Below are 57671 nucleotides of genomic sequence, written 5' to 3'. Positions count from 1 at the left end.
AAACTTCTGCTGCAATGACGCTGTTGTCTGCCTTAAAGTCAACGATTTGGTACTGACCGGACTCTGTCTTTTGCATTTCAAATTCGATAGCCTGACCTTTTTTCAAGTCACCCATTTCAACGCCATCTGCGAAAGTGAAGTTCATTACCATGCCCGGCCAATCCCACTCTGGTACCGGCTGGTGGTTGATGGTCAGCATGCGGTGATCTTTCATTACGTCTGTGATCTCACCTTTGGCCCATGCTGTTTCCGCCGCTGCTTCTACACCATTGATGCGAGACAGATCCGCCGACTGGCTTGATTCAGAGTCGAGCATGAAGTGAGATGAAGTAACGATCTTATCGCCTTGTTTAAGTCCTTGTAATACTTCAATTTGTTCGCCAGCTTCACGGCCAACTTCAATTCGAGCAGAACGGTATTTGCCGTCGCCTTCAGCCAGAACAACGCGAGTCATACCGCCAGAGCGGATAACTGATGATTTAGGAATCGTTAATACTGCGTCGTCAGTAACAGGCTGCAAGGCAATATTGGCGAACATGTTTGGCTTCAATGCGCCATCTGGATTAGGGAATTTAAGACGCACACGCAACGTACGTGTTTTCGGATCGAGGATTGGGTACACGTAATCTACGACACCTTGCCATTCATTGCCCGGAATCGCGTCAAGGTTCATCGTGGCTTGAGAACCCGCTTTCATCCAGTGCGCTTGACGCTCAAAGACTTCTGCATCAACCCAAACATTGTCCAAAGGACCTGCACTGATCACCGCTTGAGCAGGGGACAAATAGCCACCTTCACGCACGTTTAAGCTCGCGATAACGCCATCAGCAGGAGCTTTGATTTCAATGGTTTGCGATGCTTTACCACTACGAGTAATGGATTTGATTTGAGCACGGTCAACCCCAAGCGTTACCAAGCGTTCGGTCGCCCCTTTTACAAGACCTTTGCGGCCAGTGCGGTACGCATTCAGCAACTCTTCTTGTGCTTTAACCAGTTCTGGAGAGTAGAGCGTGAACAGCACATCGCCTTTCTTCACTTTCTCACCCACGGCATTGATGTAGAGTTTTTCTACCCAACCCGCCACACGAACGTTGGTTTGCCATAACAGACTTTCATCAAAGGCAATATAACCAACGGTTTCGATGCGTGGTGACAACTGCTGTAGTGTCGCGTTTGCGGTTTTAACCCCGAGGTTATTTTCTACTGAAGGGTCAATAGTCACTGTACCTGGTGCATCTTGTTCACCGGATAGGTCTTCTGCGTAAACCGGAATCAAATCCATGCCCATTGGGGATTTACCCGGTTTGTCGCGTTTGTAATTCGGATCCATTGGGGCAACCCAGTAAAGCGGATCATTAGAGCTTGCAGCAGATTCGCCACCCATCGCACTCATGTCGTGAGCCGAGCCCGTAAGAAAATGATTAGCACCAAACCCTAAAGCACCACCAACAATCAGCGCGATGGTTGCAATCTTAAATGTTTTCATTGTTTTACCTTATTTTCCCCTTCACATTTGACGCTACAGCGTTGTTGCCTGCTCTCGTTCACCCAAATCACATAGAAGATCCCTTAGTTTGTTAGGGAAAGTGCTCATGGGATTCTCTCGTTTGCCGCCTAGCTGTAGCCCTAACTGTCTTGGGGAATCACAAATTAATATGTCGAGATAGAGCGAGCTTCTGGTGAAGCGACTTGATAGTCGAAACCACCGAGTAGGGTGGCTAAATTGCTGTTTGCGATATTGAGATCGGTCAGCAGGCGTTGCTGCTCCAATTGCAGAGCCAACTCATCAGTCGTGGCAGAAATCACATCGTTAAACTGCGCTGTGTTGTTTTGATAACCCCGCTCAACGGCTTGAATGCGCGCTTTCGCTTGAGGCAATAAGGTGGATTGGTAACGTTCTAAACGCTGGGTTAAGTTGCCGCGATCAACCAGCAAAGTGTTCACCTTGGCGTTCATCTGCGTTAGTAAGGTGTCTTTTTGCGATTGTGCCGCGCCAACTTGGTATTGAGCGGCAGCAAGATTGCGATCTTGGCGGTCACCCGTGAACAGTGGAATGTCCATGGTTAGGTAAGCGCTGACCAAATCGGAAGCGGGTTCTCCCATCATGTTGTCGGCTTGGCGGTAGGCGTACATTACTTCGACGCCAAATTGTGGGTTGTAGGCTTGCTCTGCAATTTCCACCTGAGTTTTATTGGCAGAAATACTGACGTCGGCCATCTTAACCATCGGGTGTTGGCTGAGTTGTTGATAATGCTTGGTGGAACCCTGACTGGCAGCAAGTTTGCTGTTCAGTGTGTCCCAATTAAGTTGATTGCTCGCATGCAGGGCCTGTTCATTCGCCAACCAATCTGACCCCAACCATTCGGAGAGTTGAGAGATAAGACGACGTTGCATTTGTGCATTGGCTTGCAGTTTCTCATCCAACTTGCTGACTTGAAGTTGGGCATTGAGCAGATCTTGCGCTTCACTCTTACCAATCGAATAGTTGGTTTGAATAAAGCTTTCCATCTCCTTCATCAACTTGCGGTTCTCAAGCATGATTTGCTCAGCGCGTTGCTGGTAACCAAGTTCTAACCAAAGTTGAGTCATGCTGTTGGCTACCTCAAGCTCACGAGCATGGACTTGAAGCCCAAGGCCGTCGGCTTGTTGATTGGCTTTCTTCTGTTGCAAATCAAGCGTAGAGCCACGCTCAAACTGTTGCATTAAACCAACGGAGATGTTGGTCATGGGGTCTTCATCGAATTTGAAGCTGTCGACAGGCAAGCCACCAAAACCAACTTTCAGTTTTGGGTCCATCAAGGTCGCGCTCGCGATGCCCGTTTCACGCATAGCAGCAGATTGCGCTGAGTATTGCTTACGATTGCCATCGTGACTCAAAGCGACGTTGATCAGTTGGGCAAGCTTGGTCGTTGAAGCTTGCTCACTTGATGCGGAATTTTGCGCTGCGTGCGTCTCTTTACCTGCGGCGTTAACCAAGGTTGGTGCAGCGACCAGAGCCACCATAAAAATAGGTGCAGCTAAGCGGTATGGTTTGATATCCATAATCTAAATCCAGTGTTAGCCGGATCGATGGAGGTGCGGATTTTATTGCGGGAACAGTAAAGCCTTGTTACCTCATCGTTCAGGCGCATTAAAACAACCTGCGATATACGCGCAGGGTCGAATGCTAGGACGGATTTAGGCTATAGGAGGTCGGTATAGGTCGCGGCTGACGTGTACGACAGGGGAAGCAACTTCAGGAGTAATAGTTGCGCGATAGACAACGGGCATTGGGCTATTGATAGGATTCGGTAGGGGGACGAAAACTATCGTACACGCGGCAGTACAGCAGGTATGAACCATGCCGGAGCCTCCACCACAGTTCATGCTGGTTTCTCTTGCATCGCCATCTTCGGACATAGAACCGTCAGTCATGGAGACGTCCATCATGCCAGGCATACCGCAGTGTTCGCTGTCACTCATCATAGAAGGATGGTGAGCCATGCCAGTAGACATCATTTGAATATTCATCAACGGCTCACTGTTCGCCACACTAGATACCAATAGTACTAGCGTCGTGAAGAGAGTTAACCAGATTGTATGCAGCGATTTTAAGTGCATACCCTTTCCCATGTGTTTGATGAAAATGATGAAAATGATGAAAATGATGAAAACCCTTCAATTCTAAAGGTTAACCTAAGGGTAAGGTCAATCATTTATTACTCTTATTATCAAAATAGTCCAACCCTTCAGTTTTCGCACTTTCGAGGGAGTAAAACGTTTGTTAAACACCGAGTGTTGAAAGTTAGCGAAAGAAGCCCTCGCTTTTTATGACACGTGAAAAATGTGGTTTATAAGTTTTACATCACACTAACTTGTCTTACAAATGATTATCCTTATAGAATGCATGGTTTTACTTGTGCAGATTTGGATTTGCTTTGCTGCGGGGGTTGCATGATAGAAATTGTCATCGATGGAAAATATAGAATTGTAGAAGAGGGTCTAACCCTTTTAGAAGCAGCAAAAGTGTGTGGGGTCGAGATCCCATCGCTGTGCGGAATGAACAAAAGTAATGAAAAAGTACCGTGTGATTTGTGTGTGGTTGAAGTCGAAAGCGGCGGTACTAAGCGTGCGTGTGAACTCGAAGTTTACCGCGGCCTTAATGTGGTCACGCAATCAGAACAATTAAGCGAGCACCGCAGAAAAGCACTCAACCGCATCATGACGGACCATTACGCCGATTGTGAAGCGCCATGTAAAACCGCGTGTCCTGCGGGCGTGGATATCCAATCGTACCTTTATCACATCGCACAGAACGATCATCAAAAAGCGATTGAAGTGATTAAACGTACGCTTCCTATGCCGCTATCGATTGGCCGTGTGTGCCCGGCATTTTGTGAGAGCGAATGTCGCCGCTCGTTAGTCGATGAGCCTATTGCAATTCGTCAGCTAAAACGTCATGCCGCGGATGCAGATCTGTCTGCGCATGAAGCCTATGTGCCAGAAAAGAAACCAAGTAAAGGGTTGAACATTGCCGTCGTCGGCAGTGGTCCTGGTGGTCTAACGGCTGGCTACTACCTATCGAACGAAGGCTATGACGTTACGGTCTTTGAATCCATGCCAAAAGCGGGCGGTTGGTTGCGTTACGGTATTCCTGAATACCGTTTGCCAAAAGACATTCTCGATAAAGAAATCGAACTGATGTGCCGTAATGGCATGCAAGTTCACACTAATCAAAAGCTGGGTGTGGATTTCACGCTTTCTCAATTGAGCGAAGAATACGATGCGGTGTGTTTAGCTGTCGGCGCGTCTCAAGCGGTTGAAATGCATTACACAGGCAGTGACCTTGAAGGTTGCTACTTAGGCGTTGATTACCTTAAAGATTACGTCACTGAGCAAAACTATGTAACGGGCCAGAAAGTCGCGGTGATCGGTGGTGGTAACACAGCAATTGACTGTGCTCGCACTGCGCGTCGAGCTGGTGCAGACACCACGTTGATTTATCGTCGTACTCGTGACGAAATGCCGGCAGAAGACTACGAGATTGTCGAAGCGGAACACGAAGGGGTGAAGTTCCACTTCTTGACCAACCCTGCAGAAAACCTTGCCGATGAAACCGGACGCGTGAATGCGATTCGCCTAGAACGCATGGCGTTGGGTGAGCCGGATGCATCTGGTCGTCGAAGCCCTAAACCAACCGGCGAGTTCTTCACCGAAGAGTTCGACACCGTAATTGCGGCAGTATCGCAAAAGCCAGACCTGAGCTTCCTAGAAGGTGAAGACTTATCTATTCCGCTAACGCGCTGGAACACCTCTGATGCAGATGAAAAGACCATGCACACCGGCACGGGCAACATCTTCAGTATTGGTGATTTCCGCCGTGGTCCTGCAACGGCAGTTGAAGCCGTGGGAGATGGCCGCGTTGCGGCAAAAGCCATTGATCTGTTTTTGAATGGCGATATGGCAGATATGCCAAAGGCGGCGTTTAACTCGCGTAAAGAGAAGAAGCTCTCTCAAGTCGACCCGCTTCACTTCGAGAACATCCAGAAAGTCGCTCGCTCTATCATGCCTGAGCTGACTCCAGCACAACGCGAGCAAAGCTTCGCTGAAGTGGAGTTGGGTTTTGATAACGAAGAAGCAATGAAAGAAGCAGCGCGCTGTCTAGAATGTGGCTGTCAGGCAAATACCGATTGTGCGCTGCGTGATTACTCCACCGAATATGAAGCTGAGCAAAGCTTTGACTTCTCCTTACAGATTAAATCGCATCAAGATTGGTTAGATCTTCGTGCGAAAGACTTGCGTCATAAGTACGAAGTTGACCGTAGCTCTGAGTTTATTGAGTTTGATGCCAACCGCTGTATTAGCTGTGGTCAGTGCATCCAAGCGTGTCGTGACAAAGCCGTGCACGGCGTACTGAACTTTGTGTGCGACAAACAAGGTCGTCCTGCATTACGTCCTGACGACCGTCCACACTTCGGAAGTAACAAGAATGGTTTAACCCTAATGGGCGATTCGAACTGCGTGCAATGTGGCGCGTGTGTTCAAGTGTGTCCAACGGGTGCGATGGTCGATAGTCGTGACCGTTCGCAAGGCCGTACTGAAGATCTGAAAGCGGTCGACACCATCTGTACGTACTGTGGTGTGGGTTGTAAGTTGACTATGTTCGTGGACGAAGCAACCAATACGATTCGTTACGTGAAAGGCGGTGACTCGCCGGTGAACCAAGGCATGTTGTGTGTGAAAGGGCGCTTTGGTTTTGATTTCATTGGCAGTGAAGAGCGTCTTACCACGCCATTGATCCGTAAAGACGGTTGGCTGCAACCTGCAAGCTGGGAAGAGGCGATTCAACTGATTGCGGGCAAGTTCTCTGGCATTAAGCAAGATTTTGGCAGCAACGCATTGGCAGGCTTCTCTTCAGCGAAAACCACCAACGAAGATAACTACGCGTTCCAAAAATTTGTCCGTCGTGAACTGGGCACTAACAACGTCGACCACTGTGCGCGTTTGTGTCACGCATCGAGTGTAACCGGTCTTGAGGCGTCACTGGGTAGTGGTGCAATGACCAACGACATTCCAAGCATTAAACACTCGGATGTGATCTTTATTATTGGTTCGGATACCACATCGGCGCACCCGATTATCGCTTCACATATCAAACAAGCAATTCGTCACCACGGTGCTCGTTTGATTGTAGCTGACCCGAAACGTGTTGATATGGCAGAGCATGCTGAGCTGTATATGGCGCACCGTCCGGGTACAGATGTGATGCTTTTAAATGGCGTCATGCAGCAGATCATCAAGAACGGTTGGTACGATCAAGAGTACATCGAAGAACGTGTCGACGGCTTTGATACCTTGTTGCAAGAAGTGATGTCGCCAGCTTACAACCTCGATAAAGTGGAGTTGGTTACGGGCGTAAAAGCCGAAGACATTCAAGCAATGGCGCGTATGATCGGTACGGCAGATCGTACGGCTGTTTACTACTCGATGGGTATTACTCAGCACACCACAGGTCATGACAACGTGCGTTCTATCGCTAACCTGCAATTACTGTGTGGCAACATCGGTATTGAAGGTGGTGGTATCAACCCATTGCGTGGTCAATCAAACGTGCAAGGTGCGTGTGATATGGGCGCGTTGCCAAACAGCTTCCCGGGCTATCAAAAGGTATACAACCCGATTGTGCGTCAGAAGTTTGCGATTGAATGGAATGCGCCAAATCTGCCTTCTGAGCAAGGTCTAACCCTGACAGAAATCATTGATGCGGCTTGCCATCGTGACGTTCGTGGTATGTACATCATGGGTGAGAACCCAGTGTTGAGTGACCCGAATCAAGCGCATGTGATTGAAGGTTTAGAAACACTTGACTTCTTGGTTGTTCAAGACATCTTCCTAACGGAGACTGCGCAATACGCGGATGTGGTTCTGCCTTCTTGCTCGTTTGCAGAGAAAGCGGGTCACTTCACCAATACAGAACGTCGTGTACAGCGCGTGAATCCGGTTGTCACGGCACCGGGTGAAGCGAAAGAAGATTGGTGGATTATTCAAGAAATTGCCAATGCCATGGGCAGTGATTGGGATTACCACTGCGTGTCTGATATCACCAATGAAATCGCACGCGTAACACCTCAATACGCGGGTCTTCGTTGGGATGCGATTACGCCAAACGGTGTGCAATGGCCAAGCAACAAGAACAACCCGGCGGGTACTCGCATCATGCACCAAACTCAGTTTACTCGTGGTAAAGGGCAAATGGTGGGCGTACCGTTCCGTTATGCGGCTGAGCTGCCAGATGAAGAGTACCCACTTGTGTTAACGACGGGTCGCGTACTTGAGCAGTTCCACACTGGTACCATGACGCGTAAGACCAAAGGGTTGGATAACCTTGCTGGCCCTCGCGCGATGGTGAGCGTGGAAGACGCAGAAGCGCTAGGCATCAGTAATGGTCAGCGTCTGACGGTGTCTACACGTCGCGGCAGCATTGAGATTGATGCCTTTGTGACTAAGCGTATTCAAAAAGGAGTGGTGTTCATTCCATTCCACTTTGTTGAGTCGCCAGTCAACCGCCTAACGACAACGGCGACTGACCCGCATGCGAAGATCCCTGAGTTCAAGGTCGCTGCGGTTAAAGTGGAAGTGAGCGAAAAAGTGCAACACGTAGAGCCTGCAACGGAAGCGGCTCATTCCATTTAGGCCAATCTGTTTAGATACAGGTTAGCAGCGCACTGGCGAGTTGGGCGATTACATATAAGCTTATGATATGTAATCGCTAAATGAGCCGTGCGTGTGCTAAGAGTCATTAAATGGATTGTGTTGTTTTTACCCGCTTCAATTTGGCTGGTGGCAAGGCAATACCATGATATTTGGTGGGCGGAGAATCTAACCTCGATTCCCGCTCTCCTTTTATTCGTCTACCTAGGCTTTGCTCTGGTACTTTTGGTTTGTCGTCACTGGGCGAAAGCCATTGCTGCTACCTTGATTGGTTTGGCTTCTATTGCGTTTCTCTTACCCACTCAAATCACAAACAACCAAACCTGCGAAAATCCGCTGACGATAGTCCAATTCAACCTGTTCTACGAAAATCCGGACATCAATCAGTTCATCAATTACTTGCTCAAACAGCCTGCAGATTTGGTGGTGATGCAAGAGCTCTCGCCTCAAGTGGGGGAGAAACTTCATCTTCTCGACGATATTTATCCTTTCTATTACGGCGGCCAGCGCGGCGTTGGTTATCCGTCAAATCAGATGATTTTGAGCAGCTATCCTTTGGAGTCTGTTTCGATTTATCACACCCCAGATGGTCAAGAGGTGATTCGAGCAACATGGCAAGTGGACAACCCTATTACTTTAATGACGGCGCATCCTCCCTCGCCAAGAACAGAGCCGTTATGGCAACGCCGCAATGCCCTGATTCGAACCATAGAAACCCTTACTGATTTGTATCCAACACCGGAAATGATCGTGATAGGGGATTTCAATCTTTCTGCTGCAAGCCCGAGGTTTAATGGGCTGTTTTCTCGTTTCCACACTCAACCTGTTGTCAGTTGGCCAACATCAGTAAAGGGCTTGCTGGTTCCTGTTTTCGCCATGATAGGGATTGATCATCTCTGGCTTAAATCGGAAAGCGTAGAGAGGACCATTTGCTCTCGCAAGTCGGCAAGCCATCCAAATGGTTCTGATCATCGCTTGGTCACCACGGTGATAGGTAACGTTATGAATTAATTCCTGTTTCATTCTCAAGATTGTGAGCGAAATCGGTTCACCCCTGACAAAAGCGGTCTTTACTTTATACACCATGCTCCTCTTTCTTTTTTGGAACGGGATTCCATAACTAAAGCAGTAAATAAACTGGTGATATAAGGGTTAGAAATGAAACCATTCAAACGAACGTTAGTGGCAGGTGTCATCCTAGGGTTAATTGGTACCGTGGCAGGATGCAGCCCAGCAGAAGAAGCGAAACAACCACAACAAAAGCCAAAACCTGAGGCTCAGGTAGAAGAGCAAGCTCAAGCAACTGCGCCTGTGGAAAGCGGTGAAACGATCTATCTGGCTGATACCATAATCACAATGGATGAAGACCAACCTCGTGTAGAGGCAGTTGTAGCGGACGATGACGGCAAGATTGTCTTTGTTGGACAAGAAGCGCAGGCGCTGAAGCAGTTCCCAAATGCGGATAAAGTCGACTTAGAGGACAAGGTGATCATGCCTGGCTTTATTGAGCAGCACCTTCATCCGTTCCTTGGTGCACTTACGCTGAGCATGCCGGTCATTGCTCCTGAAGAGTGGCAATTACCAAGTCGTACTTGGCCAGCGGTGAATGGACATGAAGAGTATCTGGCCGCGTTGACTGCCGTTGAAAAAGAGATGAAGGATCAAAATGAAGTATTGTGGACATGGGGCTACAACAACTTCTTCCATGGTGAATTGACGCGCGCTGATCTTGATAAGATCTCGAAAACACGTCCAATCGGTGTATGGCATCGTTCGGCACATGAGTTCTACGTCAACTCTGCCTTTATTGAAAAGTTTGGTCTTAACCAAGCAGATATTGATAAGCAAGGTAAAGAGGTAGCAGCTCAGTCAGATCTGGAAAATGGGCATTTCTGGGAAGGTGGTGCACTGATTTACTTGTTACCGCGTATCTACAAAGATCTTGGTAGTGAAGCAAGATTCCGTGCCGGACTAGAGCAAATGGTAGAAATGCTGCACGAGAAAGGGGTAACAGCTTACAACGAACCTGGCGCGTTCATATCAGAGGATATGGTGGGTCTGTATAAAGAGATCTTGGGGGCTGATGAAACGCCAATGTACTCCTTCTTTACACCAGAGAGTAAGTCACCGTACTTCTTGAAGGGCAAAGAGGATGTGGTTCAAGCGGTTGAAGAAATCACCAAAACCTTCCCTGATGAAGGCAAAGTTCGCTTCTTTAAAAACCAAGTTAAGCTACTGTTCGATGGTGCGATCATCTCTCAGTTAATGATGATGAAAGACGGTTATCTGGATGGCCATCATGGCGAGTGGATTCAAAGTCCTCAAGAAGTTGAAGACATCACCAAGCTGTTCTGGGAGAAGGATTACCAAATACTCGTTCATGTAAACGGTGATGAAGGCGTTGAAAAGCTGATTGAAATTTTGAAACGTCGTCAAGCTGAATACCCACGTGATAACCACCGTTTTACGATTGTTCATTTTGCCAATTCGACCGACGAGCAAGTCAAGGAACTGAAAGAACTCGGAGCTATCATCAGTGTGAATCCATATTACGTCACTGGCTTTGGTGACCGTTTTGGTGAAGTCGGTTTAGGTGAAGAGCGTGCTCATGCCATGGTGCGTCTGGCGACCATAGAGAAAGAGCAGATCCCAGTCTCATTGCATTCAGATATGCCAATGGCCCCGGCGGATCCTCTATTACTTGCTTGGAGCGCCGCTACCCGTCAAACCAACAATGGCAATGTATTACGCAAAGACTTGGCCCTATCTCGTGAAGCCGCATTAAAAGGCATCACTATAGAAGCCGCGTACTCTTGGGGAATGGAAGACACCCTCGGCAGTATCGAGGTAGGTAAGGTTGCCAACTTTACGGTACTCGAAGAGGACCCTTATAAAATCGACATCAACAAGCTAAAAGACGTACCAATTTATGCCACTGTCTTTGAGAACAAGCTATTCCCTATTGATAAGTAAAAGTAACTTTTAGCACTAAAGAGCTGCAAGGTGTCTAGTTATTTAGAATTAGGTTAAATCAGGCGACGGCTTGTCATGGAATTGACCGACTCTGACCGTCGCCTGTTATTTGGGTGAATTCTTTAACCTAAACTTCATCCGCTTCCTATACTGAAATTATAGAGAAAAGCAGAAATTCATAACGATAAGAGGCAACTTGCATGACAAGAACTACCTCAGCAGTGTTAATTATTATTTTGATGAGCGCCTATTTTGCCTATAACCGTTTCTACGTTTATCCGCAAAAGCTGGAAACACAGGCGGAATCAATGCTGATCCAAATGGCCAATCGAGAAGAGTGGCTTGATGTTCCACAGATGATGGAACGTGTCGATGCACACAAAGCACACTTAGAGCTGGATGCCGACATCACTTCAACCAGTGGCAAACGTGCTTATGGTGAAGGCTATATTACTTACAGTGACCACAGTAGGAACGTATGCAAACAAGTGGTTTTTAATTTTAAAATCAACTCGTTGAGAAACTACATTATTTCCGATTTGCACGATTGTTCACTCGGTGAGTACTATTGATGTTCTACTCGCTTTGATCAATAACGCCTCCGAATGTGGAGGCGTTATTGTTTCTTGTATCACAAGTGTTAATCGAGAGATTTCTTAAAGCGCAATGAGGCGATGACCAATCCGACGACCGTGAAGCCAAGCAACCAAACCGTATCCCGCCATAGCTCCATCAAATCTGCCCCACGCAGCACCACACCGCGAATGATGCGCATAAAGTGAGTCGCTGGGAGCGCTTCGGATATCCATTGTGCTGCAACGGGCATCCCCTCATAGGGGAACATAAATCCGGACAGAAGAATCGATGGCAAAAGAATAAACACCGTCATCTGCATGGCCTGAAGCTGTGTCGTCGCAATGGTGGATATCACCAAACCTAAGGTTAAACTCGCGGCGATAAACAACAGCGTGCCAAACAGTATCTGACTAATGGCGCCGTTTATAGGCACACCAAATATCCAGTGCCCTAAGCCTAAAATGATAAACACCTGTACCAGACCAACAAAGATGTAGGGAATGATCTTCGCCACCATGAGTTCGATGGAGTGGATTGGCGTAGTAATCAATAACTCCAAATTGCCTCGTTCCCGTTCTCGAACAATGGCTGCACTGGTGAACAAGATCATCGTCATGGTCAGAATTACGCCCAATAAACCAGGGACAATGTTTACCGCCGAGCGTCGACTCGGATTGTAATACAGCGCAACTTCAAAGGTTTTGGTTGGGGCAGGGCGTATCTCAAAATCAAAATCCGTTAACGGCATGGTTTGTAGTGAGAGAATCGCAGAACTGATCATGGTGTCTGAACCATCCACAATCCACTGTCCAAGCTCTCTACCTTGCACCATACGTTGGGTTAAGTCGCTAGGCAGAATTAAAGCCGCTCGCACCAAACCGTCTTGAATGGCTTGCTCGGCTTCTGATGCGGTAGCGAAGGTTTCGACCACATCGACCACTTGCGTGACTTTGACGGACTCGGTAATCACGCGTCCGGCAGTACTGCCACTTTGATCGACGACGCCAACGGGAATGTTGCGAATATCGGTATTAATGGCAAAACCGAACAGCAGAAGCTGAATCAGGGGGATCATTACGACCATGCCAAAGGTGATTCGGTCACGTGAAAGCTGACGGATCTCTTTGATCATCACCGCTTTCATACGGGCAATAGATTTCATCATTGGCGACCTTCTCCCGTAACACTGACAAACACATCTTCCAAGCTCGGGCGAGCAATGTTCATCTCGCAGCCCTCAAGCTCAGGAAAGGTTTGAGTTAACCATTCGATCGGTTGTTCGATGTGCTGGTGGATCAAAATGCGTAAGCGAATGCCGAGCTGTGCGGCTGAGCGTACCTCTTCACGCAGAATGACTTTCTCCTTGAGCTTGCGTAGGTTGTCCGCTTTGACTTCGACGATGTTAACGCCCATTTGCGCCATGAGTTCTTCTGGCTCACCATCGGCGCGAATTTCGCCCGCTTCCATAATAGCCAGACGATGACAGCGCTCTGCTTCATCCATGTAGTGCGTTGTGACCAAAATCGTGGTGCCTTGGTCAGAGAGATCAAACAATTGCTCCCAGAAATCACGTCGGTTCTCTGGGTCAACCGCAGACGTGGGTTCATCGAGAAACAACAGTTCTGGTTTGTGCATAGTGGCTGCGGCGAGAGACAAGCGCTGCTTCTGACCGCCACTCATTCCGCCGACGCGCTGTTTGCGTAGTTGGTCGAGACCGTAGGTGGCTAGTTGTTCTTCGATGCGAGCTTTTAGGGCCTTGGTTTCCATTCCAAAGATTTGTCCAATAAACTCAAGATTCTCTTGAACCGTCAGGTCATCATAGAGGGAAAACTTTTGTGTCATGTAGCCAATCTTGAGGCGCAGAAGCTCAGATTGTTTTGGGATCTCTAGCCCGAGTACATCGACATTGCCCTCGCTTGGGCTAAGCAAGCCAGTTAACACACGAATGGTTGTCGATTTACCGCAGCCGTTCGGGCCAAGAAAACCATAAATACTGCCTTTGGGCACATTAAGCGTGATGTTGTTGATTGCGGTGAAGTTACCAAACTTTTTCACTACATTTTCAGCTTGAATCGCGTATTCGGTCATTGGCTTACTCCACCAAATCCACTTGTGCTGGGATACCTGAAGGCAAGGATTGTGCTGAGTCTTGAAGGTCGACTTCTGCTAAGTACATCAACCGCGAGCGTTCTTCCTCGGTGAGCGCGAAATAAGGCGTAAATGAAGGCTCAGTCGCAACCCAGCGAACGGTGCCCGCATATGGCTGCTCAACGCCATCTACATGCACGTTAACCGTTTTACCCGGCACAAATTCGACTCGATAGTTAGCAGGAACATAAACGCGAGCGTATGGGACGCGGCTGGCTTGTATTACAGCAACCACGCCATTCACAGGAACGCGTTCGCCAAGGTTAAACGGTAGGTTGTCGAGTAAGCCGTCACGCGTGGCAGTGATGGTCAGTTCTGCCAGTTTTTGTTCTTGCAGTGCCACATCGGCTTTTGCTGCCATGAGTGCGGCTTTCGCTTGTTCAATATCTTCAGGGCGAGAGCCAGCCGTCAGTTTACCGAACTCTTCTTGTGAGGAGTCTAGCTCTGCACGGGCAGAATCTCTGGCTGCTAAAGCGGTGTCTTTTTCTGATTGGCTGATGAGTTTCTTGCGAACTAACTCCGCTTTACGTTGGTAGTTCTTTTGCGCTTCAACCAATTGAGCTTCCGCTCTGGCAACGCGTGCTTGCGCTGCGGCAATGTCTTCTGGTCGTTCACCATTGGCCAATTTCAAAAGGTAAGCGTCCGCTTTGGCTTGCTCGGCGACTGCATGAGCTAAAACGGCTTCTTGGTTCTTTGTATCGAGCTGAACCAGTACTTCACCCTCAGTCACTTGGCTACCTTCCTTGATGGGTAAGGCACGAATTATCTCGCTAGAGGTTGCAGTAAAGGTTACACGGTCACGCTCTAGTGTGCCAAGGGCTTGCTGCCCGTCATCTTTGGAACAGGCAGTTAAAAGAGTCAGGGCTAGGGTGCCAAGAATGATTCGCTTCATCATGCGACGCTTCCTCTAAGAAGGTGAGCTCGAAATCGTATCAAGCTATAGAAGAGTGTGGGACTGCATTCAGTGTAACGTGAGTCAGTTTTGTCCGGCTAGGAAGTTAATTCCTTCAATATTCATCAATTGATTAATTATTGAAACTGGCCTCACTCTTGAATGCGTCTCTAAGAATATTCTCATTCAAATATAGTGGGTTACCGTGATGTTGGTGGGATTAGGAAAGATAAATTAAAGAATCGAGACAAGGATCAGGTTTACCGTGCACGCGTAAAGAAACGGCTAGATAAAGCAAAGCCCGATGGTTGAGCATCGGGCTTTACAGAGCGCGCTAGGACAAAGTTAACGCAACCTTTAATGGCTGTTTAAGCCGTTTTAAATTGACTGACGATTTCTTGTAGACCAACTGCCAGTTCACTTAAGTCTCGGCACGCTATCGCGGTTTGACGAGAGCCTGTTGCGACTTCGCTAGAGAACTGGTTGATGTGTTCAACATTGCGATGCAGCTCTTCAGTCACAGAGCTCTGCTCACTGCACGCACTCGCGATTTGGATGCTCTTTTCAGCGATGTTGTCAGCGCTTTGTTCTATGTGACCAATCGTCGTACCTGCTCGCTGAGCTTGTTCAACGCACACTTGAATCAAATCGCTGCTGTTGTTTGTTGCCGATACAGCGGTTTTCGAGCAATTCTGAAGTTTACTGATAATGGCAACGATCTCTTCTGTCGATGCTTGTGTGCGACTCGCTAGCGTACGAACTTCATCAGCGACAACGGCAAATCCACGGCCTTGTTCACCCGCTCGGGCAGCTTCAATTGCAGCATTGAGAGCAAGCAGGTTAGTTTGCTCTGCGATGTCTTGAATTACGTCAACCACCACGCTGATGTTCGATGCGTCTTGCTCTAGCTCGCTTACCATGGTGCCAACAGATTGAATCGCGACCGAGGCTTCGTTGATCTGTTCAATACACTCTTGAACCACTTCTAAGCCTTCTTTGGCTTCTTGAGAGGCGCTGTTTGCAGTTTCTGAAGCGGCTTCCGTGTTGCTTGCTACATCATGCACCGTTGCTTGCATTTCGTTCATGGCGGTGGCAATCAGGTTAAGTTGTTGCTGCTGCTCATCCATGCCAGAAGAGGTTTGTTCTGAAATAGCGCTCACTTCCTCGGTGGCGGTGCTCACCTGAGCGGTAGTGGAAGAGATGCTGTCGACCAGACTCAGTAGCTTGGCTTGCATATCTTCACAGGCATCTGCTAATAATCCGAGCTCGTCGTTACCAATTTTATTGCGCGGAAGTTTGTAGGTAAGGTCGCCGGAAGCAATCTTAGAGGCCATTTCAACCACGTATTGCAGTGGAGAGCAGATTTGTTTTGTGAGGAATAGGCCGAGTACAAAGCTCAATGCCAATAAAGCAACAATCGCGATAATGCTATAAGTGATGGCGTCTGCTACCACATCGTGAGTGCTGTTGATGTCTTCTTTGATGAAGGTTTGGTTTAACTCAACCAGATCTTTAATCGAGTTAGAAAGTGCTTGGAACGTTGAAAAACCATCCAGCAGCATGGCGTTGGCTTCGTCAATACGTTTCGTGGTTAATAGCTCTGAATATTTGTCGTTGAAGCTACGGTATTTTGACCATGCATTCGATACTTCATTATAAGCATCACGGTCGCGCTGATCCCAAAGTGATTTACCGTATTGTTCAATATAGTTGTCGATTTTATTTTCTGATTCATCCAAACCTTTAAGCCAAGTGTTAAATTCAGCATGGTTTACATTAGTCAACAAAGAGAATTCGTCTTTTCTTAAGGTGCCAATTTCGATTTCAATATTTTTTACCAATAAAATACTTGGCACTGTAGTGTCAGAAAATTCTGTCATCTTGCTATCAATCAGTTTTATTTGAGAGGTAAAGAAGAAAGATAACGCAATGACGGCAGCGGAGATAACAAGTATCAACGCACTGATTTTACTTTTAATACTCAGGTTAGAAAGTTTCATAGACTCACTGCAAATTGGGGGCTTGAAAGGCTCGGAGTCTATTCCTGAGATTTGAAATTTAGTGTGATGAAAGTCTCAAATAGTTTTATCGGAAACGAAAATAAAATGGAAACTTAATGTTCATATTTCGTTTGAAAATAAGTTAATAGTTAATCAATATTGATGGGGAAAATAATTAATTAACTTATAAATTATTTCGAGTACGAATTGGTATTAATCTTGATAATCTTACATTCAATCAGAATTTTCTTATTGATGAATTTCGTTATTTATGTGTTAGCAATTTTTTCCTAAATATTAAAACAAGACATCGTACCGAATTGAAAGTCTTATCTCGGTAAAATAAAAGCCCGATGCTGAACATCGGGCTTCATTGTTTGAGTTTTATGAGCGAGATTTTAGGTATCTAGACCACGTTGGTTTAATCACCAAGAGGCTGTCTTTCCAAACCGCCACGGTAAGAGTCAAGGGCAACTTTGAGTCGACGAAGTTTATCGCGTGAGCGTCGCTTATGATTAACGGCTAATGCCATCGAAAGTACATCAACCAAAGCCAACATCGCGTAGCGAGAAGCGGATGGCTTGTAGATGAAATCCGTCTCTTGGTGTTCAATAGGCAGAACCAAATCGGCTTGCTCAGTCAAAGGTGTGTCTTTCGGAGTAATCACAATGACTTTCACGCCGTACTGCTTGGCTAATTGCGCGGTTTCTATGATGGCAGGGGTATAGCCAGTGGCTGAGATCATGACCAACACATCGTTCGCATCTGCCGTCGCCGCAATCATGCGCGATAACAAGCCATCGTTGTAAGCCACAACAGGGTAACCCAGACGGAATAAGCGATGCTGCATCTCCTGTGCTGCAATGGTTGATCCGCCCCCCATACCAATACAGATTACTTGTCTTGCGTTGTGCAGCCAGTTCACAGCAGTGTCGATATCTTCTTCAACTATCAAACTGCGGTTTACATCAAGGGATTGCTTGATCGACTCATAAATGCCTTGGTAGCCACTTTGGTCAGGCGGCTCAAGGATGAATCGTTGTCCAACCGTTAAGGTTTGTGCCAGTTTGATCTTCATATCACGCACGTTTTTGCAGCCAACAGCTTTAGCAAAACGGGTGATGGTGGCTTCACTCACTTCTGCGCTTTCTGCCAGTTCAGTAATGCTGGCATTGGCGGCAGTTTGAATGTCGTCCATGATCAACTTCGCGACCTTCTTTTCGGCATCGCGCAGCGCACTGAAACGTTCAGTGATTTGAGAGATAATATCGACTTCTAAACTCAAGCTGTGTTCCTATCTTTTACATGGAGGCGATTGTGCCGCCTCCACTGGTTTGGCATGAAGTATAACGAAAAGCCTCACTAAGCTCATCATCAGAAACGGGTTTTCACCCAATGAGTGACTTGATACTCATCATCACAAACCGCCACGGCACGCCACTTATCAAACGTTAAACATGGATGAGAGGTTGAGAAGGCTATCATATCACCCACTTGAAGGTCGCTGTTTGCGTCTACTTCGATGAACGCGTGCTGATCCATCACAGCAGTCGTTACCGCACTTTCAATAGAGATTGACTCACCTTCGCGGTATGCGCGCTCAGGGATTGGCAATCCAGCATCAAACGCCACGTCACGTTTGCCAAAGCCGGCAACTAGCTTGTTTGGCTCGGGGCGAGAAATGACATAAGCCCAAAGCTCTAGTGCTGATTCCAGATCACCACCTAAGTCACACGCGGCACCTTGGTTGTTTTCAGCGCGCTGCATGACTTTGTTTTGTGCGTCTAGGTAAATGCCTGTGTCATGAATTGCGTAGCAACCTGGGCGAATGATGGCGTCAAAATCTTCTAGGTTGGCAAAGCATTCAGAAACTACGTCATACCAAGCAGAGCCTGCGCCAGTGACCAGAGGTTTGGACTCAATCAACTTGTCGTTTTGTAGTTGAGCTGCGATTTCCAATGTGGTGTTGAGGAAGTCACGGATGTCCTGCTCAGCATTGTCACCATGAATGACACCTTCGTAAACCTCGATACCTTTGAGTGTAAGGTGAGGTTGCTGGTGGATGAGTGTGGCGAGCTCAACCACATCTTGTTGATTTCGGCATCCACAGCGACCGCCTTCGACACCAAACTCAATCAGTACATTAAGCGGCAATTGATGCTCAGCGAAGGCACGTTCGAGCGCTTTGACGTTTCGGCTTGAGTCCACACAGCAATAGAAGTTGATTCCATGGGTTTCAATCAAGTTGGCGATGATGGTCATGTTTGCGCGCCCAACTAGTTGGTTCGCCATGATGATGTTTTTCGCTCCGCCTAGCGCCGCAATCTCTGCCTGAGCCGGTGTTGCGACGGTAATGCCCCAAGCGCCGTTTTCTAATTGCTGCTGAAAGAAAGCGGGAGTCATGGTGGTTTTACCGTGCGGTGACAACTTCACTTTGTGCTGATTGGCAAAACGCTGCATCCAATCGAGGTTGTTCTTCAATGAAGAAGATTTGATCACCGCTGCGGGCAGGGTGATCTCTTCATGGATCAGGCTGTGTAACCCGTCCGAATTGCACGCAACAGGTTGAGCCTTTTCTCCGTAACCTGGCGTGGTAACACACTCATTATGATAGTTTTTATCACACTTTTGGCGATTGTCTTTCATGGCGCACCTACTTCTAACATGGTCTAAGTGGTTGATATTTATTGTTTGTTGCTAACTACCATAAATAATATGTTAGAAAGTATCAAACAAATCTGAGTTTTTTGTGTGTTTCTTCACTGTTTAAATTTCAAGAATTATTAAGATGGAATCATGTTAACGACGGACGAAGAGAGTGAAGTATGTTGTTCGATACCATTATCAAAAGCGTAGAGGTATTTGACGGTACGGGTGCAGCACCATTCATTGCTGATGTTGCGATTCGTCAAGATCGTATTGAGCAAGTAGGGCAGCTAGACGAGCTTTCTGCAAAGAAGGTTATCAACGGTCAGGGTCTTGCGTTGGCTCCGGGATTTATTGATGTACACACGCACGATGACACCAATGTGATTCGTTACCCTGACTGCTTGCCAAAGATCAGCCAAGGCGTGACGACGGTAATCGTAGGCAATTGCGGAATTAGCGCAAGTCCTGCGGTACTCAGTGATACTCCGCCAGACCCAATGAACCTATTGGGCAAGCAGGAAGACTTCAAATACCCAACTTTTGCGGAGTATGCGAAGGCTGTACAAGCGGCGAACCCTGCGGTCAACGTTGCAGCGTTAGTCGGTCACACAACTTTACGTAACAACGTAATGGACGACTTACTGCGCACGGCTACCGATGAAGAAATCGAGCAAATGCGCCAAACACTGGCACAAGCGATGGAAGAGGGCGCATTGGGTTTGAGCTCGGGTCTTGCTTATGCGAGTGCCAAGCAAGCGAACGCGGATGAAGTCATGCGCCTAGCGGAAATTCTCGGTCATCACGGTGGTATCTACACCACGCACATGCGCACCGAGTTTGAAGAAATCATCAGCGCAATGGAAGAAGCCTTTGAAACTGGGCAGTACGCCAAAGTGCCAGTGGTGATTTCTCATCTTAAGTGTGCAGGTGCAGGCAACTGGGGACGCACGGTAGAAGTGCTGGATTTGATGGATAAGGTTTCTGAGCATCAAGACGTGTCTTGCGATTGCTACCCATATTCTGCCAGTTCTTCAACGCTGGATTTAAAACAGGTGACGGATGAAATCGACATCTTCATCACTTGGTCTGAAAGCAAACCTGAACACGCTGGCAAGATGCTGAAAGACATTGCTGACGAGATGCAACTGCCTCTTATGGAAGCAGCAAAAACGTTGCAACCTGCGGGTGCGGTTTATCACTGCATGGATGAAAACGACGTCAAACGTGTCCTTAAGTATAAGTTGACCATGGTGGGCTCGGACGGATTGCCAAATGACCCGCACCCACATCCACGTTTGTGGGGCACATTCCCGAAAGTCTTGGGACATTACTGTCGTGAAGAACAGCTTTTCCCATTGGCAGAAGCGATTCACAAGATGACGGGGATGTCAGCAACACGCTACCAATTGAAAGATCGTGGGGAAATAAAAACAGGCGCTTACGCAGACTTGGTTTTATTTAACCCAAATACAATTAAAGATACTGCAACGTTCGAAAATCCAATTTCCGTCGCGCAAGGTATTGAATCTGTATTTGTAAATGGCGAACTATCTTATTTAAAAGATAAAGTCACCGAAAATAGAAATGGCGTATTTATTTATAGAAATAATACCCATCAATAACTTATTAAATTAATTAATTTTATAGATTAAGCATTATCACTGGAGAATATTATGTCAATTAAACGTTATGGTGTAGAAGGCGGCGTAGGTACTGGCGGTCAACATTTACCATTTGCACGTGCAACAGAAGCGGGCGGCTTCTTATACGTATCGGGTCAAACACCAATGACTGACGGCGAAGTGGTAGAAGGCGGTATCGTTGACCAGTCTCGCCTAGCGATTCAAAACTGTGTCGACATCATGGAAGAAGCAGGCTACACACTAGCTGACGTGGTACACGTAAAAGTGGTACTAACGGATTCTCGTTACTTCCAATCGTTCAATAAAGTGTTCAGAGAGTTCTTTGGTGACCACCCACCTGCACGTATTTGCATGGTGTGTGACCTCGTGGTGGACGTGAAAGTTGAAGTCGATGTGACTTGCTACCGCGAAGATCGCCGATAGAAATCACACTTTACCTAATTAAATAAAATAGAGTGCCGGAAATAATTACTTTCCTGTTATTATCTTTTTGGCACTCTCACTCCCTACATAAATATAATTTCATAAAGCAGTAGTGCCTAATATATTTAGCAAATGCTATAAAAATAAAATTAGATAATTTCTGGAATAAAATCTAATACTTGCTGCTGGAATTATATCAATCTGAAAGATGGATTTTGATATGAGAGGTGTTCAATGAACAGTACACTTTTTCTTACCGGCTTCGGTGTGTATGTCTTATTTTTAATTTGGTTGGGATGGTTTGTCTCTCGCAATCAAAAATCAGGTGAAGACTTTCTACTCGGTGGTCGAGGCTTACCTCTGTTCCTCGTATTAGGTACCACGGTAGCAACTATGGTTGGCACGGGCTCTAGTATGGGCGCGGTTGGCTTTGGTTATTCAAACGGTTGGGCTGGTGCGCTTTACGGCATTGGCGGCGCAATTGGTATCTTGTTATTGGCACTGTGGTTTGCGCCAGTCCGTAAACTCAACTTTATGACCATGAGTGAAGAGCTCGCATACTACGTAGGTGCAAACCGCATCGTGAAGAACGTGGTTGGTCTGCTTATCTTTATCGCTTCTATTGGCTGGTTGGGCGCACACATCCTTGGTGGTGGTATGTACCTAGCGTGGATTGCCGATATTGAGCTGAGCACTGCGAAGATGATCATCGCAGCTGCGTTTACCATTTACGTCGTTATTGGCGGCTACACTGCGGTGGTTTGGACAGACACCATTCAAGCTATCATCTTATTCGTTGGCTTCATCCTGATGGCGGTACTGTCAGTGCAGCACATTGGCGGCTTGGATAACCTGTACTCAGCCATGGACCCAGAAGCGGTGAGTTTCCTTGCGATTGATAAGCTTGGTCTAATCCCAGCGGTTTCTCTTGCTGTTGTGATTGGTGTGGGTGTACTTGCAACGCCTTCATTCCGCCAACGCATCTACTCAGGTAAAGACGTATCAACCATCCGCCGTTCATTTGTGGCGTCTGGTGTGCTGTACTTGTTCTTCTCTATCATTCCAGCAGTCATTGGTATGGCGGCGCATGCGATTGACCCTGAGTTGAACAATGCAAACTTTGCTTTCCCATACATCGCGGCAACGGTATTGCCAGTAGGTGTTGGTCTTATCGTTCTGATTGCTGGTCTATCAGCAACTATGTCGAGTGCGAGTTCGGATGCGATTGCGGGCGTGTCTATCTTATTGCGTGATGTGTACGTTATGTTCACCGGTCGCGTGCCAAACAAAGAATCCATGTTGAATTACTCTCGCTTGGCTTTGGTTGTGGTGATCGGTTGTGCATTGCTGTTCGCTCTAACTTCGAACGACATCATCGGCTACATCACTAAGATGATCTCGACAGTCATGTCTGGCATGTTCGTGTGCGGTATGTTGGGTCGCTTCTGGAAGCGTTACAACTGGCAAGGTGCGTTGGCAACATTGGCAGGTGCGTCTATTGCTTCATTTGCAGTAATGCTGAGCCCTGACCTGACCGCTTTCTGGGGCAACCCAGTGATTCCATCTTGCTTGTTTGCTCTAACTGCTGGTGTGGCAATGAGCCTAGTGACTCCAGCTAACCAAGTATCACCAGAAATGGCACGAGCAATCCTTGATGATGAGCGTGCTCTAATGGAAATGGAACTGTCTGACAAAGGTGTTCTGGAAGAAGACGCTTCTCTACAAAATCGCGCAACGGCGGCAAATCAAAACGCTTAACAGCAGAGAGTTTCCGGCTCGAACAGAAACTCGCTCATAAGCTCCTGACAAACTGGTGGCTCCCCCGAGCCACCATTCTAAATCTATCCAAAGTAGGTGAACGATGACCGATTCATCCCAGACTAAAATTGCTTTCTTTGGCGAATGCATGATTGAACTGAGCGGCGACCCAATTCGCAAAGGCTTTGGTGGCGACACGCTCAATACCGCACTTTACCTCTCTCGACTAACGGCTCAGCAGCCTGTCCAAGTGTCTTATGCGACCGGTCTTGGGGAGGACGTACTTTCTCAAGAGCTTCTGGAAAACTGGCAACAAGAAGGCATTGCGACTGATCTTGTCGAGATATTCCCAGCTCAGCTTCCGGGTTTGTACATGGTGCAGACCGACCAAGAAGGCGAACGCAGCTTTCTATACTGGCGTGACAGCGCAGCCGTTAAAAGTTACTTCTCTACCTCTTCGCTCAACAAATTAGAAGCCGCGATTGCGAACCGAGAGCTGGACTACCTCTACCTAAGTGGCATCAGCATTGCGATTCTAAATGACGACAGCAAGGCAAGGCTTAAAAAGGCATTAAATCAGTTCTCACAAGATGGAGGCAAGGTTGTCTTCGATAATAACTTCCGTCCTCAACTTTGGTCTGTACAAGAGGCGAAACATTGGTACGGCCAAATTCTGCCTTTAGTCGACATTGCGCTTATCACTGAAGACGATGATGTCTTGGTGTGGGGTGAAGAGGAAAGTGCCGAGCAGCACTGCCTTCGCTTTGGTTGCCAAGAAATCGTGATTAAACGTGGTTGCGAGCCTTGCAAACTGGTTTGGTCGCATGGTGATGACAAGCAAAGCGCTTACGTAGGCGCCGAGAATGTCGTCAAAGTGATCGACACCTGTGCCGCCGGCGATTCATTTGCTGCTGGTTACCTTGCAGGACGATTGACCGGACAAAGCTGTGAGCAGTCTGCCCAACTCGGTCACGCACTAGCAGCAACCGTTATTCAATATCCTGGCGCGATCATTCCAAATGACGCCATGACTCATCTAATTCGATAATTTCCGAGAACGTATTATGTCCCAAGCAATGATTAAGCAACTTCAGCAATTCAAAGTTATTCCAGTTATTCAAATCAACAAGGTTGAGCACGCGATCCCACTGGCGAAAGTGTTAGTAGAAAACAGTCTGCCAGTCGCAGAAGTGACGTTTCGAACAGAAGCCGCTGCCGATGCGATTAAAGCCATGCGCGATGCCTACCCGCAAATGTGCATCGGTGCTGGCACGGTACTGACGCCAGAGCAGATTACCCAAGCGAAAGACGCGGGTGCAGAGTTTATTGTCGCGCCGGGTTTGAACCCCAATACCGTGCGTCGCTGTCAAGAAATCAACATGCCAATCGTACCGGGTGTGAATAACCCAAGCCAGGTTGAACAAGCACTTGAGCTGGGTTTGAACTTCCTCAAATTCTTCCCGGCAGAAGCGAGCGGCGGTATCGCGATGGTGAAGTCACTACTTGCACCTTATGTTGATGTGAGTCTGATGCCGACAGGCGGTATCGGTAAAAGCAACGTCAATGATTACCTAGCTATCGACCGTGTGGTTTGTTGCGGTGGTACTTGGATGGTGGCACCGAGCTTAATTGAAAACGAACAGTGGGACGAAATTGGTAAGCTGGTTCGTGAAGCAGTAGAGCTGGTTGCGTAACTCAAACAGAGCTCTTTTACCCAAGTCACCAGACCCCATGAAATAGCGTGACTTGGGTTGAATAATTATAGGGTCTGTTGAACTTTCGAGCTGATTTTTGCAGCGAATTGTTGGATATTTATACAAGGCAGAGACTTTGCTATGTAGCTAGCCTACATGAGAAGTCGATAACGCAGTAGAAATGACCAACAAACGCTGCCCAAAGGGTTCGGCTAAAATCGTTTTATGCTTTGTTAAGGAGTATTTGCTTAGAATGACTAGGCGGCACACTCCTTGCCGCGCCTAAAACGATTTTATCTCGAACAAAATTTAACCGCGAAAGATCAACAGACCCTAGTAACAATAGGATGGCGCGGATGAACAAAGGTACATTAGCACTACTCATTTCAGGCTTAAGCACAATTCCAACGGCAGCGATGGCGATGACTCCCAACACCGATCTTAACCTAATGCCTTACCCACAAAATGTAGAGTTGGGGCAGGGTAAAATCACACTGGATAAATCCTTCAGCATTTACATCAAAGGCTACGATTCCCCGCGCGTGCAGTTCAATGCTAAGCGCACCATGGATCGTCTATATCGCCAAACCGGCTTACCAATGTTGAACTGGCATGCTGAGTCGGAAAAAGACGCGACCTTGGTGATTGATATTCGTAATGCGCCCAAGTCCGAGGTGCAAGACATTAACAGTGATGAATCATACCAACTTGAATCGCGTAATGGTCAGATCATCATTCGCTCCGAACGCCCTTACGGTGCTTTCCATGGTTTAGAAACATTCTTGCAGTTGGTGACTACGGACGCGACTGGCTACTTTGTGCCTGCGGTGTCGATTCAAGATGAGCCACGTTTTCCTTGGCGCGGTGTTTCTTACGATACATCCCGTCATTTTATCGAACTCGCTGTGATTCTTCGTCAACTCGATGCGATGGCATCAGCAAAAATGAACGTCTTCCATTGGCATATTTGGGATGACCAAGCGATTCGTATCCAGCTCAATAACTACCAAAAGCTTTGGCAAGACACCGCAGATGGTGATTACTACACCAAAGATGAAATCCGCCATGTGGTGAATTACGCGCGCAACCTTGGCATTCGAGTTATCCCTGAAATTTCTTTGCCGGGACATGCTTCGGCAGTGGCGCACGCTTACCCTGAATTAATGTCTGGTATGGGTGAGCAATCTTATCCGCACCAACGTGGCTGGGGTGTGTTTGAGCCGTTAATGGACCCGACCAATCCTGAACTCTACAAGATGCTGGCGAGCGTGTTTGACGAAGTGGTTGAGCTCTTCCCAGATGAGTACTTCCATATCGGCGGGGATGAACCAAATTACCAACAGTGGAAAGACAACCCGAAGATTCAGCAATTCATCAAAGACAACAATCTGGATGGAGAGCGTGGTCTGCAATCGTATCTGAACACCAAGGTTGAACAGATGCTGGAAGCACGTGGCAAGAAGATGACAGGTTGGGATGAAATCTGGCACAAAGACCTTCCAACCTCGATTGTGATTCAAAGTTGGCAAGGGCACGACAGTATCGGTAGAGCAGCAAAAGAGGGCTACCAAGGTATTCTCTCAACAGGCTATTACCTAGACCAGCCACAACCAACCAGTTACCACTACCGCAATGATCCAATGCCGAAAGGAATCACGGTTGATGATCAACTTCATCAAGGTGAGAAATTCGCGACTTATGACTGGGTGAAACCACGCAACAAAGGTGGTCCACGTACAGGTAATCTAACCATTATAGAAGCGACAGATGGCAGCTACCGTGCGTTTACCGATTACAACGGTAAGTCCCGCGAAGAGGTGTTCATCATCGAGTACGTGCCAGGTGTGAAGTTTAAAGGGCATTTCGATAACTTTATGTCTTACACCGAATTCAACTATGACTTTGCAGACGGCAAGTTGAAAGACACCAGTTACCAATTGATTGGCAATGTTCGTTGGCCTGCGACTGGAGAATTGGTCGCGAGCAGCGACATGGCAGGGAGTGTCATTCCTAAGCCGAATGGCGGCTATCCGGCTGAACTGACCGAGAAAGAACAACAGTTAATTTTAGGTGGAGAAATCACCATCTGGGGTGAGAACCTCGATTCAATGACCATCGAGCAACGCTTATGGCCTAGAAGCTACGCGATTGCTGAGCGTCTATGGTCGAGTCAGGAGCTGACCGATGAGCACAGCATGTACAAACGCATGAAGGTGATGGATACATGGTCTGAGATTTCGCTTGGTCTACGCCATCACGCCGATGCCAATATGATGCTAAAACGTCTTGCTAATGGTGCGGACGAAACTCCGCTACAAACATTTGCGCAGTACATCGAACCAGCTCAATACTACGCTCGTCATTGGGAGAAATGGGTCTCTACGCCAATTGAAGGTGATTTATACAATCAGTATGAGCGATTAAACCGCTTTGCGGATGCACTGCCAGTAGAAAGCCTAGCAGTGTATGAGATGCAAGATTTGGTCGCGGCTTATGCTCAAGGTGATACAGCAGCATTGGATGCGTTGGCGATGCATTATCAAAGCGTTAAGTTAGCGGCGCAGCAAGCCAAACCTATTTTCGCGGCCAACGTGGCGTCAGTAGAAACGGTGCCAGTTGCAGAATCCGCAATCAAAGTTGCCGATTTAGGTTTAACCTTGATTGAGCTCGCCAAGCAGGGCAGTGACATTAGCCAATCTGACGCTGAAGCGCATCAACGCATCATCAATGAAAATGCGATTATTTTTGATGAAACGATTGTCGCCATCGTAGTACCAACCGAGCAGTTGCTTCACACTTTAACCGATTGATAACTAAAAGGGATTGCCGTCTGGTAACGCAGGCGGCATCTTATCGGTTAAGCACTCTTTTATCTCCTAAAGGTTTCCCATGATAGTAAATGGTCACTTACATTTTTATGTAGGCACCTATACCGATTCACCAAGCCAAAGTCAGGGCATTGTGTGTGTTTCTCTCGATACTGCTACTGGCGCATTAACGCTCACCAATGAACATGTTCCAGAAGCGGTGAAAACGGTTCGTAACCCTTCTTACCTTGCGCTCAAAGGAGAGGGTTTATATACCTTTAATGAAGTCAATCGCTTGGAAGGTGCAGAGCTGATATTTGCTGAAAAAACAGACAGGTATGGATTGCCAATTGAAGGTGATTACCCTTGTCAAATCGACATTAAAGAACCGTTACTCGCTGTTGCAAACTACGGTTCCGGCAATGTAAGTGTTTACCAACTTGATGAGCAAGGCAAGCCTTTGAAATCCATTGCAGAATTGTATGTAGAAGGCAATGGGCCGAATATTGATCGTCAAACTTCACCTCATGCGCATCAAGTCACTTTTCTAAAACACTCCGCTCAATTGGCTGTGGTCGATTTAGGCACAGACTGTGTTCATTTCTATGACTACGACAATGATGGTGAAACAGTTAAGTTTTCACTTTCTCAAAGCGTCGCTATGCCTGCTGGCTCTGGGCCTCGTCATTTGGTCTTCAATCGTGATGAATCTGTCGCGTACGTTGTTTGCGAATTGTCTGAAACGCTGGTGGTACTTCGCAAGCAAAGTGGGCAGTGGAATCTGACTGAGCAAGTTAAGCTACTAGCCGATGAAGAGAACAAAGAAGCGGCGTCTGCTATTCGTCTCTCTGCGGATGAGCGTTTTGTCTATGTCTCATGCCGTGCGCAAAATCTGATCAGCACATTTGATATAACGAGTAATACTCCGGTTCAAATTGCGGCGTCCGATTGTGGCGGCGCGTTTCCAAGAGATTTTGTTTTATCCCGTGACGGGCAGTGGATGCTCGTTGCTAATCAACATTCACATAATGTCGCTAGCTTTCACAGGAATCCGGAAACTGGCGCTATCACTCCAACCGGATATTCGTGCGACATCGGTGCGCCTGTGTGTTTGGTTGAGAATTCGTAATTAAGAGAAATAACATGACAATTCATCGTATTAATCCATGCAAGCGTTGGTCTGATGTAACGGTGTTCAACGGTATTGCCAACTTTGTTGAGGTGGCAGAAGCAGATACAACTGCGGATATGAAAGGGCAAGTGCAGCAGATTTTCGACCAAGCCGAGCAAATGCTAGCCAGTGTTGATAGCGATAGGTCGCGCATCTTATCTGTGACGATTTACGTGACGGATTTTGCTAACTTCGATGCCCTCAACGAAGTATGGGATGCGTGGTTCCCTGAGGGCTGCGCACCAAGCCGTGCTTGCGTCAAAGTTGAATTGGCGAATCCTGAACTGTTGGTAGAAATGGCTTTTGCTGCTGCTGCGGGTGAGAAGTTCCAGTAGTTCGACATCACTCTACCTAAACCATCAAGCCCAGCGTTATCCTCAAGCCCGGCGTTATATAGCTCAATAACGCCGGGCTTTGTTCTATTGGCTAATGCTAAAGACAAGCTAAAGGGCTATACAAAAATCTTACCTTTCATGTAAAGCACGCCGTCGCCAGATACTCTTACTTGTTTGCCAGTAACTTCACAATGCAAAATACCTCCGCGCTGAGAAGCTTGATATGCAACCAGTGATGTTTTGCCTAATTCTTCTGCCCAGAACGGTGCTAATCCAGCGTGAATCGAGCCGGTTACGGGGTCTTCGTCGCCACCATTTGCAGGCCAAAAGTAACGCGATACAAAGTCTTGTTGATCGCCTTTCGCAGTAACGACCACATCGTAAGGAGCGAGAGTCTTGAGATGTTCTGAACGGTATTGAACCTCAAGTACCTCCTGTTGGCTGTCGACTACCACGAAGTACGCTTGGGGGCTAAGCAGTACGCGTTCCACATCGCAACTTAAGCCTTCAATTAATGCCGAGGGAATATCAGAAACGGCTTTTGGAGGACGAGCAGGGAACGTCATTTCAATCTTACCTTGCGCATTCTTTTCTACGGTGAGCGTTCCTACTTCCAGAGTATGAAATTCAATCGTGCCACTAATGCCAAGCTCATCAAACAGCACTAACGACGAGGCTAGCGTTGCGTGCCCACAAAAGTCGATTTCAGTAATCGGAGAGAACCAACGAATCTCATATTGGTTTGCGCCAATGGATTTTAGAAAGGCCGTTTCCGATAAGTTGTTTTCTGTCGCGATATTTTGCATCAACTCTGGGGCTAGCCATTCCTCTAACGGCACCACCGCTGCAGAGTTGCCTTTGAATTGCGTATCGGTGAAGGCGTCCACCACGTAGATATCCAGTTTCATTTACGCTTCCTTGTTTGCTTTGGGCTAATGAGCATATACCCAAGTAACCTCGAGATGCTAGGTTCAGCGAGAATGACTTGGTTTGTAGACGCGGCGGCGATTTAAAGGTCTAGTGGATCTAAATCAAGAATCGACAACAAAGTATACAAGCCAAATCCCTTACTATTTACAAAGAGGTCCCTTTGGGAGCGTGTCATTGCCCCGATTGCTGCGTCAAACAACTTTGAAAGAGCTGGCTATTACGCTGCGTTGTTTTCCTTGAACTCGAGTCAATGACAGCGCTCTGAATCCTGCATCTTGAAGTCACTTGGGCAGACACCAAATAGGTCGCCAGTAAGCACGAATTTGAAAATATTACGAAAAGTATCACTAATTGGCCTAAAATGAACTCTATTGATACTTAATGATGGGTTTTTGTTTCTTTTGGGGCTTACACTGATGCCGAACTTAAGAAATAGGAGCATCATCATGAAAGTAATCACGACATCAGTACTAGCAATGAGCTTATTGGCGGTTGGTTCAGCACAAGCATTTGAGTTAACCAGTAAAGATATCCAAGAAGGTCATCCTATGGCGAAGACCTTCGAATACAACAGCTGGGGCTGTAATGGTGGCAACCAATCTCCACAATTGATGTGGAAGGATGCGCCAGCAGGAACAAAGAGCTTTGCAATCACGGCTTATGACCCTGATGCGCCTACTGGCAGTGGTTTCTGGCACTGGGTTGCGTTTAACATTCCAGCTTCAGTAAGCGAACTGCCACGCGCAGTGAACATTGAAAAATTGGACGGTAAAGAGTCGCGTATTGACTACGGAACAGTTGGTTTTGGTGGCGTTTGCCCACCAGAAGCAGACGGCATGCACCGCTACCAATTTACGGTTTGGGCATTGCCAACAGAGAAACTAAACCTAGATGAAAACACACCAGCTGCTGTGGTTGGTTTTACGCTTAACAGCATGGCACTAGACAAAGCAAAACTGACGGCGACGTACACACGTTAAGCCGTAATAGATAGATGATAAAAAACGAGGGGAATAGATGATCCATCAATATCGAGTCACGTTGTTTCGTGCCGAGCAGTTACAGAAGCTGCGTAATGTGAAGATCCATTCCCCAAGTATTATTCAGATCATCACAGGCAGTAAGCGTCTTTTCTGGAAAGAATCGGCGCTGGATCTTTCCAATTCTGAGCTGCTGCTTTGTAAGGCTTCTGCATCGCTGAGTTTTGAGAACTTACCGCAAAAAGGTAAGTTTCTCTCTAGAATGTTTAGCTTCCATTGTTTGCCGTCAGAATCAATGCTTGAACTTAGCGCGAGCATTGATAGTGGTGAGGAAAAGCCAACATTAGAATCCGATAAAGCCTTAGAAGATACGCTCAATGCTCTGTTCTCGTTTGACCAACAAACCCTGAGTAAAGAGACCCAAACCTTCTGGGTAATGGGGTTGTATCAGCAACTTGCTGAGCGTGGTGTGTTGCATCGTTTGTTTGCGAGTGCGAATACAACATTCAGCCAGAAGCTGAGCCGTTATTTGTCGTATTCCCCGGGAGAGGAACACACTTTAGAGTTGGTGGCTGAGCGTTTTGCCATGAGCCGTGCGACCATGATTCGTAAGCTCAAGCAAGAGGGTACTCAGTATCGGGAAGTGCTGGCGGAAGTGCGCTTAAATCATGCCTTGTATTTGATGCAGAATGGCCATTACAACGTCGCGCTGTTGGCTCAGTCTTGCGGCTATCAATCCGAGGGGCGTTTTAGCCAGCGTTTTAAAGGTAAATTCGGCCTAACACCGAGTGATTACATCAAAACGGTGGTCGTCAATTAATGTGTCCTGAATAAAACTAAGCGCGTTTTACTGAGCTTAATGTGCTCGAAGACTTAGAATCCGCAATCGCAAGATCGGACAAGAGTTGTTGCAGTAGTTCTGCTGCATGAACGTTCGCGCGCACTTTGTCGACATCGGTCAAAGTTGTGCTGTCTTCCTCTTCTAGACACTTAATCGTCTGTTGTGAAAGCTTGAGAACAGCATGCCACTTCAGTTTTTTATATTCTAAATTCATTACTCAAACTCCTATATGAATTTCTAATTTAAAACATTGTTCAAAACTTTGGGTTAGCAAATTGGATTTTGTTGATCTCATCATGCCTAGCATGGAAAACAAAAAGCGCCCGTCGCTTTAACGACGGGCGCTTTCAAGTCACTATAACCTTTGGTTATTTGTAGTATTTCTTTTTCATTTTGAGCGCGACGTTCACCAAAGCAATCAATACAGGCACTTCGATCAGTGGACCAATGACACCAGCAAAAGCTTGGTCTGAATTTAGGCCAAACACCGCGATAGAAACCGCAATTGCCAATTCAAAGTTGTTGCCTGTTGCCGTGAAAGCAATCGATGCGTTTTTGTCGTAGTCGATGCCCATTTTCTTACCAACGAAGAAGCTGACAAAGAACATCAACACAAAGTAGATAGCCAGTGGAATTGCTACACGGAATACATCCATTGGCAGTTCAAGAATCATCTCACCTTTCAAGCTGAACATCAGTACGATGGTCGCAAGCAGGGCGATAAGCGTAATTGGTGAAATGCGTGGGATGAACACGTCGTTGTACCATTGCTCACCTTTCGCAGCAACCAGCCATTTGCGGCTCAGGAAGCCCGCTAGGAATGGAATACCAAGGTAAATAAGAACGCTTTCCGCGATGTCCATCATCGAGATATCAACCACGAAACCTTCGTAACCAAAGACTGGTGGCAATACAGTGATGAACAACCATGCCATCACACTGTAAGTCACGATTTGGAAAGCGCTGTTTAGTGCAACTAGGGCTGCGCCGTATTCTTTGTTACCGCCACCGATATCGTTCCATACCAATACCATCGCAATACAACGAGCAAGACCGATCAGAATGATACCAACCATGTAACCCGGATGATCACCTAGGAAAGTCAATGCAAGGATGAACATCAAAATAGGGCCGACAATCCAGTTCATGACCAAAGACAGCGTGATCGCTTTTCTGTCTTTAGTGACGGTACCTAATAGGTTGTAATTTACTTTTGCCAGAGGCGGGTACATCATTAAAATCAAACCAATCGCTAGTGGGATGTTTGTGCTGCCCACTGACATTGATTCATTCCATTCAGCAACCTGCGGAAAAGCAGCGCCAATACCTACACCGATTGCCATTGCAACAAAAATCCACACCGTTAGGTAACGGTCCAAGAAGCTCATTTTGTCGCTGGCACTATTTAAAACTTGAGTAGTCATAGTGGTCTCTTTATTCGTTTATCGTCGAAAGGCGATAGTTAAAGGTATAGTTTATCTCTGCACGCCTGACCAGCGTGCAAAGGGAATTAATCAAATAACTTGGAAAATCCTAGATTGAACTGATCAAACGCGTCGCGTTGAATGCGGTAACACACCTTAGGTGGGTTTGGCTCGGCGCTGATAAAGCCAGCTTGCTTTAGAATACGCAAGTGCTCGGAAACAGTAGATTGCGCAAGACCCAGTTCAGAAACCAAATCACTGTTCAAACAACCGCCCATGGTATCGAGCGTGTGCAGGATATGCAGAATGCGCAAACGTGCTGGATGTGACAAAGCTTTTGCTTGTGCTGCTAGAGTTTGTTCTTTCTCGAGCTGTTGTTGTGTTGTCTGAAAAACAACTTCGCACGTGTCGTTGCACTTATCACTCATTCGCTGGCCTTAATAGTTAATCGTCGAATTGCGATAAATTTTACGCCTGAAGAGCTAAGGATGCAACTACAGAATCGAAACTAAGTAAAAACGCAAGGCAAGTATGAATAATTTGCGGGGTTTAATTGCAAAGCTAGGTCATTGGCTTGAGGAAAAAGAAAAGCAGAACTTAAAGATACAACGAAGTGGGGGTGTAGTATCAGGAGCTAAGTTCTGCTTAAGGTTCGTTTACCAGTTGAAGAAATCGTTCATTGTTACCAGAGCCATTACCTCAAGCTTGTTGTCTGAATGCGCAACGCGCTCTCGGAAATAGGTTGCCATTGTAGGCATGTCTTTTGCTGATCGAATTTGGAATCGCATAGTGTTTCCTCCTTGTTGCTGACAGGGTCAGTATGCGAAGAAAAGAGGAGCTGAAAAAGAGAGTAGATTTCTGTGGTTTATTCCTAGTTAGCCCCAGAAGGTGCGCTAACTCACCGATTTTTGCATTAGTGAGGGTAAAAAGGGGAACAAAGTGTTTGGAAGTTTTCTTATTTTCTCTCGAATAAGTTGAGTAAAATAAACCTATATCCACTTTTTGAGGGCGCGCGGTGTCTGATCTCAACTTGTTCCGCTACTACCAACGACTCACACCATTTGGCGTGGGAAGTGAAGCCAAAACCACATTGCAGGAAGTCGCTGACTTGCTGTTCACTTCTCCTCGCCATGCACGCAGCTTACTGTCGCAAATGCAGGAGCAAGCATGGTTGAGTTGGCTACCAAAGGCGGGACGAAATCAACGTTCAACGTTATTGCTGAACATCGAGTTGAGTGCATTAAAAGAAAGCCTCGCACTGGAGCGAATCAAGCTGGGTAAATACGAAAAAGCGTTGGCGATTCTCGATGAAGATGAAGCGGCATTTGGACGTTTGCTCAAAACGACTTCGGGGGCATCTGTTCAAGAAGGTCGACTCAACATTCAGCTTACCTACAAACGTGTGTTTGAGCGTATTGTTCCTCATCAACTGCATCGCAGCAGTGAGCGCTTCTTCTTGCGTCAAATCTACTGTTGTTTGGTATCGAGTGACTACAACGGAGTGGTGAAGCCAGAGCTTGCTCATCATTGGCGTTATGACGAGAAAAGCTACGAATGGACCTTTTACCTGCGCCCGGGCTTAACCTTTCACAATGGTGCACCGATTGATGCCGATACCGTTGTTAGCCTGTTTGCCAAACTCAGTTCTCTTGAGTTGTATGAGAAAGAGTTAGCTCATGTCGATAACATTACCGCGCCAAATCCACTCAAGGTTGTGTTTACCCTCAGCAAGCCAGATTTGGGTTTTGCTGGGCTTATTTCTGGCGTGAAGTACGGCATCCAACCCGTTAGCCAAGTGAACGTCGCCAATAACAATTTGGTCGTTGGCAGTGGTCCTTTCTCTGTGATTGAACACAGTGCTCATCGATTAAAACTGCAAGCTTTTGATGGCTATTACGCCTGTCGAGTACTGACCGACATGGTGACAATCTGGATCGTCAATGATGAGAAAATGGAGAACCCATCCCTAGCCGCAAATATACCGCCGAAACAGATCGAGAAAGCGGACGACGAGCTTGCCGACAGCATGTGCGGGCACTACATGTCGACACAAGATGCCGAGCCTGCCCCGGCGAGTCAGCACAGTCGCACCGAGGACGGCTGCTTGTTCGCCTTGTTTAATCAACATGCCAAGTATCCTCTGTCTCAAGCGCAGCGTCGTTATATCGCCGAGTTGATTCAACCGGAGCGACTTGCCGATGTGATGCGCAAAGAAAAGATCGTGTTTGGCAGCGTACCTGCTTACAACATGTTGCCAACGTGGAAGCCCGTACTAAGACCGTTTGGTGAAGAAAGCAAACTGCCTAAACATATCACCATCGCGGGGTACAACTACACGGCATTGAGACGATGTGCGCGTGCAATTGCTAACCTACTTGAAGGGACAGGAAGCAAAGTCGGCATTGTGATGTATTCCTACCGAGAGCTAAGCGAAAAAGCCAAAAACGGCACGCTAGATGAAACCTTGGTGGTGACGAACATCAACTTGGATGACAACCGCCATGCATCGGCGTTTACCAACTTTTTTAGCAATACCGTGTTGCACCACACCTTGGGTGAAGAGAATGCGACTTGGTTGGATGAGCAACTAGAGAAAGTGCGCGCGTATACCTCGCTAGAAGGTTACCTCAGAGCGCTTGAACCTATTGCTTCCACACTCGTCAGCGAATACTGGATTGCACCTATGTTCCACCATACGCAAACTTTGCGCTTCCAAGGTGTGTTAGAAGACGTGGCTTTAACCAACTGGGGTTGGCCAGATATTCGCTCGGTGTGGTCAGCGGATTAACTGCCTTAGTTATTTAGCAAAGTGCTGCTTCACGAATTCAATGAAGGCTTTGGTTTTCGCCGATTGATAGATGAGTTGCGGATACACCAAGTAAACCGCGTTGTGCTGGTGGTCAGTTTCTTCAGATAGAACCTGCACTAGTCGGCCATTTTCAACGTCTTGCTCGACAAAGTAACTTGCTAATCGAGCGATGCCATTGCCAGACAGAGCTGATTCTTTGAGTAAGCGGTTTTCATTGCTAGAAAGCCAACCTTGGGTTTGAACCGTTCCCGTTCTTAAAGGCCATTCTTTTTGATGCAATGTGGTTAAGCATTGATGCTGTTTTAAATCCGCTAACGTCTCCGGCGTGCCTTTTTCTCGCAGATACTCAGGAGAAGTAACCAGCCAGTGGTAGTAGTCCAAAAGGTGATGCGCAATCATATTCTCGGGCGGGGTTCTTGTCGCTCGAAACGCAAAGTCGACGCTGGTTTCCGTCAGATTAAACGCTTGATAGCTAGAAAGGATCTCGAACTCTACGTTTGGATGTAGAGCGCGAAACGCCACACATAAATCATGCAGTACCGCTTCAGCAAACATCTTGGGAGCGGTAAGCCGAATCAGGCCGTCTATTTGCTCAGATTGCTGACTTAGACTCTTTTCCATTTCCATTACGCGGCGTTTGAGATCTTCTGCTTGTGCAAAGATCGACTCACCCTCTGCCGTCAATCTCACGCTGCGTGTGGTTCGAACAATCAAAGGCGTGGCGAGTTCCGATTCCAATCGCTTGATTTGTTCTGACAGGTAACTTTTAGAAATGCCAAGTTGCTCCGCTGCCCTAGAAAAGTTGAGTGTTTGAGCCACTTCGGCAAACAGCATCAGTTTTTCAATTCTTTTGTAATCTGTCATCTCGATTGTTCGCTAACGAGGATAATGAATTCGATTTTACGGTATTAAACTAATTTTTACGAACGGTAAGATGGTTCGAGTTAATTTCAGAAATTGAAAATGCAGAAATCGGAAAAGTGAGAACAACGATGAACAATCCAACACTACCGCTCGCCAAAACCTTACCTAACGTTAGCCGCTTGGTCTTCGGCTGCATGGGGCTTGGAGGGGAGTGGAATCGCAACCCATTAACCGCCCAAGATGAAAACCAAGCTTATGCCGCTGTAGAGGCAGCATTAGAGGTAGGCATTAATCTCTTTGATCATGCGGATATCTACAAATTCGGTAAGGCAGAAGAAGTATTTGGGCGCATCTTAGCCAATGACTCAACGTTACGAGAACGAATTTATCTGCAATCCAAGTGCGGCATCCGTCTAGGAGATGAGCAAGGTGTTAAGCAGTATGACTTCTCTGCTAAATGGGTGACGGCTTCTGTTGAGGGCATTCTTGAGCGCCTTGGCGTGGAGAATCTTGATGTTTTGATGCTGCATCGTCCTGATCCTTTGGTTGAGTTTGAAGAACTTGGCACAGCGTTACAAGCCCTGAAACAAGCTGGCAAAGTTAACCACTTCGGTGTCTCTAATATGAACAGTGCTCAAATTGATCTTCTCCAACAAGCAACGGGCGAAGTTATTGTGGCAAACCAGTTAGAAATGAGTCTGGCTAAGTCTGACTTCATCAAGCAAGGCATGGGGCTTCCTTCGTCGGCATCTGATTACGTTGCAGGAACACTGGAACATGCCCGTAAGCACAATATCCAACTGCAAGCGTGGGGCAGTATGGCGCAGGGAAGATTCTCAGAGCGTGGCTTACATTCTGATGATCACAACACCAGACAGACGGCGGAGATGGTGATGGCGCTAGCAGCTGAATATGGCGTGTCGTCCGAGGCGATTGTTTTAGCCTTCTTGACGCGTCATCCAAATCAAATACAGCCTGTTATTGGTACCGCAAACCCACAGCGTATTCGCGCTTGTGCTCAAGTAGAGAACGTCACGCTATCACGCAGCCATTGGTATGGATTGTTCGAGAAAACCCTTGGCCATGAGATTCCTTAGGAGAGAAAAATGAAATACGTACAAGTTCAAACTCTGATTCAAACGGCATTGGAAATTGCTGCTGCTCGTAAGCAAAACATTGCGGTTGCCGTGGTTGATACGCATGGCGAATTGCTCGGTTTTGCCCGAATGGATGATGTGAGCGTGCAAGCAGGTTTGTTGGCACAAAACAAAGCCTACACCTCGGCTAGAGACCGTCAGCATAGTGGCAATTTGGGCGCTTGGGCTCGTGAAACAGGTAAGCAGTTGAGTTATTGGACTGACCCAAAGATCACGGGCTTTATGGGCGGAGTACCAGTAGAACAAGAAGGGAAAGTCGTCGGTGCAATTGGTATCAGTGGTTTAGCAGAGCAAGACGATGAAGCGCTTGCGATGGAAGTATTAAAAGCGCTGTAAACAAAAAATCCCACCAATGCTCTTCGCTAGACATTGGTGGGGATGGTCAAAATGATGGAGTTGACCACGAATATCAACGGTAAATGCCTGCTCGCCTTCGAAAAGCGTCATCGAAGTGGAGCGTGACAAGGTGGTTATTGCTGACCACTGACAAAATCAGCGCAAACCTAGGTTAGGAGCGTGCTTACTGGATAACAGAAAGCCGCTATCCAATAAGCTGTCAGTTCATTTTGCCAATCAGTTAAAGGCGCGAGCAAAGGTTCCGTGACCTTGGCAAACGTACTTTACTGAGTTGCTGCAGACGAATACCGATTCACCCGCTTTCAAAGTGATGTGATCGTCTTGGCTAGAAACCGAGATTTCCCCTTCGGTACAAAACAAAATCTCTGCGCTGCGCACGAATTGAGTGGTTGCTGTACCTTCAACGACCATCACTTCAAAACCGAAATCATCCACCGGAATAGGGTAACTAAGCTTGCCTTGTTTATGTACTGGCGCGAGCTTTATCTGCTCTGGGTCAATTGCATTGAAGATGGTGTTGTCGATAAGCTCAGGAACGTCGATGTACTTAGGTGTTAAGCCAGCGCGCAACACGTTGTCTGAGTTCGCCATGATCTCCAAACCTGTCCCTTGAACGTATGCGTGTGGCGTTTCAGCATGGAGGAACATCGCTTCGCCCGGAGCCAGTTCAATCGTGTTCAACATCAATGGCGAAAACAGACCAATATCGTCCGCGTAATGCTGACGGAAGTCTTGAATATAGCCATAAGCTTCTCGTGCCATAGTGGTTTTTGCAGGGCGCTCTAGGCTTGCGTAAAGCTCATTCAAAGCCTGCTGTTTGCGCTCGTCTTCTAACGACATAATTGCAGAGAAGAACACTTTAAGACCTTCACTGTTTGGTGTGGCTTTCAGTGCGTTGATTTCTGTCTCTAGAGTAGAGATGTTCGCTTGCTCAAACAGAGATAAGATCTGTTCAATTGGGCGGAAGCCGTTCATCGCTTTGTAAAATGTCAGCGCGTAAACCAGCTCCGGTTTATGGTTTGGATCTTTGTAGTTACGGTTTGCAGCATTAAGCGGGATACCTTGTTCGTTTTCACGAGCAAAGCCAATTTCCGCTTTGTGCTTACTAGGGTGTACTTGGATAGACAGCGGTGTTTCAGCGGCAAGTACTTTAAATAGGAACGGCAGCTCACCAAAACGTGCAGCAGTGTAATCACCCAGCGATTGCGTTTTGTTTTGGTTGATGACTTCTGACAGCAGTTGTTTGGTGTCAGCAAGTTTTGAACAGCCGTTTGGATGAGCTCCCATCCAGATTTCTGCTTGTGGTTCGTTCGCTGGATTGTCGATGCCGAATAAATCATGGATCGAGGTGTGGCTGCCCCAAGCGTAGTTTTGAATCACATTGTCCAGTTTGAATAGAGCGTGTTGCATGGCGATATTCTCTTGATTGGAACGAAAGAAGAGGAGAGGCTTGCTCCACAATTAGAGCAAGCCTGAGTCGGTTTGGACGGGTTATCTAGTTGATGACCTTATCCTGATAACCGGATTAGAACTTCACTTGGAAAGACTTAACCTGACACGGTTTCAGCGTGCCGAACGATGCTGCGTCTACCTCATTTGGTAGCACTTTCTCGTCTAGCTGTGTTTCTTTCCATGACGTTACTTCTGAAGCAAACGTCACTGTGTCGTTAATCACTTCGCTCTCTGATGGGTTGTAGACGCGCAGGATGAGTGCATCCTCGTCTTCCGCCTTCTTCAGTACGCTCAGTACCGCGCCTTCAAGCGATTTGTTTAGCAAGCTGTGCGTTAACGGTAGGTTTTGCTCGCCTACGTTCAGCTTCATCGCGTTGTAAGGGATCTTGTTGTAGCACTGGATTGGAGTCACGTTGTCACGCGCCGCTGCCATTACGTTTGCTTCGATGTGGTTGCCCGCGAAACCGAATAGTGCGAACTCACAAACGATCTTGCCGCGTACTTGTGAATCTGGCGTCGGGATCTTGATACCAGATGGACGACCCGGACGAAGCAACAACTCTTCTTTACCCAATACGCCGATACCACGCAGAAGGGTTAGGGCGAATGTGTCACGCTCTTCATTGCCTTGGCTTGAAATCACTTCAAACTCACGCAGACCGTTGCTCATTAGCGCCATACCACCTTGTGCGTTCTCAACCGCAGCAAAGTTCATTAGCTGGTAAACCGGCACTGGTGCTTCTTTCCAGCCGTCTGCTTCCCAGTTCGCCATTTCTGGATCGTTCGTTGGACGAGTGATCAAACCGAACTGGTTGTCTGCTACTACGGTTTCAGACACAAACGGCGTTGGTACTAATACGCGAACGCGGTGGTCGTCTGCTTGGTTGTCCAGCTCCATGCGAACTTCAATACGGCGTGTACCTTGCTTTAGAACCACTTGGCAGTTCACGTCTAGGTAACCGTTTTGACCTGTGCGCTCTTCACGTTGTTGTAGGTTCTCTGGCAAGTTCATGCGCAGCTTGATGGTTGCCACAGATTGGAAACCTTCGTACTTCACATTCACTTCTGCGTCGAATTCGTCTGAGTACAGCAGCCACTCTTTACGAGAAGGTGAGTAGTCGTATTCGTCGCCATCGTCAGAGCCATCTTCAATGCGCAGCGCTTGCTCGTAAAGGTGCTCTGTCTCTTTGTCGAAGATGTTCAGAGTGCCGTTTGCGTTGACGTTGATGCGGTAGAATTCGTTCTCTAGCAGGCTATTTTCATATGAGAAAGCTTTCTGCTCTGCCACTTTTTGTGTGCGTTTCTCATTCGCTTGAATGTGTAGGGTAGTGAAGCCCATCGCTGGCACAGTATGCTTGATTTGAATGTCGTATTCGATGAACGGGTCGTAGTTACCGTAGTGAACGATTTGACGGTCAATCTTACCTGGGTCGATCACGCGTTGATCTTGGATGAAGTACTCAACTGGCGTGCCGTTTTCATCAAACAGGTTGAACTGTTCTGCACGGATAGTGATGGTGGTGTTTACCACTTCTTCACGAGCATATGGCGATAGGTTGAATAGTGCTAGCTTGTCACAACCTTCGCGCGCTGGCATGTGGTCAACAATCTTACGTTTGTAGAAGTTGATCAGGTTGGTCGCCATATCGTCCGCAAGGATGTAACGGTTCAAGATCTCTGCGTGTACCTTGTCTGAACAGCAGCAGCCAATCGAGTCGTGAGCGTGGTTCTTCATGCTCTCTTTCCACATCTTCTCGATTAGACCGTGGTGGTATTCAAAGCCCAGTGTCCATGCGATAGACGCTAATGGCTCAAGAATGTTTACGATCTTGTTTTCTACTTCGGCGTGGATAAGTTTGATGTCCATACGCGTTGAAGAAATAGTACGGTGAACACGCATGTATTTACCGTCGTTGAACTCGCCTTTGATGGTATCAAGCTGAACGCGCTCGGCTTCAATACGCTCGAACACTTCTTCAAAGCGGCTCATTTTGAATTCTTTGTCTGGGTAGATTTCACGTAGCTTATCCATCACCTCGAAGATGTCTTTTTGGATAGGCATTTGGTCGTGACCGTTTGGTAGCAGGATGTCTTTGGTTACCGACGGTTTTTCTAGCACTGGGAAGTACTTATCTAGACGTGCGCGCAGACCTTCTTCGTCTTGCGGTAGGTATTTACCAATCGCGTAGCCCAGTGGCAGTACTTGCGCAGAGACTTCACTGCCATCGTTTGATTGCCACAAGAATTCGGTTTTATCTGTGCCGTGACGCTCTGAACAACCGCGCCAGAACATGGCGCGATTGATGCCAAAACCGTTGTAGATAGCTGGCAGCTGAGAGCTCATAGAGAATGAATCTGGTAGGTAACCAATCTTCATTGGCTCGCCTAGCGCTAGACAGTCGCGCAATCCGTAAAGCATGTTACGTACGATAGATTCGCCAGATACTTGCATCGTATCCGTTTGAGAGTACCAAGGACCAACAATCAGTTTGCCAGCTTGTACTAGCTCACGTACGCGCTCTTTATTTTCTGGCTTGATTGCGAAGTAATCTTCCAGAACTGCGGTTTGACCGTCTAGAACGTAGTATTTGTAGTCTGGATCGTTTTCCAGACGAGTCATGATTTCTTCCATGTTGTTCACTAGCAGAATGCGAGACTCTTCTGTAGTGAAGTACCATTCACGATCCCAGTGCATGTGAGGAGTAATATGAACGCGAGATGTAGTCATAACTTTTACCGTCTTAGGCAATAATTGCCGTTAATTTGTTTTAAATTTGATTGTTTTCTATTCGTTTTTGCGGCGTTTATGCTTGCCGACGAATATTTAGGGCGCAGAAATCCCACGCCCAAAGTTTGTGTTGAGCGAATCTATGAGTGATTCGGGTTATGGCTGAGCAGCAGCCTCAGTGACAAATTTGCCCTTTTTTACTGCGTGTGCTCGCCACATGATGAGAGTGATGGTCGAGATAGTTGCACCAATCAGCGCAGCGCCAAACCAGATTGCCGCAGCAGTGAATGCGCCCAGACCTGCATCGTGTAGTAGGAAGATTGAGAAGATACCAGCCCCCGGAGTCGATAGACCTACGCCAGCAGCACCCACCATTGCGCCTGTTACGACAGAGCCAAGTAGGAATGAGCCAATAACTCGGATTGGGTCTTCGATAGCCATTGGAATCGCACCTTCAGTGATGCCCGCTAGACCAAGTAACCAAGTCGATTTACCCGTCTCGATTTCAAAATCTTTAAACAGGCGAGGTGCAAGCATGGTTGAAGCCGTTACCGTGAAAGCTGAGACCATTTTCACCGAACCGAAGATAGCGTATGGACCGTATACACCGTTTGCCATTGCGCCCAGACAGAATGCGTAAGCGGCTTTGTTAACTGGACCACCAAGGTCGAACGATACGAATAAACCAATTACTGCACCTAGAAGTAGGGCATTGGTGCCAGACATGCCGTTTAGCCAGTCAGTCAAACCTTGGTTTAGCCAAGCAACAGGTTTACCGATAACGAACAGCATCAATGAGCCAGCAACCAAAGTACCGATAACCGGGTATAGGTAGAAGGTTAGGAAGCCGTTGAACGCAGGGTTTAAACGTACGTTTTCTTTTACCCAACGCATGACGTAACCAGCAATCAAACCACCGACAACACCACCAAGGAAGCCAGAGCCGATAAGGTTCGCTGCAATACCTGCGGCAAAGCCTGGACCAAGCGCTGGTTTATCTGCCAATGAGTAAGCGGTGTATGCCGCCAGTACAGGAACCATCAATGTACCCAGTAGACCACCACCTAGCTTGCGGTACATCCACAACCAAGAGCCTTCTTCTGCATACAAATCTTGTAGGTTGAACATTTGTGCCAATAGCACGGCAACAGCAAGTACGGTACCGCCAGCAACGATAAGAGGAACTGCGTAGGAGATACCTGATAGCAGTGCTTGTTTTAGTTCAGTTTTAAGTGGTAGCTTCTTCGGTTTGTCGTTGGTTGCAACTGCAGCGTCTGCGCTTCTACCTGCTTTGCCTGCTTCAACTGCTTCGTTAAGAATGCGCTCAGAGTGTTTGATCGGCTCAGCAACTGGCACTTCTACACGAGGAATACCGTCAAAACGCTCTAACTCTTTGATTGCCACTTCAGCTGCGAAAACGACCGCTGTTGCACTGTTGAGCTGTTCAGCAGTCAGGCGATCTTCAATACCGTTTGCGCCTTGCTTTTCAACATGCACGTTGTAACCCAGCTTCTTACCTGTCTTCTCTAGGTATTCTGCTGCCATGTAAGTGTGCGCAATACCCGCAGGGCAAGCCGTCACACAAACGATGGTTGGTGCATTTGTATCTAATTGGTCTTGTTTTTCTTCTTGCTCTGCTTGACCATCAAGCAAAGCGAAAATTTGTTCTACATTTGTAGCATTTAACACTGCTTCACGAACATCGTCATCCACTAGCGTTGTGGTCAGTTCGGTCAGCAGGTGCATGTGTGTTGAACCTGCTTCCGCATTTGGAATTGCGATTAGGAAGATCAGGTTTACGTCTTCGTCTTCATCCAGACCTTGCCACTTTAAGTCTTGTTTTAGTGTGGCTACGGCAAATGCCGCCTCTTTTACTGCATCTGTCTTACCGTGCGGTACTGCCAAGCCTTCGCCTAGCGCCGTCGGGCCTTGCTCTTCACGAGCAAACACTGCTTGTAGGTATTCTTCCTTGTTATGCAGTTTGCCTTGCTGGTCTAGCTGGTCGGCAAGTGCACGAATCGCTGCGTCACGACTTTCGAACGTCGTTTGTAGGTTTATCAGCGATGGGTTTGTAAGAGAGGTTAATTTCATAACTTTTGTCCCATTGTCACATTCGACATTGTTGTGCATTCAACAATGATGTGAATAATACCTTTTAAATACAAATGATCCGTGATCAGGATCGCAGTTGAATTAAAATATGTATTACTGTTGTATTGTTTTGGCTTGTTTTTGTATGCCGATATGCGAACAAGTGCTTGTCATGTTGACCTGAATTCGTATTATAGAGCCCATAAACCAAGTCTTTCTTGCAATGATAGTTCACTCCAGTGTGCTCGGTTCTTGAGTTGTCTCAAACAAGTTCACTTGAATGGTCATTTGTATTGTTTTTATAGAGGTAAACATGGCAAGACTGCCAATGTATCGCCAGATTGCGGATGCGATTCGCGAGAAGATCAGCGATGGCGAATACAAAGTAGGAACCGCTCTTCCTACCGAAGCTCAGTTACGCGAAGAATTTTCTTGTAGCCGAGTCACGGTTCGCCAAGCGTTAAAATTGCTGATTGAAAATGGTGAACTGGAGAGTGTGCAAGGTAGTGGTACCTATGTGAAAGAGAACAAGGTTAACTACGATATTTACCAGCAGACCAGCTTTGCAGAGAAGTGGGCGCACCTAAATGCAGTGACGCACAGTGATGTGGTCGCGTTCGAGATTACCAAAGCATCGCTCACGATGGCTGATGCGCTGAACATTAATGAAGATGACAAAGTCTTTTACGTGAAACGTGTTCGTTACCTTGATGACAACCCAATCACGGTAGAAGAAACTTGGCTGCCGACAGACATGTTCCCAGACCTCACCTACCAAGTGATGCAAGGTTCTAAGTACCACTTTATCGAGAAAGAGAAGGGCATGGTGATTGATCGCAGTGAGCAAGAAATCATCCCGGTATTGCCACCGCAAGACATTGCAGAGTTGCTAGATATTGATCCGGCCGAGCCGATCATTGAAAAGCGCACGCGTGGTTTCTTACAAGGAGATGTGGTGTTTGAATATAGCCGCAACTACTTTAAATCGACTGACTACAAGTTTACGCTGGTGGCAAAACGTCATAAGTCGTAAGCGCGATACTACGCATTTCATTTTAAACCCGCCACTCGGCGGGTTTTTTGTGTCTTTACTCTTCCGGCCTTCTGTTCGCTCTATGCTGAAACTAAGCAACGTTTCGATTTCTTTTAACAAACAAGTGTGATGATTATCCCTGTTTGAAACTCACTAGCGCCGAATTAGTGGAAAATGAAGTTTGAATTTAATCACGATAAATGGCGAGTCAAGAGTCGTAATGTGATCAAGATATATTATTGCGAATTTCTAGAAATGTTTGGATAGGTGCGGAGGTTCAAATTATGCCTATTGACATGTTGCTGAAAGAAAATTTGTTGCTAACTTTCTTCATCTATTTTTGAGCTACGTTCATTAAAACAAATTGACAGCCATTTAATTGTGATTTGTTGCACAAAAGAGGCGTGCTTGCGCGGTTCTACGACTCTTATTGATAATTAACCCATCGATACCGAACTGTTGATAGGGTTTAAAAATGCTGTATGAATTAATCGACCACGAACTAGTAGATGTTATTAATGACCGCGCTTACCAATGGCAAGACGCAGTTAAAAAGACAACGCAATACCTAGAAGACAAAGGTTACGTTTCTCAGCAATACGCGGATGCCATCATCCAATCGACCGAAGAAAATGGTCCTTACTATGTGTTGTGTCCTGGACTGGCGATGCCACATGCTCGCCCAGAAACCGGTGTCCTAAAAACGGGCTTGGGCATTCATATTTTCCCTTCACCAGTTGATTTTGGTTCGGACCTTGGTCCTGCCAACATTCTTATTACCCTAGCTGCAAAAGACTCTGATACCCACATTGAGGTGATTCAAGCGCTGAGCGAGATGTTTGTGGACGAAGAGAACATTGCAAAACTGGCACAAGCTTCATCTAAGGAACAAGTGCTAGACATAATAAAAGCATACTAAAAGGAACATAACGTGAAAGCAAACATGCGAGCCAATGTGCAAGCCTTCGGGGGTCATTTGACCGCTATGGTGCTGCCAAATATCGGAGCCTTCATCGCTTGGGGCTTTATTACTGCACTCTTTATCCCAACAGGTTGGATGCCAAACGAAGCGTTTGGGGAACTTGTTGGTCCAATGATCACTTACTTATTACCACTGTTGATCGGTTATACCGGCGGTCAGATTGTTGGTGATAAACGCGGCGCGGTAGCCGGTGCCATCGGTACCATGGGTGTTATCGTTGGTGCGGACATCCCAATGTTTGTTGGCGCGATGATCATGGGCCCACTCAGTGCTTGGGTTGTGGTGCAAATGGATAAGCGAATCCAACACCGCATTCCTTCTGGTTTTGAGATGGTGGTGAACAACTTCTCACTAGGTATTGTGGGCATGATCCTGTGCCTGTTCGCCTACGAGATTGTTGGCCCAGCAGTAACAGCGGCAAACTTGTTTGTGAAATCAGGCATCGAAGCCTTGGTGGCGACGGGATTCCTTCCTTTGCTTGCGATCATCAACGAGCCAGCGAAAGTGCTGTTCCTAAACAACGCTATCGACCAAGGTATTTATTACCCACTAGGTCTGCAAGCGGCCGCTGAAACAGGTAAATCAATCTTCTTTATGGTGGCATCTAACCCAGGTCCGGGTCTTGGTATGCTGCTGGCTTACGCGAAGTTTGGTCAGGGTCTGTCCAAACGTTCTGCGCCAAGTGCCATCATCATTCACTTCTTCGGTGGTATTCATGAGCTGTACTTCCCGTACGTGTTAATGAAGCCAATCATGATCTTGGCAATGATTGCGGGTGCAGCGACAGGTATCGCAACCTTTAACTTACTTGATGCAGGTTTGGTTGCAGGTCCAAGTCCAGGTTCAATCTTCTCTTACCTAGCACTGACTCCGAAAGGCAGCTTCCTAGCGACCATCGCAGGCGTCACAACTGCAACGATTGTTTCGTTCCTTGTCGCAAGTGCGATTCTGAAGATGAGCAAAGCAGAAGACAAAGAAGACGAGTTTGAACAGTCTGTCTCTGATATGAAAGACATGAAAGCGGAAGGCACAATCAAACCAGTTGCTGCTGCAACACAAGAAGTAAACAAACCAATTGCATTTGTCGCATTCGCTTGTGATGCGGGTATGGGCTCAAGTGCGATGGGTGCTTCAACCTTCAAACGCAAGTTAGTTCAAGCCGGGATTGATATTGAAGTGAAGAACTTCGCCATCGAAAAAGTCCCAAGTGAAGCCGACATTGTCGTGACACACGAAAGCTTAGAAAGTCGAGCCATTAAAGCAACAGGCTTGCCGGTGGTAACGATTAAGAACTTCCTCAATGACCCAGCGCTCAATGAGCTGATGGATACGATTAAGCAACAAGCGGTCGCGACTGAGCAACCAGCCTAACAATGCAGTATGGGGTGGCACCTACCGCCCCATTTAGGAGAGAAATCATGGTACAAACAACGGCAGCGGTTATCTGTGGCGAGAAAGACGTTCAACTAAGAACCTTTGATTTGCCAAGCATTTCAGCCGATGAACTTCTGGTTAAAAACATTTCAAACAGCATTTGCCTGTCCACTTACAAAGCGGCATTGTTAGGTAGTAAACACAAACGCGTACCTGAGAACATCGATGAAGTGCCAGTGATGACGGGTCATGAATACGCAGGTGTGATTGTTGAAGTCGGTGAGAACCTAAAAGACCAATACAAAGCAGGCGATTACTTTGTTCTACAACCAGCAATGGGTTTGCCTACTGGTTACTCGGCGGGTTACAGCTACGAAACCTTTGGCGGCAACGCAACGTATTCCATCATTCCTAAAATTGCTATCGACTTAGGCTGTGTACTGCCTTACCACGGTGACTACTTTGCAGATGCGTCTTTGGCTGAGCCAATGTCATGCATCATCGGTGCTTACCATGCGAGTTACCACACTACGCAATACGTGTACGAGCACGATATGGGCATCAAAGAGGGCGGAGCATTAGCGCTACTTGCGTGTGCTGGCCCAATGGGCATTGGCGCGATTGACTACGCGATTAACGGACCTGTGAAGCCAAAACTGATTGTGGTGACAGACATCGACGCTGCGCGCTTAGACCGAGCAGAGTGCTTAATCCCGGTTGAAAAAGCAAAAGAACAAGGCGTCGAACTGCATTACGTCAATACAGCTCAAGTCGATGATCCTGTGACTTATCTGAAAGCGCTGAACGATGGCAAAGGCTACGACGACGTGATGGTGTATGCAGCGGTATCGCAGGTGCTAGAACAAGCCGATGAGCTGTTGGGCAACGATGGCTGCTTGAACTTCTTCGCAGGCCCTACCGATAAAAAATTCAAAGTACCGTTTAACTTCTACAACGTGCATTACGAATCAACGCACATTGTTGGCACATCTGGTGGCTCGACCGGTGATATGGTGGAATCTATCGACTTGTCTTCACAAGGTAAGATCAATCCATCGTTCATGATCACCCATGTTGGTGGTCTGCAAGCTGCGCCACATACGATTCTGAATCAGCTCGATATCCCGGGTGGTAAGAAGTTGATTTACCCACACATTGACCTGCCGTTGACCGCGATTGATGATTTCTTATCGTTGGCAGACCAAGACCCGTTCTTCGCCGAATTAGACGCAATTTTGAACGCGAATAACTATGTGTGGAACGCACATGCAGAAAAAGCGTTACTTGAGTTTTATGACGTGAGCTTAACGGTTTAGTTGCAACGAATTTGTGTGGTAGCCTTTGCGCTGCCACATAATGGAGAGGTCATAATACGTTGTCACGTGAAGACGAATTACTGGAGAAACTGGACGAGTGCGAAAATGCGACTGCGTTTCTTCAGGTTTCTAACAAAATAATTAACCTCAAGTTAAAAGCATTACTTCCGAGTGTGTTCGTCCAAGACGACCTTGTGAAGGAGTATGCTGTGGAACCTTTATTGAAAGAAGATGGTCCGTTGGTGACGACCGATGTGGTATCGAAGCTGATGTTTGCGATGGGCAAAATCTCTTTGGAAACTTACGCCGATATCGGATTGTACGATCAGGTCTTGGAGTACGTGGTTAGCCAACCGGAGAAAGTCGAATTCGCGGATGACGTGATTTACGACTTCATCAAAAACCAAGCGGTACTCTCTTCTCAGCAAGACAGCTTTTATCTTGAGTCGATCAATCAGCTTAAGTTCTCTTCGTTTGAGTCCTTTTCGCAAATGAGATACGAATCTCTCATCAAAACAGTGTTGAAGCTGTCGTGTGAAATGTTGATAGAAAGAATCGAAGGGGAGATCAATCAATAAGGGTTCACCATGAAAGTGAATTTAAACGTCAGCGGTTTTGAAACCGAAGCTACCTTTCCCGATGCCGACGTAAAGCGAATCCATCAACCTCTTATCGAAAAGTTTACCCGTCTATATCATGAGAAACAGGAACGCATTGTCGTGTTCTTGTGTGCCCCTCCAGGCAGCGGTAAGTCGACCCTTGCTGCGTTCTGGGAACACCTCTCTGAGCAAGATGAAAGCCAAGAGCCACTTCAGGTTCTACCTTTTGATGGTTTTCACTACCCGAATGAAATCCTCGACAGCAACACCATTGAACGTAATGGCGACATTGTTCCTCTGCGCAGCATTAAAGGCTCTTACGAGACGTTCAATCTCACCGAGCTTATCGATAAGCTGAAACAGCTTAAAGTGAAAGACAGCAAATGGCCTTACTACGACCGCAACCTGCATGATCCGGTTGATGATGCCATTCAGGTTAACCGCAATATTGTTGTCGTCGAGGGCAACTGGCTGCTGCTTGATGAACCAGTATGGAAAGAACTACATCGCTTGGCTGATTTTACGGTGTTTATTGATACTCAAGCGGAGTTTCTACAAGAGCGTTTAGTCAATCGTAAGATTCGTGGCGGCACAGACCCAGAAGCCGCCTTGGAGTTCTACTTGCGTTCAGATGCGGTCAACGTTGATAAAGTGTTGAATCATTCGATTCCTGCTGACTTATCGCTGTTTCTCAATCAAAACGGTTCGTTCGAAATTCGATAGTTCGTCCACAATCCCAGGAGGTCACCATGGATATCGTGATTGATAGCCACACCCATACTATTGCCAGTGGACATGCTTACAGCACCATTTTAGAGAACGCATTGTCTGCTAAGAATAAGGGGCTAAAACTTCTTTGTACCACCGATCATGCTCCCGAGATGCCAGGAGCCCCTCACTACTGGTATTTCAACAATCAAAGAATTTTGCCCCGCTTTTTACACGATGTAGGTATTCTCCGTGGCGTAGAAGCCAACACGCTGAATGTGAAAGGGGAGATAGACTTACCACCGTCCTCTGACCAACATCTTGATTGGGTGATTGCGAGTTTTCATGAACCCGTATTCAAGCCCGCAACCGAAGCTGAGCATACCACCGCTCTGATAAATGCGATTAAAAGCGGCAGAGTGGATGTTCTTGGTCACCTAGGTAACCCAAATTACCCATTCGATATGGAGCAGGTGCTGCGCTGTGCTAAAGAGTACAATGTTGCAATTGAAGTTAACAATACATCTCTGACAGGCAAAAGCCGCAAGGGCAGTGATTCCCGTTGTGATCGCATTGTCGAGCTGGGTAAAGAAATTGGCGTTTACTTCAGTACAGGGTCGGATGCTCACTTCTGTGAAGAGATCTCCAAGTTAGACTTAGCAATTGCTTTGCTGGAAAAACATGGTGTGGAAGAAGAGAAGATACTCACTACATCGACGAGCCGATTCTTGAACTTCTTATTGCTGAGAGGTAAGGCGAGGATTCCAGAGTTCGAAGCGCTCTATTGAAAAGCGAGCGACTCAAACTGCTATCTACAAAGAAACATAAACCCGCGGTGTGCGGGTTTAATTCGCTTAGGGGTACACATAAAGCACTACAACGGTGATTCTACGACAACAAACTTACGTTCGGCTCTGAGTGGCGCAAACCAAGTATTTTTGTATTTGAAATAGCTCTGTCCGTCGACGACGACCGTTTCTTTCGTGTGAGGCAGTGAATCTACGATCTCTCCGAGTTTGTATGGGCTAGGCTCAGGTTTTGTCGCCGGAACAACGTGCGTGACTCGCGGCGTATTCGAACTTGGCGAAGAAGACACAATTTGCCCTGACGATGACGCATAGTTTGACGACGTTGAAGAAGACGTCGTGATGGTGTTTCCATTCACAATCGTGTAGTTGCCACTTGGCGGGTAACGGACGTAATCATAGCGGTCTCCATTCCTGCGGTAATACGAGTCTTGAACGATTGCATAGGTGATGCCGGCAAAGATGGCGAAGGTCGCTATGCCAACGAGATCGCTATGATAATAGTAATAACGTCCGCGATAGGGTGGATACCAATACCCCGGTCTCACATAGATAAACGACGAATGATAGCGCGGTGGCTTAACGACGTAAGGTGGTCGGTGGTAATAGGGTGGCCTGTAGTAGGGCGGACGGTAATAAGGTGGCCGATTATAGTGGGGTGGCTTGATGGGCCTATGAGGGCGATTAACTGGTCGCAAATCGTGTTTATTGCCCGGCTGCGTGATCGGCTTTACCGCGGGTTTCACTTGCGGTTGTGCAGACAGACTTGTTGCTCCCAGCAAGCAGAGAATGGCGGTGATCATGACCCAGATGCTTCTCATAATGCTTTCCCCCATGGTTGGAGTACCGAAGCTCTAATCTTTAAGTTTAGTTCACCTTAGCTTTGTTAAGGGCCTGAGTCTAGAGCACTACTTTTTGTTATCGTTTTTCTGTTGCTCTAGCACTAAAAAAATTAGCTTGGTCAGTAAAGATTGTGCTTCTGGAGACAGTAACCTTGCTGCAGAGGCAACATCTTCTGATGAGATATTACTGACACCTCTTGCATCCAGAGCGATATCCAGATCCGTTAAGTTGAGAGTTCGTAAAATCGAACGGTATTGGGATAGTTTCAAATCCGACTCGCCTCTCTCTATTCTCTGATAGGTTTTTTCGCTCATCCCCGCAACTTTTGCCATTTGTTCACGCGACATCCCTTTCTCTTTTCGTCGAGTAATCAGCACTTCAATCAGTGGGTCTACATGCATAAGAGCTCCTTAAAGGACAGTTTTGTCCTGAAGCACGCAATAAACGGACCAGTTTAACCACCCCGTATTTACCCAAATTGATATAGCGATAAGAATGACGTTCCACAAAAAATTTACGTAATTTCAGTTAGTTTCAGAAAATGGAAAAACATCAGATTTATAAATCAATTTCTGGCAAGGTAGGCATTCGCAAAATGCAATGCGTTTTAGAACAACTGCTTGCTGAGATTCGTAATCGCAGCTGCGATATTCGATTGGACGTAACCTGGCTCACACGTGAATCGCAGAAACGACTAATGAAGTACAAAGAGCTCTTCTTGCATCGAGGTTATATTGAGCAAGCAGAATTGGAGCAAACCTATGAGAACCTGAGTCCGATGGAGCGTTCAGTGGCGGATATGGGCATTGCAGCCATGACATACATTATTGATGCGTTGGATAACGAACTCTGATTCTTAGGCGACATAGTAGGTAAGCGGATATGTGCGCAAAATCATCAATTGTGCTTAGGGGACATAAAGGAATCTAATAGAAAGGATATAAATGCTGGGGAACCACTCCCAGCATTCAGAACACTCATTTACCAAAAGCTTCGAACCGTAAATCAGTGTTTAGAGGTATGTGAACCGAATCGTGTCGGTACGTAGCGAATAATAACGATATTGCTGAATCTAGGCTATGTTCTGCGATTCTAATGCCTTCCAACAAAGTGTACATTTTCATGTACACCTCAAAAATGAGCTTGAACGCTCAAGTTCCATTCGCCAAGACAACAAAAGGCTAAATAACAAGCTACTTTGCAACATATCCGTTGCAATTACCGATAGTTGTTAAAATATATGGCTATAAGATGGAGCTTTTGCTTTTCAATCGTCCTATTTATGCCTTACAATCCTCTCGAACCAAATCCATTTAGCAGAGAATGGGATTGACGAAAAAGGATGTGCTGATTTTGCTTCGAACCCAAAATAAGACGTTCCGTGAATCAAAACTCTGCTCGGAAATGATTCCCCTTACACACAAATGCGCTTGCAGAGTCGAACCTGCGTGTGTTGTTTTTTGTGATCTGAATTTCAGTGACGTAAGGCGGGGACATTTCTGTTGATCGCGTTTCTAACCAAAACCGCGATAAGTGATAACTAAAACGGATTAAATTTAGAGGTATTAACCGTGAACCTAAAACTTGTCGGCAGCTCCCTGATCGTTGCAGGTACTGCTCTTGGCGCTGGTATGCTTGCTATACCAATGGTGCTTGCTCAATTCGGCCTCCTTTGGGGCACTCTTCTTATGCTGTTCATCTGGGCGGGTACAACTTACGCTGCACTTCTTCTGTTGGAAGCAAGCTGTAAAGTAGGTGGTGGCGTTAGCATGAACGCGATTGCTCGTGAAACCCTTGGTAAAGGCGGTCAGTTTGTAACGAATGGTCTTCTTTACGCCTTACTTGTGTGTTTGTTAATGGCTTACATCATTGGTGCTGGCGATCTTGTACAGAAAGTCACTGCATCAATGGGCATTCCTGTTTCTACTATTTCGAGCCAAGTTGGCTTTACTGTTCTTGTCGGTCTTATTGTATCAGCAGGTACAGGTGTCGTTGATAAACTCAACCGTGGCTTGTTTATCGGTATGATTGTCGCTCTGATTCTGACGCTTTTCTCCCTTGCTCCAAACGTATCGTTTGAAGGTCTAAGTGAAGTAGTGAACGCCGACAAAATGGCACTGATCAAGCAAAGCTCAGTTCTTTTCACAAGCTTTGGCTTCATGGTCGTGATTCCTTCTTTGGTGACTTACAACAAAGAAGCGAGTAAAAACCAACTGCGCAACATGATCATTGTGGGCTCGACGATCCCTCTTGTGTGTTACCTACTGTGGTTGTTTGCAGTCGTGGGTAACTTGCCACCACACGAACTTATCCAGTTCTCAAACGTGTCTGAGTTGATCTCTGTTCTTGGTCAGCAGTACACAGGTCTTGAGTTCATTCTTTCTATGTTTACTGGTTTGGCACTGCTGACGTCTTTCTTGGGTGTGGCAATGGCGCTTTACGACCAAAATGCAGACCTTCTAAAAGCAAGTAAGCCAGTGGTATTCGTGACTACGTTTATTCTGCCGTTGCTTGGCGCGGTATTTGCTCCAGAGCACTTCTTAGCGATCCTCAGCTACGCAGGCATCATCCTTGTATTCCTAGCGGTGTTTGTTCCGCTATCGATGACCATGAAAGTGCGTCGTGTACCTGTAGAAGACAACAGTGTGTACGAAGCTGGTGGCGGTGCGATGGGTATGAGCATGATCTTCCTATTCGGTTGTTTCTTGCTGTTCGCTCAAGCGGTATAAATCGACTCTACGAACAAACAGCAATTGAATTTAGAAAGCCGCTTGTCCATCACTGGGCAAGCGGCTTTTTTGTGCGGAATTGTTAGTGCTGCATCAGCTGCGTGTATGGCCTGACCGTTGCCTGATAAATCGTGATGATATTTGACCTTGAGGTGAAACTGTCTCGCCACAGGCTGACATGGCTTGCAACCACGCTCTTTATGATGACTAACAAGTTATAAAGTAAAGGGGAACCGAGTGTCGAAGCGATTTTCTTTCACAGTCGTTGGAATGATGCTTTCTTTGGGGATGTTCAGTGCTGAAGCAATCGCACACCCTAAACATCACCACAAACACGGACATCATCACGGGCATCACCACCATCATCATAAGCACAAACATAAGCATAAACACAAAAAGGTTGTGGTGGTGAAGCACAAGCGACCGAAGCATCACTACTACCATTACAAACACATTCCACCACGTAGCACCTATATTCAGATTGGCAATTTTACCTACCTAAAAGTGGATGACTTTTTTTACAAGCGCTCGAAAGATCGCTATATACATGTGGTCTTGTAAGCAAGCAAAAAAACAGCGAGCACTTTGGCTCGCTGTTTTGCTATTGCTTGGTGAAGATTGTGGTTCGTTAAGAGGAGAGGCTATACCGTGAATCGGTTTAAAATCTCATCTTGCTTACGAACGTCGTCATGCTGTGCTTGCATGGCTTCATTAGTGCGGTTTGCTGAGTCAGCAACTTGAGTCGATAAATCTTTTATGTTGACTGTGTTGTTGTTGATTTCTTCGGCAACCAAGCTTTGTTCTTCGGCAGCGGAGGCGATTTGCAGGTTCATGTCTGAGATGCGTTGGATTGCATCACGAATACGTTGTAATGCGCCATTCGCAAATTCAGCTTTCTCGACGGCCTCTACGGCACTAGATTTGCTTTGATGCATTGCGCTTGCAACAGAAGATGCACCCGATTGAAGCTGTTCAATCATGCTGCGAATTTCTGTAGTAGATTCTTGCGTGCGCTGTGCCAGTGTTCGAACTTCATCCGCAACAACGGCAAAGCCACGACCAGACTCTCCCGCACGTGCAGCTTCAATCGCTGCGTTTAGTGCCAGTAGGTTAGTTTGGTCTGCGATGTCGTTAATCACTTTAAGAATCGTCTCGATGTTTGCTGTCGCCGACTCAAGACCTTGCACCTCTTCGACCGCTTGGTCGATGCTGTCTGAAAGCAGGTTGATCGTTTCAGTCGATTCATTTACAACGGAAGATCCTTGCACGGTCGCATCGTCCGCTTCTTTAGCCGCACTTGCTGCACCCTGCGCATTGTTAGCGACTTCTGTCGCCGTCACTGACATCTCGTGCATTGCTGTTGCGAGTTGCTCAAGTTCTTGCAGCTGAGTCTGAATCGCTACGGCGGAATCTTTCGCTCCTTCTGCGGTGATTTGCGTACCACTTAAGATCTGATCAGAAATGCTTTTCGATTCGATGATTTGATGCTGCAAGTTCTCCATAAAGGTATTGAAGCCTTTTGCGAGCTCAGAGAATTCTTGGTCAGTATTGGTGTCCAAACGTTGAGTCAAATCGCCTTTGCCTGAGGCAACCGCTTGGATGGCACTGTTCAGCTCATCAAGAGGGCGCATTAAGGTGCGGATAAGAAGAGTAAGCGCGATAATTGATGCAATTACGGCAATCAAAGAGTAAATAATGGCGCTGTTACGTAGAGTATCGATTGCTGAGTAAGCAATGCTTTCATCAACAACCGCGCCCACATACCAGTTCTCACTCGGAATGTGAGTTAGGCTGAGCATATACTTGTCGCCGTTCATCTCGATATGTTGAGCACCTGACGTTAGCTCGACTTGTGGGAGGTAGCTAGATAGCTTTTCACCGTTGTACTTTGCTTCTGGGTGGGCAATTGTTGTGCCGTCAGCGGTCACAAGGAATAAGTAACCCGCATCGAATAGGTTTACTTGGTTGACTAAGTCAGAAAGGGTTGTTAGCTCCAAATCATAGAACATGGCTGCTAAAAACTGGCCAGCTTCGCGAACTGGGGTACCGATAGAGATGATCACTTTCTTAGAAGAAACATCCACGTAGGGATCGGTGACGACAAGCTTACCTTGTGCTTTTGCTGAGACAAACCAAGGACGAACTCGAGGATCGTAATCAGGTGTCGCTTCCCAGTTGTCATCGTTCTCAATCACGAAACCGTTATTGTCGTACGCGTAACCGATTGCCAAGAAGCTTGATTTTGGCATTGGCTTTTCAAGCACTTCTTTCACGTAGTCGTGATCAGTTGGATTAATTTCTAGAATCTCGGTCATGGATTGAGCGAGTTCTTTCTTTGCACTTATTTCAGATTCTACCGTGTTCCCCACACTAGATAGGATCTCACTCA

48 protein-coding genes (2 of these 48 only partly in view) are annotated in these 57671 nt (G+C 46.9%); 27 read left to right on the top strand and 21 right to left on the bottom strand.

All coding sequences use genetic code 11. The annotated features are described in order from the left end of the window. The 3 genes from ITG12_RS22020 to ITG12_RS22010 all read right to left on the bottom strand — a co-directional run. Positions 1-1486: the 5' portion of an efflux RND transporter periplasmic adaptor subunit gene (locus ITG12_RS22020; RefSeq protein ID WP_248873993.1), read on the bottom strand. The gene continues 233 nt to the left of window position 1, outside the view; 1486 of the gene's 1719 nt are visible here — the first part of the coding sequence; the start codon lies at positions 1484-1486; the stop codon falls past the left edge of the window. A gap of 164 nt (positions 1487-1650) precedes the next feature. Further along, on the bottom strand, positions 1651-3042 hold the full coding sequence (locus ITG12_RS22015; RefSeq protein ID WP_248873992.1) for a TolC family protein: 1392 nt from the start codon (positions 3040-3042) through the stop codon (positions 1651-1653). Between the two features lie 135 nt (positions 3043-3177). After that, positions 3178-3600, bottom strand: a complete 423-nt coding sequence (locus tag ITG12_RS22010; RefSeq protein ID WP_038882094.1) for a hypothetical protein — start codon at positions 3598-3600, stop codon at positions 3178-3180. Between the two features lie 333 nt (positions 3601-3933). Here ITG12_RS22010 and fdhF point away from each other — a divergent pair, with 333 nt between their 5' ends. From fdhF to ITG12_RS21990, 4 genes are all read left to right on the top strand, one after another. Continuing rightward, positions 3934-8172, top strand: a complete 4239-nt coding sequence (gene fdhF, locus ITG12_RS22005; RefSeq protein ID WP_038882095.1) for a formate dehydrogenase subunit alpha — start codon at positions 3934-3936, stop codon at positions 8170-8172. A gap of 93 nt (positions 8173-8265) precedes the next feature. Continuing rightward, positions 8266-9201: an endonuclease/exonuclease/phosphatase family protein gene (locus tag ITG12_RS22000; RefSeq protein ID WP_248873991.1), complete on the top strand. Its 936-nt coding sequence runs from the start codon at positions 8266-8268 to the stop codon at positions 9199-9201. Positions 9202-9348: 147 nt separating this feature from the next. Beyond that, the gene (locus ITG12_RS21995; protein ID WP_248873990.1) at positions 9349-11163 is read left to right on the top strand and encodes an amidohydrolase; all 1815 of its coding nucleotides are present in this window, start codon (positions 9349-9351) and stop codon (positions 11161-11163) included. A 200-nt stretch (positions 11164-11363) separates the two neighbouring features. Beyond that, complete coding sequence (locus tag ITG12_RS21990) at positions 11364-11735, top strand: hypothetical protein (protein ID WP_197074511.1); 372 nt, start codon at positions 11364-11366, stop codon at positions 11733-11735. Positions 11736-11803: 68 nt separating this feature from the next. On the opposite strand, the gene ITG12_RS21985 is transcribed toward ITG12_RS21990, so the two are convergent. The 6 genes from ITG12_RS21985 to ITG12_RS21960 form a co-directional block, all read right to left on the bottom strand. After that, positions 11804-12901, bottom strand: coding sequence for an ABC transporter permease (locus ITG12_RS21985; RefSeq protein ID WP_039974874.1), 1098 nt, complete (start codon positions 12899-12901; stop codon positions 11804-11806). Further along, complete coding sequence (locus ITG12_RS21980; RefSeq protein WP_248873989.1) at positions 12901-13827, bottom strand: ABC transporter ATP-binding protein; 927 nt, start codon at positions 13825-13827, stop codon at positions 12901-12903. Before ITG12_RS21980 ends, ITG12_RS21985 begins: the two co-directional genes overlap by 1 nt. Positions 13828-13831: 4 nt before the next feature. Next, positions 13832-14779 (bottom strand): HlyD family efflux transporter periplasmic adaptor subunit, encoded by a 948-nt coding sequence (locus tag ITG12_RS21975; protein WP_038882115.1) that lies wholly within the window; start codon positions 14777-14779, stop codon positions 13832-13834. A 368-nt stretch (positions 14780-15147) separates the two neighbouring features. Beyond that, positions 15148-16779 carry a methyl-accepting chemotaxis protein gene (locus tag ITG12_RS21970; RefSeq protein WP_038882105.1) on the bottom strand — a complete coding sequence of 544 codons (1632 nt, stop codon included), beginning with the start codon at positions 16777-16779 and terminating at the stop codon, positions 15148-15150. Positions 16780-17200: 421 nt separating this feature from the next. After that, positions 17201-18064 carry a MurR/RpiR family transcriptional regulator gene (locus ITG12_RS21965; RefSeq protein ID WP_005425077.1) on the bottom strand — a complete coding sequence of 288 codons (864 nt, stop codon included), beginning with the start codon at positions 18062-18064 and terminating at the stop codon, positions 17201-17203. A gap of 89 nt (positions 18065-18153) precedes the next feature. Beyond that, a complete protein-coding gene (locus ITG12_RS21960) occupies positions 18154-19425 on the bottom strand; it encodes an amino acid deaminase (RefSeq protein WP_038882107.1) in 1272 nt (423 codons plus the stop codon). A 179-nt stretch (positions 19426-19604) separates the two neighbouring features. Here ITG12_RS21960 and ITG12_RS21955 point away from each other — a divergent pair, with 179 nt between their 5' ends. The 8 genes from ITG12_RS21955 to ITG12_RS21920 all read left to right on the top strand — a co-directional run bounded on the left by ITG12_RS21955 (position 19605) and on the right by ITG12_RS21920 (position 29259). Next, positions 19605-21050: a D-aminoacylase gene (locus ITG12_RS21955; protein ID WP_038882109.1), complete on the top strand. Its 1446-nt coding sequence runs from the start codon at positions 19605-19607 to the stop codon at positions 21048-21050. Between the two features lie 51 nt (positions 21051-21101). Continuing rightward, the gene (locus ITG12_RS21950; protein WP_005425100.1) at positions 21102-21494 is read left to right on the top strand and encodes a RidA family protein; all 393 of its coding nucleotides are present in this window, start codon (positions 21102-21104) and stop codon (positions 21492-21494) included. 234 nt (positions 21495-21728) lie between these two features. Further along, positions 21729-23252 (top strand): sodium:solute symporter family protein, encoded by a 1524-nt coding sequence (locus ITG12_RS21945; RefSeq protein ID WP_038882110.1) that lies wholly within the window; start codon positions 21729-21731, stop codon positions 23250-23252. Between the two features lie 103 nt (positions 23253-23355). Next, positions 23356-24300, top strand: coding sequence for a sugar kinase (locus ITG12_RS21940; RefSeq protein WP_038882111.1), 945 nt, complete (start codon positions 23356-23358; stop codon positions 24298-24300). Positions 24301-24316: 16 nt separating this feature from the next. Next, positions 24317-24946, top strand: coding sequence for a bifunctional 4-hydroxy-2-oxoglutarate aldolase/2-dehydro-3-deoxy-phosphogluconate aldolase (locus ITG12_RS21935; RefSeq protein ID WP_248873988.1), 630 nt, complete (start codon positions 24317-24319; stop codon positions 24944-24946). 356 nt (positions 24947-25302) lie between these two features. After that, positions 25303-27756: a beta-N-acetylhexosaminidase gene (locus ITG12_RS21930; protein ID WP_248873987.1), complete on the top strand. Its 2454-nt coding sequence runs from the start codon at positions 25303-25305 to the stop codon at positions 27754-27756. 79 nt (positions 27757-27835) lie between these two features. Continuing rightward, positions 27836-28882 (top strand): lactonase family protein, encoded by a 1047-nt coding sequence (locus tag ITG12_RS21925; RefSeq protein ID WP_248873986.1) that lies wholly within the window; start codon positions 27836-27838, stop codon positions 28880-28882. A gap of 14 nt (positions 28883-28896) precedes the next feature. Next, positions 28897-29259, top strand: coding sequence for a RidA family protein (locus tag ITG12_RS21920; RefSeq protein WP_248873985.1), 363 nt, complete (start codon positions 28897-28899; stop codon positions 29257-29259). A 116-nt stretch (positions 29260-29375) separates the two neighbouring features. On the opposite strand, the gene ITG12_RS21915 is transcribed toward ITG12_RS21920, so the two are convergent. Next, positions 29376-30167, bottom strand: a complete 792-nt coding sequence (locus tag ITG12_RS21915; RefSeq protein ID WP_248873984.1) for a PhzF family phenazine biosynthesis protein — start codon at positions 30165-30167, stop codon at positions 29376-29378. A gap of 468 nt (positions 30168-30635) precedes the next feature. On the opposite strand from ITG12_RS21915, the gene ITG12_RS21910 reads away from it, so the two are divergent. Together ITG12_RS21910 and ITG12_RS21905 are read left to right on the top strand one after the other, a co-directional pair. Beyond that, positions 30636-31169: a YbhB/YbcL family Raf kinase inhibitor-like protein gene (locus ITG12_RS21910; protein WP_248873983.1), complete on the top strand. Its 534-nt coding sequence runs from the start codon at positions 30636-30638 to the stop codon at positions 31167-31169. A gap of 37 nt (positions 31170-31206) precedes the next feature. Beyond that, a complete protein-coding gene (locus tag ITG12_RS21905) occupies positions 31207-31989 on the top strand; it encodes a helix-turn-helix transcriptional regulator (protein ID WP_248873982.1) in 783 nt (260 codons plus the stop codon). Between the two features lie 16 nt (positions 31990-32005). On the opposite strand, the gene ITG12_RS21900 is transcribed toward ITG12_RS21905, so the two are convergent. The 4 genes from ITG12_RS21900 to ITG12_RS27735 all read right to left on the bottom strand — a co-directional run bounded on the left by ITG12_RS21900 (position 32006) and on the right by ITG12_RS27735 (position 34222). Then, positions 32006-32224: a hypothetical protein gene (locus tag ITG12_RS21900; protein ID WP_038875496.1), complete on the bottom strand. Its 219-nt coding sequence runs from the start codon at positions 32222-32224 to the stop codon at positions 32006-32008. Positions 32225-32378: 154 nt separating this feature from the next. Beyond that, positions 32379-33434: an ACR3 family arsenite efflux transporter gene (gene arsB / locus ITG12_RS21895; RefSeq protein WP_038875493.1), complete on the bottom strand. Its 1056-nt coding sequence runs from the start codon at positions 33432-33434 to the stop codon at positions 32379-32381. Between the two features lie 86 nt (positions 33435-33520). Then, positions 33521-33862, bottom strand: coding sequence for a winged helix-turn-helix domain-containing protein (locus ITG12_RS21890; RefSeq protein WP_009706198.1), 342 nt, complete (start codon positions 33860-33862; stop codon positions 33521-33523). Between the two features lie 228 nt (positions 33863-34090). Continuing rightward, entirely contained in the window at positions 34091-34222 is a 132-nt protein-coding gene (locus ITG12_RS27735; RefSeq protein WP_009706196.1) for a hypothetical protein, read from the bottom strand. Between the two features lie 227 nt (positions 34223-34449). On the opposite strand from ITG12_RS27735, the gene ITG12_RS21885 reads away from it, so the two are divergent. Continuing rightward, positions 34450-36222, top strand: coding sequence for an SgrR family transcriptional regulator (locus ITG12_RS21885; protein WP_038875490.1), 1773 nt, complete (start codon positions 34450-34452; stop codon positions 36220-36222). Between the two features lie 9 nt (positions 36223-36231). On the opposite strand, the gene ITG12_RS21880 is transcribed toward ITG12_RS21885, so the two are convergent. Then, on the bottom strand, positions 36232-37107 hold the full coding sequence (locus tag ITG12_RS21880) for a LysR family transcriptional regulator (RefSeq protein ID WP_038875487.1): 876 nt from the start codon (positions 37105-37107) through the stop codon (positions 36232-36234). Positions 37108-37235: 128 nt separating this feature from the next. Between ITG12_RS21880 and ITG12_RS21875 the strand changes: the two genes are divergently transcribed. Further along, a complete protein-coding gene (locus ITG12_RS21875) occupies positions 37236-38204 on the top strand; it encodes an aldo/keto reductase (RefSeq protein ID WP_038875484.1) in 969 nt (322 codons plus the stop codon). Between the two features lie 9 nt (positions 38205-38213). Then, entirely contained in the window at positions 38214-38600 is a 387-nt protein-coding gene (locus ITG12_RS21870; protein ID WP_038875481.1) for a heme-binding protein, read from the top strand. 237 nt (positions 38601-38837) lie between these two features. On the opposite strand, the gene manA is transcribed toward ITG12_RS21870, so the two are convergent. From manA to mngA, 3 genes are all read right to left on the bottom strand, one after another. Further along, positions 38838-40031, bottom strand: a complete 1194-nt coding sequence (manA, locus tag ITG12_RS21865; protein WP_038875478.1) for a mannose-6-phosphate isomerase, class I — start codon at positions 40029-40031, stop codon at positions 38838-38840. A gap of 115 nt (positions 40032-40146) precedes the next feature. Next, a complete protein-coding gene (gene mngB, locus ITG12_RS21860; RefSeq protein WP_038875475.1) occupies positions 40147-42801 on the bottom strand; it encodes a mannosylglycerate hydrolase in 2655 nt (884 codons plus the stop codon). A gap of 156 nt (positions 42802-42957) precedes the next feature. After that, positions 42958-44892, bottom strand: a complete 1935-nt coding sequence (gene mngA, locus ITG12_RS21855) for a PTS 2-O-a-mannosyl-D-glycerate transporter subunit IIABC (RefSeq protein ID WP_038875518.1) — start codon at positions 44890-44892, stop codon at positions 42958-42960. Positions 44893-45205: 313 nt separating this feature from the next. Here mngA and ITG12_RS21850 point away from each other — a divergent pair, with 313 nt between their 5' ends. The 7 genes from ITG12_RS21850 to ITG12_RS21820 all read left to right on the top strand — a co-directional run bounded on the left by ITG12_RS21850 (position 45206) and on the right by ITG12_RS21820 (position 51692). Then, a complete protein-coding gene (locus ITG12_RS21850; RefSeq protein ID WP_020194774.1) occupies positions 45206-45925 on the top strand; it encodes a GntR family transcriptional regulator in 720 nt (239 codons plus the stop codon). Between the two features lie 475 nt (positions 45926-46400). Next, the gene (locus ITG12_RS21845; RefSeq protein ID WP_005425097.1) at positions 46401-46844 is read left to right on the top strand and encodes a PTS sugar transporter subunit IIA; all 444 of its coding nucleotides are present in this window, start codon (positions 46401-46403) and stop codon (positions 46842-46844) included. 12 nt (positions 46845-46856) lie between these two features. Next, complete coding sequence (locus tag ITG12_RS21840) at positions 46857-48278, top strand: PTS mannitol transporter subunit IICB (RefSeq protein WP_102848030.1); 1422 nt, start codon at positions 46857-46859, stop codon at positions 48276-48278. A 47-nt stretch (positions 48279-48325) separates the two neighbouring features. Then, a complete protein-coding gene (locus ITG12_RS21835) occupies positions 48326-49597 on the top strand; it encodes a zinc-binding dehydrogenase (protein WP_038875473.1) in 1272 nt (423 codons plus the stop codon). 59 nt (positions 49598-49656) lie between these two features. After that, entirely contained in the window at positions 49657-50175 is a 519-nt protein-coding gene (locus ITG12_RS21830) for an MltR family transcriptional regulator (RefSeq protein WP_038875471.1), read from the top strand. A 9-nt stretch (positions 50176-50184) separates the two neighbouring features. Continuing rightward, positions 50185-50919: a nucleoside/nucleotide kinase family protein gene (locus tag ITG12_RS21825; RefSeq protein ID WP_038875469.1), complete on the top strand. Its 735-nt coding sequence runs from the start codon at positions 50185-50187 to the stop codon at positions 50917-50919. A gap of 26 nt (positions 50920-50945) precedes the next feature. Next, positions 50946-51692 carry a phosphatase gene (locus ITG12_RS21820; RefSeq protein ID WP_038875467.1) on the top strand — a complete coding sequence of 249 codons (747 nt, stop codon included), beginning with the start codon at positions 50946-50948 and terminating at the stop codon, positions 51690-51692. Positions 51693-51778: 86 nt separating this feature from the next. Here the strand turns inward: ITG12_RS21820 and ITG12_RS21815 are convergent, their stop codons facing one another. Then, positions 51779-52531, bottom strand: coding sequence for a hypothetical protein (locus ITG12_RS21815; RefSeq protein ID WP_081634900.1), 753 nt, complete (start codon positions 52529-52531; stop codon positions 51779-51781). Between the two features lie 87 nt (positions 52532-52618). Then, the gene (locus ITG12_RS21810; RefSeq protein ID WP_038875463.1) at positions 52619-52954 is read right to left on the bottom strand and encodes a helix-turn-helix transcriptional regulator; all 336 of its coding nucleotides are present in this window, start codon (positions 52952-52954) and stop codon (positions 52619-52621) included. A 140-nt stretch (positions 52955-53094) separates the two neighbouring features. Between ITG12_RS21810 and ITG12_RS21805 the strand changes: the two genes are divergently transcribed. The 3 genes from ITG12_RS21805 (at position 53095) to ITG12_RS21795 (ending at position 55843) form a co-directional block, all read left to right on the top strand. Then, positions 53095-53406 carry a hypothetical protein gene (locus tag ITG12_RS21805; protein ID WP_038875460.1) on the top strand — a complete coding sequence of 104 codons (312 nt, stop codon included), beginning with the start codon at positions 53095-53097 and terminating at the stop codon, positions 53404-53406. Between the two features lie 718 nt (positions 53407-54124). Continuing rightward, positions 54125-55282, top strand: a complete 1158-nt coding sequence (locus tag ITG12_RS21800) for an aromatic amino acid transport family protein (RefSeq protein ID WP_038875458.1) — start codon at positions 54125-54127, stop codon at positions 55280-55282. Between the two features lie 237 nt (positions 55283-55519). Then, positions 55520-55843, top strand: a complete 324-nt coding sequence (locus ITG12_RS21795; protein ID WP_038875455.1) for a hypothetical protein — start codon at positions 55520-55522, stop codon at positions 55841-55843. Positions 55844-55923: 80 nt separating this feature from the next. Here the strand turns inward: ITG12_RS21795 and ITG12_RS21790 are convergent, their stop codons facing one another. After that, on the bottom strand, positions 55924-57671 hold the 3' portion of the coding sequence (locus ITG12_RS21790; protein WP_038875452.1) for a methyl-accepting chemotaxis protein. The gene runs 124 nt beyond the window's last position; 1748 of the gene's 1872 nt are visible here — the last part of the coding sequence; its start codon lies beyond the right edge, outside the window — the gene reads right to left on this strand; the stop codon is at positions 55924-55926.

Origin of the sequence: Vibrio sp. ED002 (assembly GCF_023277445.1) — a bacterium.
GTDB lineage: Bacteria > Pseudomonadota > Gammaproteobacteria > Enterobacterales > Vibrionaceae > Vibrio > Vibrio jasicida.
This window is presented reverse-complemented; position numbering and strand designations above follow the sequence as displayed.

Coding starts and splice junctions, on each gene's coding strand:
- ITG12_RS21955 (WP_038882109.1), top strand. CDS start 19,605: ATGTTGTTCGATACCATTATCAAAAGCGTAGAGGTATTTGACGGTACG.
- ITG12_RS21845 (WP_005425097.1), top strand. CDS start 46,401: ATGCTGTATGAATTAATCGACCACGAACTAGTAGATGTTATTAATGAC.
- ITG12_RS21850 (WP_020194774.1), top strand. CDS start 45,206: ATGGCAAGACTGCCAATGTATCGCCAGATTGCGGATGCGATTCGCGAG.
- ITG12_RS21905 (WP_248873982.1), top strand. CDS start 31,207: ATGATCCATCAATATCGAGTCACGTTGTTTCGTGCCGAGCAGTTACAG.
- ITG12_RS21930 (WP_248873987.1), top strand. CDS start 25,303: ATGAACAAAGGTACATTAGCACTACTCATTTCAGGCTTAAGCACAATT.
- arsB (WP_038875493.1), bottom strand. CDS start 33,434: ATGACTACTCAAGTTTTAAATAGTGCCAGCGACAAAATGAGCTTCTTG.
- mngB (WP_038875475.1), bottom strand. CDS start 42,801: ATGACTACATCTCGCGTTCATATTACTCCTCACATGCACTGGGATCGT.
- ITG12_RS21810 (WP_038875463.1), bottom strand. CDS start 52,954: ATGCATGTAGACCCACTGATTGAAGTGCTGATTACTCGACGAAAAGAG.
- ITG12_RS21815 (WP_081634900.1), bottom strand. CDS start 52,531: ATGAGAAGCATCTGGGTCATGATCACCGCCATTCTCTGCTTGCTGGGA.
- fdhF (WP_038882095.1), top strand. CDS start 3,934: ATGATAGAAATTGTCATCGATGGAAAATATAGAATTGTAGAAGAGGGT.
- ITG12_RS21970 (WP_038882105.1), bottom strand. CDS start 16,779: ATGAAACTTTCTAACCTGAGTATTAAAAGTAAAATCAGTGCGTTGATA.
- ITG12_RS21975 (WP_038882115.1), bottom strand. CDS start 14,779: ATGAAGCGAATCATTCTTGGCACCCTAGCCCTGACTCTTTTAACTGCC.
- ITG12_RS21835 (WP_038875473.1), top strand. CDS start 48,326: ATGGTACAAACAACGGCAGCGGTTATCTGTGGCGAGAAAGACGTTCAA.
- ITG12_RS21825 (WP_038875469.1), top strand. CDS start 50,185: ATGAAAGTGAATTTAAACGTCAGCGGTTTTGAAACCGAAGCTACCTTT.
- ITG12_RS21995 (WP_248873990.1), top strand. CDS start 9,349: ATGAAACCATTCAAACGAACGTTAGTGGCAGGTGTCATCCTAGGGTTA.
- ITG12_RS21870 (WP_038875481.1), top strand. CDS start 38,214: ATGAAATACGTACAAGTTCAAACTCTGATTCAAACGGCATTGGAAATT.
- ITG12_RS21890 (WP_009706198.1), bottom strand. CDS start 33,862: ATGAGTGATAAGTGCAACGACACGTGCGAAGTTGTTTTTCAGACAACA.
- ITG12_RS21875 (WP_038875484.1), top strand. CDS start 37,236: ATGAACAATCCAACACTACCGCTCGCCAAAACCTTACCTAACGTTAGC.
- ITG12_RS21900 (WP_038875496.1), bottom strand. CDS start 32,224: ATGAATTTAGAATATAAAAAACTGAAGTGGCATGCTGTTCTCAAGCTT.
- ITG12_RS22015 (WP_248873992.1), bottom strand. CDS start 3,042: ATGGATATCAAACCATACCGCTTAGCTGCACCTATTTTTATGGTGGCT.
- ITG12_RS21920 (WP_248873985.1), top strand. CDS start 28,897: ATGACAATTCATCGTATTAATCCATGCAAGCGTTGGTCTGATGTAACG.
- ITG12_RS21990 (WP_197074511.1), top strand. CDS start 11,364: ATGACAAGAACTACCTCAGCAGTGTTAATTATTATTTTGATGAGCGCC.
- ITG12_RS21820 (WP_038875467.1), top strand. CDS start 50,946: ATGGATATCGTGATTGATAGCCACACCCATACTATTGCCAGTGGACAT.
- manA (WP_038875478.1), bottom strand. CDS start 40,031: ATGCAACACGCTCTATTCAAACTGGACAATGTGATTCAAAACTACGCT.
- ITG12_RS21945 (WP_038882110.1), top strand. CDS start 21,729: ATGAACAGTACACTTTTTCTTACCGGCTTCGGTGTGTATGTCTTATTT.
- ITG12_RS21925 (WP_248873986.1), top strand. CDS start 27,836: ATGATAGTAAATGGTCACTTACATTTTTATGTAGGCACCTATACCGAT.
- ITG12_RS21935 (WP_248873988.1), top strand. CDS start 24,317: ATGTCCCAAGCAATGATTAAGCAACTTCAGCAATTCAAAGTTATTCCA.
- ITG12_RS21910 (WP_248873983.1), top strand. CDS start 30,636: ATGAAAGTAATCACGACATCAGTACTAGCAATGAGCTTATTGGCGGTT.
- mngA (WP_038875518.1), bottom strand. CDS start 44,892: ATGAAATTAACCTCTCTTACAAACCCATCGCTGATAAACCTACAAACG.
- ITG12_RS21985 (WP_039974874.1), bottom strand. CDS start 12,901: ATGAAATCTATTGCCCGTATGAAAGCGGTGATGATCAAAGAGATCCGT.
- ITG12_RS21950 (WP_005425100.1), top strand. CDS start 21,102: ATGTCAATTAAACGTTATGGTGTAGAAGGCGGCGTAGGTACTGGCGGT.
- ITG12_RS21915 (WP_248873984.1), bottom strand. CDS start 30,167: ATGAAACTGGATATCTACGTGGTGGACGCCTTCACCGATACGCAATTC.
- ITG12_RS22010 (WP_038882094.1), bottom strand. CDS start 3,600: ATGCACTTAAAATCGCTGCATACAATCTGGTTAACTCTCTTCACGACG.
- ITG12_RS21940 (WP_038882111.1), top strand. CDS start 23,356: ATGACCGATTCATCCCAGACTAAAATTGCTTTCTTTGGCGAATGCATG.
- ITG12_RS21805 (WP_038875460.1), top strand. CDS start 53,095: ATGGAAAAACATCAGATTTATAAATCAATTTCTGGCAAGGTAGGCATT.
- ITG12_RS21880 (WP_038875487.1), bottom strand. CDS start 37,107: ATGACAGATTACAAAAGAATTGAAAAACTGATGCTGTTTGCCGAAGTG.
- ITG12_RS21960 (WP_038882107.1), bottom strand. CDS start 19,425: ATGAAAGACAATCGCCAAAAGTGTGATAAAAACTATCATAATGAGTGT.
- ITG12_RS27735 (WP_009706196.1), bottom strand. CDS start 34,222: ATGCGATTCCAAATTCGATCAGCAAAAGACATGCCTACAATGGCAACC.
- ITG12_RS21980 (WP_248873989.1), bottom strand. CDS start 13,827: ATGACCGAATACGCGATTCAAGCTGAAAATGTAGTGAAAAAGTTTGGT.